Origin of the sequence: Faecalibacterium sp. BIOML-A4 (genome assembly GCF_009679665.1) — a bacterium.
Classification (GTDB): domain Bacteria; phylum Bacillota; class Clostridia; order Oscillospirales; family Ruminococcaceae; genus Faecalibacterium; species Faecalibacterium taiwanense.
Map to the genome: position 1 here is coordinate 113,984 of NZ_WKZG01000005.1, position 43,229 is coordinate 157,212.

The 43,229-nt window shown below is 56.6% G+C and carries 36 protein-coding genes and 1 tRNA gene (1 of these 37 cut by a window edge); 7 read left to right on the forward strand and 30 right to left on the reverse strand.

Going from position 1 to position 43,229, the window contains the following annotated elements:
- The 25 genes from GKG34_RS05085 to GKG34_RS05205 form a co-directional block, all read right to left on the reverse strand.
- Positions 1 to 578, reverse strand: the 5' portion of a protein-coding gene (locus GKG34_RS05085) for a ribonuclease HII (RefSeq protein ID WP_154255713.1). It extends 70 nt beyond the left edge of the window; only the first 578 of its 648 coding nucleotides appear in the window; the start codon lies at positions 576 to 578; the stop codon falls past the left edge of the window.
- The gene (gene ylqF, locus GKG34_RS05090) at positions 575 to 1,498 is read right to left on the reverse strand and encodes a ribosome biogenesis GTPase YlqF (protein ID WP_005941918.1); all 924 of its coding nucleotides are present in this window, start codon (positions 1,496 to 1,498) and stop codon (positions 575 to 577) included. Before ylqF ends, GKG34_RS05085 begins: the two co-directional genes overlap by 4 nt.
- Positions 1,495 to 2,043: a signal peptidase I gene (gene lepB / locus GKG34_RS05095; RefSeq protein WP_097782138.1), complete on the reverse strand. Its 549-nt coding sequence runs from the start codon at positions 2,041 to 2,043 to the stop codon at positions 1,495 to 1,497. The genes ylqF and lepB overlap by 4 nt, the downstream gene beginning before the upstream one ends.
- A 171-nt stretch (positions 2,044 to 2,214) precedes the next feature.
- The gene (rplS, locus tag GKG34_RS05100) at positions 2,215 to 2,556 is read right to left on the reverse strand and encodes a 50S ribosomal protein L19 (protein WP_022257134.1); all 342 of its coding nucleotides are present in this window, start codon (positions 2,554 to 2,556) and stop codon (positions 2,215 to 2,217) included.
- Between the two features lie 215 nt (positions 2,557 to 2,771).
- A complete protein-coding gene (locus GKG34_RS05105; RefSeq protein ID WP_154255714.1) occupies positions 2,772 to 3,416 on the reverse strand; it encodes a TIGR03936 family radical SAM-associated protein in 645 nt (214 codons plus the stop codon).
- A complete protein-coding gene (locus GKG34_RS05110) occupies positions 3,391 to 5,253 on the reverse strand; it encodes a TIGR03960 family B12-binding radical SAM protein (RefSeq protein WP_044953676.1) in 1,863 nt (620 codons plus the stop codon). Before GKG34_RS05110 ends, GKG34_RS05105 begins: the two co-directional genes overlap by 26 nt.
- Before the next feature lie 65 nt (positions 5,254 to 5,318).
- Positions 5,319 to 5,804, reverse strand: a complete 486-nt coding sequence (locus tag GKG34_RS05115) for a hypothetical protein (protein WP_005941904.1) — start codon at positions 5,802 to 5,804, stop codon at positions 5,319 to 5,321.
- The gene (locus GKG34_RS05120; RefSeq protein WP_044953674.1) at positions 5,801 to 6,331 is read right to left on the reverse strand and encodes a M23 family metallopeptidase; all 531 of its coding nucleotides are present in this window, start codon (positions 6,329 to 6,331) and stop codon (positions 5,801 to 5,803) included. The genes GKG34_RS05115 and GKG34_RS05120 overlap by 4 nt, the downstream gene beginning before the upstream one ends.
- A 94-nt stretch (positions 6,332 to 6,425) precedes the next feature.
- Complete coding sequence (gene ppk1, locus GKG34_RS05125; RefSeq protein WP_044953673.1) at positions 6,426 to 8,813, reverse strand: polyphosphate kinase 1; 2,388 nt, start codon at positions 8,811 to 8,813, stop codon at positions 6,426 to 6,428.
- Positions 8,814 to 8,854: 41 nt separating this feature from the next.
- The gene (locus tag GKG34_RS05130) at positions 8,855 to 9,214 is read right to left on the reverse strand and encodes a helix-hairpin-helix domain-containing protein (RefSeq protein ID WP_005941875.1); all 360 of its coding nucleotides are present in this window, start codon (positions 9,212 to 9,214) and stop codon (positions 8,855 to 8,857) included.
- A gap of 66 nt (positions 9,215 to 9,280) precedes the next feature.
- Complete coding sequence (locus tag GKG34_RS05135) at positions 9,281 to 10,111, reverse strand: HAD hydrolase family protein (protein WP_005941872.1); 831 nt, start codon at positions 10,109 to 10,111, stop codon at positions 9,281 to 9,283.
- The gene (locus GKG34_RS05140; RefSeq protein ID WP_005941869.1) at positions 10,108 to 11,040 is read right to left on the reverse strand and encodes an RluA family pseudouridine synthase; all 933 of its coding nucleotides are present in this window, start codon (positions 11,038 to 11,040) and stop codon (positions 10,108 to 10,110) included. Before GKG34_RS05140 ends, GKG34_RS05135 begins: the two co-directional genes overlap by 4 nt.
- A 3-nt stretch (positions 11,041 to 11,043) precedes the next feature.
- Complete coding sequence (lspA, locus tag GKG34_RS05145) at positions 11,044 to 11,529, reverse strand: signal peptidase II (protein ID WP_005941866.1); 486 nt, start codon at positions 11,527 to 11,529, stop codon at positions 11,044 to 11,046.
- A gap of 90 nt (positions 11,530 to 11,619) precedes the next feature.
- Entirely contained in the window at positions 11,620 to 14,415 is a 2,796-nt protein-coding gene (ileS, locus tag GKG34_RS05150; protein WP_005941863.1) for an isoleucine--tRNA ligase, read from the reverse strand.
- A gap of 39 nt (positions 14,416 to 14,454) precedes the next feature.
- Positions 14,455 to 15,288 carry a DivIVA domain-containing protein gene (locus GKG34_RS05155; RefSeq protein WP_223387554.1) on the reverse strand — a complete coding sequence of 278 codons (834 nt, stop codon included), beginning with the start codon at positions 15,286 to 15,288 and terminating at the stop codon, positions 14,455 to 14,457.
- 21 nt (positions 15,289 to 15,309) lie between these two features.
- Positions 15,310 to 16,128 (reverse strand): S4 domain-containing protein, encoded by an 819-nt coding sequence (locus GKG34_RS05160; protein WP_005941859.1) that lies wholly within the window; start codon positions 16,126 to 16,128, stop codon positions 15,310 to 15,312.
- Positions 16,112 to 16,576, reverse strand: coding sequence for a cell division protein SepF (locus GKG34_RS05165; protein ID WP_154255715.1), 465 nt, complete (start codon positions 16,574 to 16,576; stop codon positions 16,112 to 16,114). Before GKG34_RS05165 ends, GKG34_RS05160 begins: the two co-directional genes overlap by 17 nt.
- Before the next feature lie 110 nt (positions 16,577 to 16,686).
- Complete coding sequence (locus tag GKG34_RS05170; RefSeq protein ID WP_243139208.1) at positions 16,687 to 18,000, reverse strand: HlyD family efflux transporter periplasmic adaptor subunit; 1,314 nt, start codon at positions 17,998 to 18,000, stop codon at positions 16,687 to 16,689.
- A 5-nt stretch (positions 18,001 to 18,005) separates the two neighbouring features.
- On the reverse strand, positions 18,006 to 18,950 hold the full coding sequence (gene miaA / locus GKG34_RS05175) for a tRNA (adenosine(37)-N6)-dimethylallyltransferase MiaA (protein WP_154255717.1): 945 nt from the start codon (positions 18,948 to 18,950) through the stop codon (positions 18,006 to 18,008).
- Complete coding sequence (gene mutL / locus GKG34_RS05180; protein ID WP_154255718.1) at positions 18,934 to 21,075, reverse strand: DNA mismatch repair endonuclease MutL; 2,142 nt, start codon at positions 21,073 to 21,075, stop codon at positions 18,934 to 18,936. The genes miaA and mutL overlap by 17 nt, the downstream gene beginning before the upstream one ends.
- 43 nt (positions 21,076 to 21,118) lie before the next feature.
- A complete protein-coding gene (mutS, locus tag GKG34_RS05185; RefSeq protein WP_154255719.1) occupies positions 21,119 to 23,734 on the reverse strand; it encodes a DNA mismatch repair protein MutS in 2,616 nt (871 codons plus the stop codon).
- Between the two features lie 112 nt (positions 23,735 to 23,846).
- The gene (locus tag GKG34_RS05190) at positions 23,847 to 24,254 is read right to left on the reverse strand and encodes a YlbF family regulator (protein ID WP_097775655.1); all 408 of its coding nucleotides are present in this window, start codon (positions 24,252 to 24,254) and stop codon (positions 23,847 to 23,849) included.
- A 53-nt stretch (positions 24,255 to 24,307) separates the two neighbouring features.
- Positions 24,308 to 25,687, reverse strand: a complete 1,380-nt coding sequence (gene miaB / locus GKG34_RS05195) for a tRNA (N6-isopentenyl adenosine(37)-C2)-methylthiotransferase MiaB (RefSeq protein WP_005941726.1) — start codon at positions 25,685 to 25,687, stop codon at positions 24,308 to 24,310.
- 134 nt (positions 25,688 to 25,821) lie between these two features.
- Positions 25,822 to 26,214: a transcriptional repressor gene (locus tag GKG34_RS05200; protein ID WP_005941724.1), complete on the reverse strand. Its 393-nt coding sequence runs from the start codon at positions 26,212 to 26,214 to the stop codon at positions 25,822 to 25,824.
- 39 nt (positions 26,215 to 26,253) lie between these two features.
- Positions 26,254 to 27,528, reverse strand: a complete 1,275-nt coding sequence (locus GKG34_RS05205) for a replication-associated recombination protein A (protein ID WP_044953659.1) — start codon at positions 27,526 to 27,528, stop codon at positions 26,254 to 26,256.
- 183 nt (positions 27,529 to 27,711) lie between these two features.
- On the opposite strand from GKG34_RS05205, the gene nth reads away from it, so the two are divergent.
- The 5 genes from nth to GKG34_RS05230 all read left to right on the forward strand — a co-directional run bounded on the left by nth (position 27,712) and on the right by GKG34_RS05230 (position 34,278).
- A complete protein-coding gene (nth, locus tag GKG34_RS05210) occupies positions 27,712 to 28,401 on the forward strand; it encodes an endonuclease III (protein WP_044953658.1) in 690 nt (229 codons plus the stop codon).
- A gap of 20 nt (positions 28,402 to 28,421) precedes the next feature.
- Positions 28,422 to 28,661: a GlsB/YeaQ/YmgE family stress response membrane protein gene (locus tag GKG34_RS05215; RefSeq protein ID WP_005941717.1), complete on the forward strand. Its 240-nt coding sequence runs from the start codon at positions 28,422 to 28,424 to the stop codon at positions 28,659 to 28,661.
- Between the two features lie 167 nt (positions 28,662 to 28,828).
- Positions 28,829 to 28,904, forward strand: a tRNA-Thr gene (locus tag GKG34_RS05220).
- Between the two features lie 557 nt (positions 28,905 to 29,461).
- Positions 29,462 to 31,324: an ABC transporter substrate-binding protein gene (locus tag GKG34_RS05225; protein WP_154255720.1), complete on the forward strand. Its 1,863-nt coding sequence runs from the start codon at positions 29,462 to 29,464 to the stop codon at positions 31,322 to 31,324.
- 5 nt (positions 31,325 to 31,329) lie between these two features.
- Positions 31,330 to 34,278, forward strand: a complete 2,949-nt coding sequence (locus GKG34_RS05230) for a PAS domain-containing hybrid sensor histidine kinase/response regulator (RefSeq protein ID WP_154255721.1) — start codon at positions 31,330 to 31,332, stop codon at positions 34,276 to 34,278.
- Positions 34,279 to 34,387: 109 nt separating this feature from the next.
- Here the strand turns inward: GKG34_RS05230 and GKG34_RS05235 are convergent, their stop codons facing one another.
- The 5 genes from GKG34_RS05235 to GKG34_RS15630 form a co-directional block, all read right to left on the reverse strand.
- Positions 34,388 to 36,964 carry a response regulator gene (locus GKG34_RS05235; RefSeq protein ID WP_154255722.1) on the reverse strand — a complete coding sequence of 859 codons (2,577 nt, stop codon included), beginning with the start codon at positions 36,962 to 36,964 and terminating at the stop codon, positions 34,388 to 34,390.
- A complete protein-coding gene (locus GKG34_RS05240; RefSeq protein ID WP_154255723.1) occupies positions 36,954 to 37,781 on the reverse strand; it encodes a transporter substrate-binding domain-containing protein in 828 nt (275 codons plus the stop codon). The genes GKG34_RS05235 and GKG34_RS05240 overlap by 11 nt, the downstream gene beginning before the upstream one ends.
- A gap of 210 nt (positions 37,782 to 37,991) precedes the next feature.
- Positions 37,992 to 40,298, reverse strand: a complete 2,307-nt coding sequence (locus tag GKG34_RS05245) for an ATP-binding protein (protein ID WP_347563425.1) — start codon at positions 40,296 to 40,298, stop codon at positions 37,992 to 37,994.
- A gap of 25 nt (positions 40,299 to 40,323) precedes the next feature.
- Positions 40,324 to 42,111 carry an extracellular solute-binding protein gene (locus GKG34_RS05250; protein WP_154255724.1) on the reverse strand — a complete coding sequence of 596 codons (1,788 nt, stop codon included), beginning with the start codon at positions 42,109 to 42,111 and terminating at the stop codon, positions 40,324 to 40,326.
- 252 nt (positions 42,112 to 42,363) lie between these two features.
- Positions 42,364 to 42,579 carry a hypothetical protein gene (locus GKG34_RS15630; protein ID WP_173015221.1) on the reverse strand — a complete coding sequence of 72 codons (216 nt, stop codon included), beginning with the start codon at positions 42,577 to 42,579 and terminating at the stop codon, positions 42,364 to 42,366.
- Between GKG34_RS15630 and GKG34_RS05255 the strand changes: the two genes are divergently transcribed.
- Together GKG34_RS05255 and GKG34_RS05260 are read left to right on the forward strand one after the other, a co-directional pair.
- A complete protein-coding gene (locus GKG34_RS05255; RefSeq protein WP_154255725.1) occupies positions 42,578 to 42,748 on the forward strand; it encodes a transposon-transfer assisting family protein in 171 nt (56 codons plus the stop codon). The two genes, GKG34_RS15630 and GKG34_RS05255, sit on opposite strands and share 2 nt — an antisense overlap.
- Positions 42,749 to 42,921: 173 nt before the next feature.
- Positions 42,922 to 43,229: DUF6054 family protein (locus tag GKG34_RS05260; protein ID WP_154255726.1), on the forward strand; the 308-nt coding region annotated here is incomplete at its 3' end.

Sequence of the window (43,229 nt, forward strand, 5' to 3'; positions counted from 1 at the left end):
TACTGGGCGATCAGCTCATAGTGGAGCTTGGTCGGGTAGCCCTTGTGCTTTGCCAGCTGATACTGCGGATACTGTCTGTCCAGTTCCAGCATATAGCGGTCACGGCTGACCTTGGCAAGGACGGATGCTGCGCCGATGCTGGCACTGGTGGCATCGCCCTTGACCACCGGCTGTGCCGGGACCAGCAGCCCTGCCGGGGTGCGGTTTCCATCCACGAGAACAAGGTTCGGCACGATGTCCAGCTCTTCCACGGCCTGCTTCATGCCGCCCATGGTGGCGTTGAGGATGTTGTCCCGGTCAATGATCTCCGGCCCCACAAAAACAATTTTGTAGGCCAACGCCTTTTCAATGATCTCATCAAACAGAGCTTCCCGCTTTTTCTCGGTAAGCTTTTTGGAGTCGTTGATGCCAAAGACCGGATTCTCCGGGTCCAGAATACAGGCCGCTACGCACACCGGGCCGCACAGAGGGCCGCGTCCGGCTTCGTCCACGCCTGCAAAGCTGCCATACTGACTGCGTACAGCGGCATCGTACTCATACAGCGGAGCCGAGATCTCCTCGTCGGAACGGCGCTTCATTCGTCATCCTCCTCGGCAAAATCAGCCAGATCATCCCGCTGCGGCGGACGCTCCAGCGAGATGCGGCCCCACTTGCAGGCGCGGAACTCGTCCACCAGCATAATGGCGCAGCGCTCGGTGTTCACCTCGCCGCCGCGCACCAGCAGACCGCGCTTGCGGCCGATGGCTTCCATCAGCTCGTAGGGCGGCAGGGCCAGCGTTTCGGCATCCAGCTTGTAGCGCTGGGCCACAAGGTCGGGGTAGTTGCGGCGCACCTCGTCCAGCAGGTTCATGGCCAGCTCTTCCACATCCAGAATATCATCCTTGATGGAGCCGATAAAGGCCAGATTGGACGCAATGGTCTTGGAGTCAAACTTCTTCCACAGTACGCCGGGCATATCCAGCAGATCAAATTTGTCGGTGCTGACCCACTGTTTGCCCTTGGTTACGCCCGGGCGGTCTGCCGCCTTGGCGCGGGCAGAGCCTGCAAAGGTGTTGATGAAGGTGGATTTGCCCACATTGGGGATACCGCACAGCATCACCTGTGTTTTGGCACCGCCCATGCCGCGGTTCTGGCGGCGTTCCAGCAGGCCCGCCAGTTCTTTTTCAATGGCAGCCTTTACCGCATTGGCACCGCCCTTCTGCTTGGCGCTGATGGCCACACAGCCGGCATCTGCCGCACGGAAATACTTGATCCACTCTTCCGTTACAGCCGGGTCTGCCAGATCGGCCTTGTTCAGCGCGTATAGTTTCGGCTTGCGGGCCGTGATGCGCTCGATCTCCGGGTTCAGGCTGGAAAGCGGGATGCGGGCATCCAGCAGCACAAGGCTGGCATCCACGTGCTGGATCTCCTGCTCCATCATGCGCAGGGTCTTGGTCATGTGGCCCGGGAACCACTGAATATTGTACTGGTTTGCAAAGCGGGTATCCATTTCGTTCATTTTACCACCCCAAAATCTGTAAAGGGCATAAAGCACAAAAGTACCCTGCCCAGAATATCCCGTTCATCGATGCAGCCCACATAGGTGGAGCGGCTGTCCAGCGACTGGTTGCGGTTGTCGCCCATCACAAACACCGTGCCCTCCGGCACCGTATACGGGAAAGTTACATCATAGCCAAGATAGGTAGGCTCTGCAATGTAGTCCTCCTGCAAGACCTCGCCGTTCACCGCCACGGTGCCGGTCGCATAATCGATGGAGACCGTATCGCCGCCTTTGGCGATGACACGCTTGACCAGCGGCTTGCCGTAGGAGGTATAGCTGTCCACAATGACCACGTCACCACGCTGCGGTGTATAGCCTGCTCCCCACACGATGAGCTTATCACCGTTCACCAGTGTGGGCACCATGGAGCTGCCGTCCACCTGAATGATGCGGAAGAAAAACGAAAAGATCAGCACCAGCACCAGCGCTGCCGAGATCAATGCCTCGTACCATTCCAGCAGGTTCTGCCCACGCACGGGCTTTGCCTGTTCCTGTTTTTCCATATCCGGTACACCTCACCTTCTGGTTTTACACTGCTGACCCGATTATACCGCAGCCGACAGGCTCTTCGCAAGAACGGTGCCTGCAAAAAGCCGCATTTTTTTCCGAAATTTTGATAAAGAAAAAAGGGACAACAAGGTTGTCCCTTTTCTCCCGTTTCAAATCGGGGATGATCAAATATCGCTCTTGACCTTGGCAGCCTTGCCCGTACGACCACGCAGGTAGAACAGCTTTGCGCGGCGGACCTTGCCCTTGCGGACAACGGTGACCTTCTCAACGAAGGGGCTGTTGATGGGGAAGACACGCTCGATGCCAACACCGTAAGCAACGCGGCGAACGGTGAAGGTCTCAGCAACGCCACCGTGCTTCTTTGCGATCACAGTGCCCTCAAAGGCCTGAATGCGCTCACGGTCGCCTTCCTTGATACGAACATCAACGCGGACGGTATCGCCAACGTTGAACTGGGGCTTTTCAGCCTTGATGCTGCCTTCAGAAATAATCTTCAGTGCGTCCATTTTTGAATCCTCCATTTGTTTTTAGACGTTCATACACGGCACTTTGCCGTCAGAGGACCGCCCGTTTAATGATATTGTCATTAACCCCGCTGTGGTCTCAGCGGACACTAACGCTTAAATAGGATATCACAAAACCTGCGTGAATGCAAGCGTTCTGACCAAAATAAATGCAAAAATTTTCTGTTTTGCCCAACAGACGGTCTTTCACGCTCCGATCAGACAAACAGCTGCTTATCTGCCGTCAAAAACTTTTTGCGCAGGATGTTGGCGCTGACGGCAGGCAGGCCGAATTTTTCTTCCAGAAAGCCGGTGAGCAGCGAGGGGTTCAGGTTCAGCTCCTGCGCAGCGGGCAGGCACAGCTCAATGTGCAGGCTGTCCCCCTCCGTGGTGTACTCCACCTGCGGGATGTGATCCTTCAGCTCAATGATCTTGTTGCCTTTTTTGCCGTGCTTTTCCACCGGAGCGCTTTCCAGCGCATTGTACGCATCCAGCGCCGCAGCCGCTGCCGCCGGGTAGGTGATGCGATAGCATGCGTAGGCAATGAGGTCCGCCTTCATCTGCACCGGGCCAACGTGCGTGATCATGATGCCTGCGGGCATGATGGCATTGAGGGCCGCTTTCCACTGTTCAAAATCCGGGGCTTCCGCTTCGGTCTTGACGTCCACGCACTCGCACTCGCTCTCCTGCCCCAGAGAAAGCGGGCAGGCAAAGGTCATGTAGATATGGGGGTTGAAGCCCAGCGTATGCCACACCGGCAGGCCGCTGCGCTTGAGCACCCGCTGCATCACCCGCTGCAGGTCCAGCAGGGAGATGTAGGAGGCCTCATTCTTTTTCTCAAACGAGATTCTTACTGTAATCAAAGCAGGGACCTCCTAACAGATGATTTGCACCGCAGCCGTGGCAGGCACGGTTGCAGGGCTGGGTAGTCTGGGCGGCAAGGGCTTTTTTGTACTCCCGTACCAGATATTCGTGGGTGACGCCGTAATCCATGTGGGACCAGGGCGTCACTTCGTCCAGACCGATGGGACGCTGGCAGTAGAACGCCGGGTCAATGCCCAGATCTGCAAAGGTCTGCAGCCATGTGTCGTACTTGAAGCACTCTTCCCAGCCGTCAAAGTAGCAGCCGCGCTTGTAGGCTTCCACAATGACCGGGGCAAGGCGGCGGTCGCCCTTAGCGAACACGCCCTCCAGAAAGCTGGTGGTGCTGTCGTGGTAGTTGACCTTGATCTTGCGGCTGCGCACACTTTCCAGCAGGTGCTTCTGCTTGGCGCGCAGCATTTCTTCAGTGTCCATGGGCACGAACTCAAAGGGAGTATGGGGCTTGGGCACAAAGCAGGCACAGCTGATGGTCACCTGTACACCCTTGCCCTTGCCGCGCTTGGGCAGAGAATAGTAAAGATCGACCACCTTCTGCGCCGTCTCTGCGATGCCCTCAATGTCCTCCATGGTCTCGGTGGGCAGGCCCATCATGAAGTAGAGCTTGACTGAGGTGTAGCCCGCGTTGAATGCAATGGTGCAGGTCTTTTCGATCTCGTCCCATGTGACATTCTTGTTGATGACGTTGCGCAGGCGCTGGGTGCCGGCTTCGGCGGCGAAGGTCAGGCCGCTCTTGCGCACCTTGGTGGTCTTTTCAATGAGGCTCTGGGAGAAGTTGTCCACGCGCAGCGAAGGCAGCGACAGACTCACATGCTCCTTGGGTGCCCACTCGTTCAGATCATCCAGCAGCTCTTCCAGCTGGCCGTGGTCAGAGGTAGACAAGCTGGAAAGGCTCAGTTCTTCATAGCCGGTGTTGGCGCACAGCTCCTGCGCCGCCCTGTTCAGAAGGCCCGCGTCACGCTGGCGCATGGGACGGTACAGAAAGCCCGCCTGACAGAAACGGCAGCCACGCACACAGCCGCGCAGCACCTCAATGCTGGCGCGGTCCTGAATGGCACCCACCATGGGCACCACGAAATTCGTAGGCGGGGCAAACTCGTTCAGGTCCTTGATGATGGCCTTGGTGATGCGCGCCGGGATGCCCGGCTCATTGGGGGTGATGGCCTTGACCCGGCCATCCTCGTAATACTCCACATCGTAGAATGCCGGAATATAGACGCCGGGGATCTTTGCAATGCGCAGCAGCAGCTCCTTTTTGGAGACGCCGCCCTCCTTCTTGGCCTTTTCGATCTCGGCGCAGATGCCGGGCAGCTGGTTTTCGCCCTCGCCCAGCTGGACCACATCAAAAAAGTCCGCAATGGGTTCCGCGTTGCAGGCGCAGGGGCCACCCGCCACGATCAGCGGCCAGCTTTCATCGCGATCCTTGGAATAGAACGGGATGCCCGCCAGATCCAGCATAGCCAGAATATTGGTATAGGAAAGCTCGTACTGCAGGGTGAAGCCCACTGCATCAAAAGCGGTGAGCGGATCCTTGCTCTCCATGGTGTAGAGCGGCAGACCAAGACGCTCCATCTCGGCCTTCATATCCAGCCACGGCATAAAAGCACGCTCGCACCACCAGTTTTCGTGGCTGTTGAGCAGCTCATACAGGATCTTTTCGCCGAGGAAGGACATACCCACCTCATAGGTGTCCGGAAAGCAGAACGCAAAGCGGACATCCACTTTTTCTTTGTCCTTATATACACTGCCGGGTTCTCCGCCGGTATAACGACCAGGCTTCTGTACCCGTCCCAGTGCTTCTTTCAGTTTTGGATCAAACATCGAGTCCTCCAATAAACAGTCCATTTTTACACGTCATTTTATTGTACCCGAAACGAGCTGTTTTTTCAATCATTTCCCTTAAACTTTTTGCCTGCACGCCGCATTTCGCACAGGCAGGATGCCAGCTGCGCCCCATCCAGCGGTGGAACGGGCAGCAGATTGAATCCCCCGGTCAGCAGATTTGCCGCCCAGAAGGCACTGCCGCGGATGGTCAGTTCCTGTTCCAGCCGCAGTGCCCAGATGCCTGCCAGCATGAAATTGACCGCCGGGCCTACAGCAGCCAGCCAGAAGAGCCGCCCCGGTGAAAGGCCCCGGGCCGGAGCGTCCATCCGCATACAAAAGCCAGTCATGGTCACCTCAATGACCGGAAAGCGGCGCAGAAACACACAATACACCAGAATGTGCCCGCACTCGTGCAGGAACGCCGCCAGCAGGCCCAGCCGCAGAAAGCCGCTTGCATCAAAGTAGAGCAGAAAATACAGTGCGCTACACAAAAGCAGCGGGTCGCGGAACACCAGCGGCCCCAGCTGCCGGGAATCATGCAGCTTCATGAGGAAAGGCCCAGCGCATCCGCTGGGTCACAGGCTGTTCCCTTCCGGTACAGTTCAAAATGCAGGTGTGCTCCCGTAGCGCGCCCGCTGCGCCCTGCTGCGCCCAGCAGCTGCCCTGTTTCCACCACCTCGCCCGGGCGGACATAGGCGTACTGCAAATGGGCATAAAGTGACTCGCTGCCATCTGTATGGAGAACACGCAGACAGGTGCCATAGCTTGTGCTGCAGTATGCCTGCACCACCGCACCGCCTTCCGCAGCAATCACGTCTGTTCCCTCTGCACAGGCAAGATCAATGCCCTTATGGAACGTCCTTTCCCCGGTAAAAGGATCCTGCCGCCAGCCGTATCCGTCCGAAACACGGTACTGTGTGGTGTCCAGCGGGAAACAGAGCTTCCCCGTTTTTTTCTGCGCCCTCACCGGAAGCACCACGCACACCAACAGTCCGGCTAAAACTGCCAGAAAAATCACCCTCCGTCTGGGCTGCTCCCTGCCGTGCCCGGCTCGTCCCCATCGCTTTGCCCGCACCTTCTGCCTCCCGCCTTCCGTTTGCTTTTTATTTATGCAGGCAAACACGCAAAAAGACCCGGCAGAGGGTTTGCTCTGTCGGGTCTTGCAAATATTATCTGCGTAACCTGAAGAAATCCAAAATCCGTTTCAGGCGGCTTCTGGGGGCGGGTGTCTCCACCACCACCGGCTTTATCGGCTTGGCTGCAGGGGCAGGCTGCGGCTCTGTACGCTTTTTATGATTGACCATCTGTTCCAGCTGGTCAAAGCGGTCGCCGCTTTCCGGTGCCGCAGCAGATTCCGGGTGAGAAGCTTCTGCCTGTTTTGCAGCGGGAGCTACTTCCGTTTTCGCAGGTTCTGGCTTTCCTGCTTCGGCAGAAGGTTCAGGCTGTTTTTCCTGCGCAGCGGCAGAAAGCCTCCAAGGCTCCGGCTGCGTCCAGTCATTTTTCAACAGCTCATACATGCCCATCTGGCCGTTCACCAGTGCTTCGCCCTCAGCGGGCTTTACCTTCTGGTAGCTGCCGTCCGGGCGCATCTCGCGGGCATTGACGTTATCCCGCAGCTGCAGCTGCAGAATGTCGGTAAGCTTCCGCACCAGCACGGGATCCTCCACGCGCACGCCCACCTCCACGCGGCACTCGGTGTTGCGGGTGAGGAAATCGCCGGATGCAATATAGATGCGGGTATGTGCACCATCGAAGAAGCTGTAAATGCGGCCATGCTCCAGATAACGACCCACAAGGCTGCGGATATGCAGGTTCTCCGTCTTGCCGGGCACGCCGGCGCGCACACAACAGATGCCGCGCACGATCATATCAATGCGCACACCGGCACAGCTGGCTTCCTGCAGCTTCAGGATGATATCCCGGTCGCTGATGGAATTGTTTTTCAGGATCATGGATGCCGGACGGCCCATGTGGGCGGCAGCAATGACACGATCCATCTCTTCCAGCAATACGCTCTTGAAGCGTAGCGGTGCTACCAGCATCCGGTCGCTCTCCTCAGTCAGCTTCTGCACGGCAAGGTTCTGGAACACATTGGAAGCTTCCTCGCCAATGCCATGGTCTGCCGTAATGAAGGAGTAGTCCGTGTAAAGCTCACTGGTCTTTTCGTTGTAGTTGCCGGTGCCAATCTGGGTGATATAAGAGTAGCCCTCTTTGCTCTTTTTGGTGATAAGGGTCAGCTTGGAGTGCACTTTGTAATCATCAAAGCCATAAATGACCGTACAGCCTGCGCTTTCCAGCTGCTTCGACCAGTCGATATTGTTCTGCTCGTCAAAGCGGGCGCGCAGCTCCACCAGCGCCACCACCTCTTTGCCGTTCTCAGCGGCTTCCATCAGCGCCTGCACGATCTGGGACTCCCGCGCCATACGGTACAGTGTCATTTTGATGGAAATGACCTCAGGATCATGGGCAGCCTTTTTGAGCATGGCAATGAAGGGCCGGATGGACTGGTACGGGTAGCTGAGCAGCACATCGTGCTTCTGCACCTCAGCGGCAAGGTCGTAGTCCGGCGGCGGCAGCATGGGCCGTGCAGCCGGGTAGAACAGTTCCGGCCGCCCCTCCGCTTCCATGCGGCCGGTGAGCTTGTAGAAAAAGCTCAGATCCAGCGGGCTTTTCTGCTCGAACACCCGTTTATGGGTGAGCAGCAGACGGTTGCACAGCAGGCGTTCTACCTCCGGGGCCGGGGCAGGCGTGATCTGCAGACGCACCGCAGCCAGCTTGCGGCGGCGCTTGAGCAGCTCGGTCATGATCTCGCGGTAGTCGATATCATGATCCATCATGCCCTCTTTTACGTCGATATCCGCATTGCGGGTAACGCGGAAAAGGCATTTTTCCTGAATCGTCTCTTTGCCAAAGATGCTGGCCGCAAAGTGCAGCACCAGCTCTTCGGTAAGTGCAAACTGCGTTTCGCCGTCTTTTTTTACAACGTGCATCCGTTCCATCTGGCTGGAAATGGGAATGATGCCAAGGCTCTGCCCTGCCGGGTGTTTTTCCTTGAGCAGAACGCCAAGGTAAATCTCCTTATTGCGCAGGAATGGGAACGGATGGCGGTTATCCACGATCTGCGGGCTGAGGATGGGGAACAGCTCCGTTTGGAAGTACTTCTTCCAGAAGTGCTCGTCCTCCTTGGACAAGTGGTCAAGATCCACCTTGCGCCAGCCGCACTCCGCCAGTGCTTCCAGCGCCTTTGCGTAGTATTTATCGCACTCCTCCTGCAGCTGTGCCGTTTTGGGCATGATGGCAGTCAGCTGTTCCGCCGCGGACATGTTGGTCTTGTTTTCCCTCTTGACCTTTTTGCCCTGTTCCTGTTCCAGATTGGCGCGCTCCTGCAGAGAACCCACACGCACCATAAAAAACTCGTCCAAATTGGAGCCGTAGATTGCAAGAAATTTGACCCGCTCTGCAAGCGGAACATTTTTATCTTTGCCCAGCGCAAGAACGCGCCGGTTGAAATCCAGCCAGCTCAGTTCCCGGTTGATAAAAATGGTATCGTCACTCATAATCATTCCCCTTTTTGCTGCGCCGGGCCGCCGGCTGCGGCTCAGCTCACGGTTGCCATTCCTGCCCAGGAATCCACAATGGTCTGTGTCAGGCCCGGAACATTGGCTGCATCTTCTACCCGTTCAAACGGGCCATTCTGCGTCCGGTAATCCAGAATCGTCTGTGCGCGCTTTTCCCCTACGCCCGGCAGTGTGCACAGCGCAGAGAGATCAGCAGTGTTCAGATCCACCAGCACATACTGTTCCAGCCCGGTCGTATCCGGCAGGACCTGCGGTTCGGCAGCCTGCAGCGGCACGGCAAAGCCAAAGGCCAGCACTGTGCACAAAACCACCGCCGCCAGCGACAGCGCAAGAAAGAGTTTTTCCTTCTTTTGCAGGACCAGAAGATGCGTTTCTCTCATTGTACCTGACTTTCCTCCAAAAAGAAAGGCTTCTGCGAAAGAATTTGCAGAAGCCTTGCACAAATTTTACGCCAAATTTTCAGCATCCCGCACCATACGGTACAGCACTTCCACTGCAGAACCTGCCGCAGCATCGGTCAAAGTGACCTTTTGGGCAGCAAGACGCAGCTCAGCCGGGGCATCCGCAGCTGCGGTGCTCTGGCTGGAAGCGCGCACCATGTCCAGCATAGACAGCCCTCCGGCAAGTACCAGCACATCTTCCGGGTCGATGCCCACCGGCATACACACGGCATCCAGCATTTCACGGCCGGAGACGGTTCTGGGGGTCAGGATCAGCGTATCCGCTGCGGCACGCTCGCCCAGCAGCACCGCTGTGCGGTCGCCCAGAGATTTTTCCAGTAGCGAGATCATGGGCACTGCCTTGCTGTCCTGATACAGCAGCACCCGCAGCACTTCTTCCCCCTTGATATCTGCCGCGTTTGCCAGCAGATAAGGGGTCCATTCCTGCCGCAGATGACGCTCCAATGCCTCGCTCATGCGCAGCACGCGGGTAGTACCGTCGGTCATCTGCAGGGCAATGCCCACGCCCTCTGCCACCGGCAGGCGGGCGAACAGGTCGGCATCCTGCCCGGCAAAGGTGCACAGCGGCTGGCGGGTGCCATCGGCAAAATGGTAGGTCATGGCACCGCCGCACACCAGCGCAGGAGCGCTGAGCCGCACACTGCCCAGAATGGACCGCACTGCCCGCGGCGTGCGCTGGGAAAACACCGTAAAACGTCCGCCGCGGCGGACGAACAGCTGCAGCACATCCCGCACCACCTGCGTCAGGTTGCCGTCGGCACCCAAAAGCAGATGGTCCAGATCACACAGTACAAGCGTTGAAGAAAGATGGTTCATACCGTTCCCCTCCTGAGCGTTGCAAGAAAATGAGTGAAGTATTCCGGCAATTCCGAATCGAACCGCAGATGTTCGCCGGTGATCGGGTGCACAAAGCCCAGCGTTTTGGCGTGCAGGCACTGGCCGTGCAGGCTGGTGATGCAATTGTGCGGGCCATACACCGGGTCGCCCGCCACCGGGTGCTGGATGGATGCCATGTGCACGCGGATCTGATGGGTGCGGCCGGTCTTCAGGCGGCATTCCAGCATGGTAAAGTTGTTCAGCCGTTCCAGCACCTGATAGCCGGTATAGGCATATTTGGTGTGCGGCTCACTGGCCGGGTAGACCGCCATCTTTTTGCGGTCGGTCTTGCTGCGGCCCAGATTGCTTTCCACAAAGCCCTCATCTTGTGCAAAGCCGCCGTACACGATGGTGCGATACGCGCGCTCCACACTGTGCACCGCCATCTGCTGGGAAAGGCCGATGTGCGTTGCATCGTCCTTTGCCACCACCAGCAGTCCGCTGGTGTCCTTATCGATGCGGTGCACGATGCCGGGGCGAATCTCGCCGCCGATACCGGACAGGCTTCCCTTGCAGTGCCACAGCAGCGCGTTCACCAGCGTGCCGTCCGGGTTGCCGGGAGCCGGGTGCACCACCATGCCTTTGGGCTTGTTGACCACCAGCAGATGCTCGTCCTCATAGACGATTTCCAGCGGGATGTCCTGCGGCACGGCCTCAATGGGCTTCGCGTCCGGAATTTCCAAAACGATGGTGTCGCCCGCCTTGAGCTTCAGGCTTTTGGCAACCAGCCTGCCGTTGCACAACACATGACCGTCGGCCACCAGCGCCTGCAGAGCAGACCGGGAAAGGCCGGTGTCCTCGCCGCTCAGAAAGCGGTCGATGCGCTGGCCTGCCGTCTCCTGCTCCACCACAAATTCACGCTGTTCCATGGCTCACTGCTCCTTCGGGGACTGCCCGTTCTCAGCGTGCAGCTCTTCCAGAAAAATTACCAGCACCCAGAGGCCCACGCCCACACACACGCAGATATCCGCAAAATTGAACACCGCAAACTGCATGAACAGCAGATTGATGTAGTCCACCACCTCGCCGTTGAGCACACGGTCGATCAGGTTGCCGATGCCGCCGGCAAGGATCAGCAGCAGCGCAGCCTGCTGCAGGTATCTGCCGCGGCTGCGGAAGAACAGCCCGTAGGCCACAAAGATCAGCGCTATGCTGGTAGCGATGATGAGGAACAGCTGCTTGCCGCTGAGCAGGCTGAACGCCATGCCCGGGTTGAGCACGAACCGCAGCTCCACCACATGGGGGATCAGCGGCATTGCACCAATGGGCTGCAGCACATTGGTGGCCCACAGCTTGATGGCCTGATCGATGCCAATGAGTGCCGCAGCCGCGAGCAGATTAAAAACAACAAATGCCATAGGATACTCCCAAAATCATTCAGTATAAAAAACGGCGCTCCCCGGTATAAGGGAGCGCCGCCCTTTAAAACATTGTTTTATGCGGAACGCTTAGGCTTCCACAACGCTGGCGCAGCGTGCGCACAGGGTGGGATGTGCGGCATGGCTGCCGATGGAAGAAGAATACTTCCAGCAGCGCTCGCACTTTTCGCCGGTGGCATGTGCAGCAGCAACGCCCAGGCCTTCAACAGCACTTGCAGCGCCGCCTTCGCCCTTGACCAGCTCTACCTGAGAGACGATCATCAGGTCGGCCAGCTCGTCCATGGGGATGCTGTTGAGCAGATCATACACCGCGTCATTGCAGTACAGGGTGACGGCAGCCTCCAGAGAAGCACCGATGACCTTTTCGGCACGGGCCTGCTCCAGAACCTTCTTCACCTCGTCACGGACGGCGATCAGCTGTGCCCACTTTGCCTTGAAGGCTTCATCGGCGGCATACTGGCCGGCCTTGGGCATCTCCTCAAAGACAACGTACTGGTTCATGCCCTCAGTCTTGGGCATGAAGTCCCAGATCTCCTGACTGGTGAAGCACAGGATAGGAGCAATGATCTTGTCCAGAGCCACAAGGATCTTGTACATGGTGGTCTGAGCAGCCTTGCGGCCTGCGCCGTTGGTGCAGTACAGGCGATCCTTGGTCACATCCAGATAGAAGTTGGACATTGCAACAACGCAGAAGTTGTACACTGCATGATAGACCTTGTTGAAGTCGTACACTGCGTAGCCTGCGCTGGTGTTGACCATCAGGTCATCCAGAGCAGCCAGTGCCCAGCGGTCGATCTCCTGCAGCTGATCGTCAGCCACACAGTCAGTGTTGGGATCAAAGCCGTCCAGATTGCCCAGAATGAAGCGGGCGGTGTTGCGGATCTTGCGGTAAGCCTCGCTCAGCTGCTTGAAGATGTTCTTGCCGGCACGCACATCCACGGTGTAGTCGGAAGAAGCCACCCACAGACGGATGATATCAGCGCCGTAGTCCTTGATGATCTCGCTGGGCTCCACGCCGTTGCCGGCGCTCTTGTGCATCTGCTTGCCCTGCTCATCCACGACCCAGCCGTGGCACAGAACAGACTTATAGGGTGCGCAGCCCTTGCTTGCAACGCTGGTCAGCAGGCTGGACTGGAACCAGCCGCGGAACTGGTCGCCGCCTTCCATATACATATCAGCCGGGAAGCGCAGTTCCGGGCGCTCCTCCAGCACAGCGGCGTGGGTGGAGCCGGAGTCGAACCAGACGTCCATGATGTCGGTGTCCTTGGTCCACTCGGAAGCACCGCACTTTTCGCACACTTCGCCTGCGGGGATGATCTGCTCGGCTTCGTACTTATACCATGCATCGGAACCTTCCTTGCGGAACAGGTCGCTGACAGCCTTGATGGTGGCATCGGTGATGTGGTAGGTGCCGCACTTCTTGCAATAGAATGCGGGAATGGGCACGCCCCAGGTGCGCTGGCGGCTGATGCACCAGTCGTTGCGGTCGCGCACCATGCCCTTCATGCGGTCATGGCCCCAATCCGGCATCCAGGTAACGGTGTCGATGGCCTTATAGACATCCTCGCGGAACTTTGCGATGGAGCAGAACCACTGTTCCGTTGCACGGAAGATGATGGGGTGATGGCAGCGCCAGCAGTGCGGGTACTGATGCTTGATGTGCACCTGACCCATGACAGCACCGGACTCGGTCAAATCGGCCAGAATGGTCTTGTTGGCAGCCCACACGCGCTGACCTGCATACTTACCGGCCAGCTCGGTCAGATAGCCGCCATCGTCCACGGGGACGGTGATGGGCACCTGCGGATACTTCTGGCAGACGTTGAAGTCGTCCACGCCGTGGCCGCCTGCGGTATGGACGCAGCCGGAACCGCTTTCCAGCGTGACGTGATCGCCCAGAATGACCCAGCCCTCCTTGGGCAGGTAGACGTGGTTGTAGCGCATCAGCTCAAACTCGGCACCGGAGACCGGCTCACCCACGATCTCGTAGTTCTCGATGTGGCAGGCGTCCATGACGCTCTTGACCAGCTCGGTGGCCATGATGTGGAACTCATCGCCGATCTTGACGAAGGAGTACTCGAACTGGCCGTTCAGGCAGATTGCCTCGTTAGCGGGCAGAGTCCAAGTGGTAGTGGTCCAGATGACGAAGTAGGTCTTGTCCATCGGGATGCCGTGCTTTGCCAGCACACCGTTGGGGTCCTGAGAGACGTGGAAACGCACGAAGATGGAATCGCAGTCGTCCTCGCCGTACTCGATCTCGGCCTCTGCCAGAGCCGTGCGGCAGTCCGGGCACCAGTACACGGGCTTCAGGCCCTTGTAGATGTAGCCCTTCTTTGCCATCTCGCCAAAGATCTCGATCTGGCGTGCCTCGAACTCAGGCTTCAGGGTCAGATACGGATGCTCGAAATCGCCGATAACGCCCAGACGCTTGAACTGGTCGCTCATGATATCGATGTGCTCAGTAGCAAACTTTTCGCAGATCTGGCGCAGTTCCAGCTTGGAAATGTCCTTCTTCTTATCACCGACGGAGGACAGAGCCTTCAGCTCGATTGGCAGGCCGTGGGTATCAAAGCCGGGCACATAGGGAGCCTGGAAACCCTCCATGTTCTTATCGCGGATAATGATATCCTTGATGATCTTGTTCAGGGCAGTACCCATGTGGATATTACCGTTTGCGTACGGAGGGCCGTCGTGCAGAATGAACTGCGGCTTGCCCTCGTTGTGCTTCATGAGCTGATTGTACAGGTCGTTGTCGTCCCAATCCTTCAGCATGACCGGCTCCTTCTTGGGCAGGCCGGCACGCATTTCAAACAGGGTCTTGGGCAGGTTCAGAGTACTATCGTACTGCGATTTGTTCTTAGCCAATGGTTTACACTCTCCTCTATATTTCCTTATGGGGTTGCCTTACTCGCTGAACTTGACACCCTGAAAAGCATCGTAGTCCGGCTCGTCCGGCTTAAAATCAGCAGGAGGCGCGGGCGGCGGGTCCAGCTTGAGCTGGCTCTCATCCTTTGCCCAGAAATCCTCGCTGCTGTCAGCTGCCTTGTCGTCGTCATTTTCAACAACGGCAGCAGGTTCTGCATCTTCCTGTGCGGGCTGTGCAGGCTCTGCTTCCGGCTCCTGCACGTCCGCTGCCTGCGGCTGGGCTGCAGCGGCAGGCTCACTTTCCTCTGCAGCAGGCTCTGCCTGTTCGGCATCCTGTGCAGCCGTTTCCTTCTGGAACTCCGGCAGACGGCTCAGCGACTCCACATGGCTGCGGTACAGGTTGAGCACATCAGACTTGAAGCGGGTCACTTCCAAACGCACGCGGTCATACTCGCGTTCCTCTGCAAGGCGCTTCTCGTTTGCTTCGTTCTCGATCTCGTCTGCACGGTCGTTTGCCTTCTGCAGCAGTTCGTTGGCATCGCGGATGATATCATCACCGCGCAGATTTGCACGATGGATGATCTCTTCTGCTTTCTGGTTTGCTTCGCGGATGACATTTTCGCCCATGCGCTGTGCATTGATCAGCGCGCTCTTGAGCATTTCACCATCTGCCTCAAAGCTCTTCAGTTCATCGTGCAGCTTCTGGTTTTCAGCAGTCAGGTCCGCAATCTGCTTGCGAAGCTGTTCCGCCTGCGCATCGTCGTCCCGCAGCTGTTCTTCCACCTTATCCAGAAAACGGTCTACGTCCTCTGTGCGGTAGCCGCGGAGGTTTTTCTCAAATTGCACAGAACGGACATCCTGCGGAGTCAGCATAGTCATTTCCTCCCGTTGCTTTTAATATTGAAAAAATTCGATGATCGACCGATCTTTTCTGCTTTTGCCGGGCAGTGCAGTCAGGTTGAAGCGGCCCTTGCCGCGCACCGTGAACACATCGCCCTCATATACCTGCGCATGAGGTTTATCCGCCGGCAGGTGGTTGATCTCCACCCTGCCCGCCTCGATCAGTTCCGAAGCCTGTCCTCGGCTGCAGTGCAGCATAGCTGCCAGCACAGCGTCCAGCCGCAGGGACGATACCGTTGCACTGTGCATCTCGCGCTCCGCCTGCGGAAACTGCGGCACCTCGTCCAGCGTCAGCAGTTCCGTGGTCAGCTCCGTGTGTCCAACCTGAAACAGTTCCCGGCAGATCAGCTGTGCTGCCGGTTCCAGCGCAAACACATAAGCTGTGCCCGGCTGATCCTCCGGCAGAACGATATCTCCCAGCGCCTCGCGCCGCAGCTCAAGGCCCATCAGACTGCCCAGGTAATCCTTGTGGGCGGGCAGCGCAGCCCCCGCCTGTGCACGGCATTGCAGCCGCACACAGCAGATGGGTGCTTCGCCGCAGCTGTACTCCGGCTCGATACAGAGCACCCTGCGCTCCGCATTCAGCCAGCCGCCCTCAAACCGGAAGCCCTCCTGCACACCGGCACGGCCCAGTGCCGCGCGGGCCAAGTCCTGCTCGCGGTCACTCAGGAAAGCCGAATACCGCGCAATGTCCCGGGAAAAGGCCGTGTGGGCCAAGTCCTCGATATGGCGCATGAGATAGCGTTCTTCATCGGTACGCGCAGGGATGAACCCGCGCGCCGCCTTGGGCTGCGGATCAATAGAACGCGCCATTGTTCTCCAGCTCGTCCAGCAGATCACCCATGATATCCACGTTGTACGGAGTGATGATGAAGGTGCTGTTGGCCACGCGCTTGATCTGGCCATTGTTTGCATATGCAACACCGGACAGGAAGTCCACCAGACGGCGGGACACTTCCTTGTTGGTGGACTCCAGATTGAGCACCACGGTGCGCTTGTTGTTCAGGTGGTCAGCAATGGTACTGGCATCCTCAAAACGCTCAGGCTTGACCAGAACGACCTTGAGCTGAGTGGTGGCATTGATGTTGACCACCTTGCCGTTCTTCTTGGCACCCTCAACAGGCTCTTCATTTTCGTCGTCAGAACCAAGGCCGATGCCATTGTTATTGTTTACCATCTGGGGGCCATCGTCAATGTACTGATCCTCGTAATCGTCTTCCTGGTCAAACAGACCTTTCTTAATGCTGTCAAGCAAAGACATACAATCTGCTCCTTTCATTCGGGCAGCATGGCGCTGCCTGGCGTTCTTTGCAAATAGATGCAAATAATAGCTTTATCTATTATCGGATTTTTTGCCTCAGATGTCAATAACTACAAAAGCTTTCCATCATACAAATTTTGTCCGGAAACGATTATTTCGTCATAAAGCCTCACCTTGCTGACCGAGCCCTCGGTCCCTTCGGGCAGAACAAGGATGTAATCGCCGTCCGTGATGAGGGGATGGTCTGCGTCCACTGGGTCGATCGGGCAGAAGCGGGCAATGTTGCCAAGTTTCACGTACACACCGGGAATGTAGTTTTCGCCCTGCGTTTGTGCCTCGGTGCCATCCTCTTTTAAATAGTGCACAGCCGCAGCAGGCACCCGCAGGCCGCTGCGCTCTCCTACCGAGATGCGTGCTGCAGCCCGGTTCAGGCAAAGCACATCGCCGTTGATGGAGTTGCAGGAAAGCACAAAGCGGGCAAGGCCGCTGTCCTGATCGATCTCCACCTCGGTGACGGTGGCCTTGAGGCTGTTCTCTACCTGACCCGGGAAGCTGATCTCCACCGCTGTGCTCAGCGGCTTGCCGTTCTGACCCAGCAGCTTTTCGCCCTGCTTTGCAGTGCACACGCCCACATAGCGCCATGTGAACCCTGCCACGATCTTACCGGCGCAGCCGTCCAGTGCCAGCACTGGGTCGGACTGCAGATAGCCCTGCAGCTCCTGTGCGTTCAGTGCAAGGATATCATCGGCACTGGCATTGAGCCGTCCGCTGCTGGAAGAGCGCACAAAATAGCCGGTCTGCGGTGCAGTGATCTGCGCCGGGCTGCCCAGCTGCGCCTGCACGCTCTGGGACTGCTGGACCAGCGCAGTGATCTGATCGGTAAAGTTTGCAGCTTCGCCCGTTACCACCCAGAGCTTGTTCTGGGCCAGCAGGTAGGCATTGGCATCATCATCCACCGCTTCATAATCGCTGTCGTCCAGCGTATCCAGCAGGTCATACAGCGCAGAAGAACGTTCTTTTAAAAGGGTATCCAGCTGCAGCGCAGAAGTGTTCTGCGATTTCTGCAGCAGGTCGATCTGATCATTCAGCTGGTTCAGCTGCAGGCGCAGCGAAGCCTGCGAAGCGTTGCTGTACACTTCTGCCACTGCGGTGCCCGCTGAAACGCGCTCGCCGTCGGCAGCAAGATATCCAAGGTTTCCGCTGCCTGCCACATAGCTTTCGTCGAACAGCAGAACTCCGTCGGCTTCCACCGTATCCGAAATGACCGCAGGCAGCGCAGTCTCATAAACATTCTGCGGGAACAGGATATGTGCGGCCTGATACACCACATAAATTGCTGCCAGCAGCAGAAACGCGATCAGCACGCCTGCCAGAGTGGTAAGCACATGCGGCGCATGGCGTTCCTTCTGGGTCTCATCCGGCATATCGATCATCCTTTCGCTAAAAATTCGCTAGTTTTGCGGATGGCAGTCTGCACTGCATCCGGTGCACCGGCATCCAGCCAGACCACATCGTCCATATGGCGGAACCAAGTCAACTGGCGCTTGGCATAGTTGCGGGATGCCTGCTTGAGCTTTTCCGTGCAGGCTTCCAATGGAGCCGTCTGCTCAAAATACGGAAAGAACTCCTTGTATCCGATGGCCTGCGCTGCCGTGCGGAAGCTTTCCCGGTTCTGCCAGACATGCTCCGCTTCCTTTATAAGGCCCGCTTCCAGCATTTTGTCCACACGCAGGTCAATGCGGCGGTAAAGTACCGCGCGCTCTGGGAAATCCAGACCGAGGATCAGGCTGCGGTAGGGCCGCTCCGGTGGGAGAGACTCCGCCTTCTGTTCGCTCAGCTTTTTGCCGGTGGCACGATAATGTTCGAGTGCGCGCAGCACCCGCACCTGATTGTTCGGGTGGATAGCCGCAGCAGCTTCCGGGTCGGCCTGCTTCAGTTCTTCGTACATGGCAGCACCGCCTTTTGCAGCCAGTTCCGCCGCCAGCTGCTCCCGCAGACCGGCAGGTGCTTTTTCCTCTGTAAAGCGCACCCCATACAGAAAGCTCTGAACATACAGCCCTGTGCCGCCCACAAGGATGGGCAGCTTCTTCCGGGCAGAGATCTCTTCTTCCAGCTTTCCGGCCATGGCGGTAAAGTCTGCCACGCTGAAAGCCTTGTCCGGTGTAAGGATGTCCACGCCGTGATGCGGGATACCGCAGGTCTCCTCCGGTGTCACCTTTGCCGTGCCTATGTCCAGACCTTTATAGATCTGCATGGAATCACAGCTGATGACCTCGCCGGAAAAATGTTTTGCAAGTTCTACGCCCAGCGCCGTCTTTCCGGTTGCGGTAGGGCCGACGACGGCCACCACGGGATGTTTATACGATGCGTCCAAACTGCTTTTCCAGCTCCTTCCGGGTCAATTTGAGTACGCAGGGGCGGCCATGCGGGCAGAACGGCGGCACCTCGCCGGAAAGGATCTTTTCGGCCAGCGCCAGCAGTTCCTGCGGCGAGGACTTGTCCCCCGCCTTGATGGCTGCACGGCAGGAGATAGAATGCAGCACCCACTCGGTGTGCTCGTTCAGCGCATCATGGCCGCCCTTGAGCAGCTTATTTGCGATCTCCACCAGCAGGCTTTCGGCATTCTGCGGCTCCACATCTGCGGGCACCGCGCGCAGCACCACGGTATTGCCGCCAAAGTCCGCGACCTCAAGGCCCGCATTTTCCAGCAGAGGAATGTTATCCAGCAGGGCCTGCTTTTCCTCCGCAGCAAGGTCGATGGCAGCAGGCTCCAGCAGCATCTGGCTGGGCACATTGCCATAGTTCGCGGCCAGTTTTTCGTACAGCTGGCGCTCGTGGGCAGCGTGTTTATCGATCAGGCACAGCTCGTCGCCGCGTTCTGCAAGGATATATGTTCTGAACACCTCGCCCACATAGCGCAGCGGCTCCGGCTGATCCGCCGTCGGATCAAAGTTCATCTGCTCCGGCTCGGCCAGTACAGTTTTCTGTTCTGCCGCTTCCGGCGCATCCGGTTCTGTTTCTGCACAGGGTGCACTCTCAGGTTCTTCCTTCGGTGCTTCCTGCGCAGGGTTCCACGCTGCCATATGGTCCTGAGGCGAATGCAGTTTTGTCTCACCAAATTCCGGTTCCACATCCAGCTGCGTTTCACTTGCCGCCGCACGGAACGGCTCTGGTGCCTTTGTCGTTTCCAGCTTCGGGCTGTGAAGGGTCACGAACGGATCCCGCATATCCTCGTTCTGAGCACTGCCTTTCCAGCGCGGCTCACTGGGTGCTGTCGGTATTTGCATTGCAGCAGACGGGGCAGGCTGCTGCGGTGCTGCGGCGGGTTTTGCCGGTTCCCAGTGCTGCTGTGGCAGAACGCCCGGGTCTGCCTGCCCCCGAATGATTGCAGAAAGCCCTGTAAAGTTATTATTCTTCACATCATTTTTGATTATATCAGTGTCTTTTTTTGAATTTCCAGCTTTTTCTTCTTCTTTGTCTGCTTCAAAGGTAAAAAGCCGTTCACCGGTGCCGGGCTGAGCCAATGCCAGCTTGACGGCATGATACACCACATCAAAAACATCATTTTCGCGGGCAAAGCGGGCTTCGATCTTGGCCGGATGCACATTGACATCCACAAGGTCGGCCGGCATTTCCAGCAGCAGAATGCCGCCCGGGAACTTGCCCTGCATCATGGTACCCTTGAACGCCATCTCCATACCGGCCATCATGGTGCGGTTGCGCACATAGCGGCCATTGATGTAAAAATGCTGCATACTTCGGCTGGCGCGGCAGCTTTTGGGCGGGGTAATCAGACCGGTGATGCGGTACACGCCCTCCTGATTTTTCAGCTCAATGAGGTCCCGGCTGAACTCCCGGCCCAGCACCGCATAGGCTGCACCGCGCAGCTGGCCGTCGCCGGGCGTGACATACTGCAGCTTGCCCTCACGGATGAACTTGACGCTGACTTCCGGGTGGCTGAGCGCTACATGGGTAACTGTATCCGACACAAAGGTGCCCTCGGAGGAGTCCTTTTTGAGGAACTTCATACGGGCAGGCGTGTTGTAAAACAGATCCTTTACCCGGATGGTGGTGCCCACAGCTCTGGCACCCGGCTCACGGGAGACCTCTTCCCCGCCCTCAATACGGTAGACCGTGGCAAACTCGTCCACCTCGGTTCGGGTGGTCAGCTCTACACGGGCCACGCTGGCAATGGATGCCAGTGCTTCACCGCGGAAGCCAAGCGTATGGATGTTGGTCAGATCGTCCGGTGTTTCAATTTTGCTGGTGGCGTGGCGGATAAACGCCGTGGAGATATATTCTGCCTCGATGCCGGTGCCGTTATCGCTGATTTCGATCAGCTTAACGCCGCCGGATTCAATGCTGACGGTCACCTGCGTGGCACCGGCATCAATGGAGTTTTCCAGCAGCTCCTTAACAACGGATGCCGGACGCTCGACCACCTCACCGGCTGCGATCAGCTCGGCTGTGTGCTTATCCAGAACATGGATCACTGCCATGGTGTTTTCCCTCCTTGTATGGTCTGGGTCAGGTAGAGCAGTTTCATCTGTTCAGGCTGCCCTTCAGGGTCTTTTTCAGCTCGTAGAGGAAGTTCAACGCCTCAATGGGGGTGAGTGTTTCCACATCCAGAGCTTCCAGCTTGTCCATCATCTCGCTGGGCACAGCCGGAGAGTTATACTCCTGCAGGGCATCAAAATCCATCTGCTCTACTTTATTTTTAGGTGCAGTTGCTTCCAGCGCGCGCAGCACCTCATGGGCGCGGCGGGTCACACTGCCGGGCAGGCCTGCCAGCTTTGCCACCTCGATGCCGTAGCTGTCATCCGCCGGGCCGCGCACGATGCGGCGCAGGAAGGTGATGTCCTCGCCGCGTTTTTTTACTGCAATATTGTAGTTTTTTACGCCGTCCACGCCGCCTTCCAGCTCGGTCAGCTCGTGGTAGTGGGTGGCAAACAGAGTCTTGCAGCCAAGGCCCTTGGCGGGGTCTGCAATGTGCTCCACTACGGCGCGGGCAATGCTCATACCGTCAAAGGTGGAAGTGCCGCGGCCGATCTCGTCCAGCACCACAAGGCTTTTGGCGGTGGCATTTTTCAGGATCTCCGCTACCTCGGTCATCTCCACCATAAAGGTGGACTGACCGGCAGACAGATCGTCCGACGCACCGATGCGAGTGAAAATGGCATCCACCACACCCACATGGCAGCTGGAAGCCGGTACAAAGGAGCCGATCTGCGCCATCAGCGCAATCAGTGCATTCTGGCGCATGTACGTAGATTTACCTGCCATGTTGGGGCCGGTGATGATCAGGCAGCGGTCTGCACCGCAGTTCAGGGTGGTATCATTGGGTACAAACAGGCTGCCTTTCAGCATCTGCTCCACCACAGGGTGACGGCCCTCGGTGATGGTCAGCTCGTCACTGTCGTCCACGATGGGACGGCAGTAGTTGTTTTCCGCTGCCACCTGCGCCAGCGCCGTGAGCACATCCAGCTGGGCCACCGCATTGGCCGTGCGCTGGATGCGGTCCAGCTGAGCGCTGATGCTTTCCAGCAGTTCGCTGAACAGGCGGTGCTCCAGCGTGATGAGCCGTTCGTGGGCACCTAAGATCTTGCTTTCCAGCTCTTTCAGTTCCTGCGTGATGTAGCGTTCGCCGGAAGTCAGGGTCTGCTTGCGGATGTAGGTCTCCGGCACCATGCTCTTATAGGAGTTGCTTACCTCGATGAAGTAGCCAAACACATGGTTATAGCCGATCTTCAGCTTGGGGATGCCGGTCTCCTGCCGCAGGCGGGCTTCCAGCTGCGCCAGAACGCCTTTGGTATTGTCACGAATGGAACGCAGCTCGTCCACCTCGGCATGGTAGCCTTTGGCAATGACACCGCCATCCTTGAGGGTAGAGGGCGCTTCCGGGTCCACCGCCGCATAAATACGGGCCTTGATGTCCTCCAACGGATCGATCTGTACTGCCAGTTCAGCAAGCTCCGGGCAGCCGCAGGCCTCAGCCAGCCTGCGCAGGCCGGGCAGTCGGTCGCAGGTCTGGGCCAGCGTATAGATCTCCTTGGGTGTGGCAGAGCCGTAAACCGTGCGGGTCATCAGGCGTTCCATATCCGCAATGTAACCCAGCTCTTCGGTCAGGTCGCCGCGGGCCATGGTCTGCTTGACAAGGCTCTCCACAGCGTTCAGGCGGTGGTTGATGAGTGCACTGGAAATAAGCGGCTGCTCGATCCAGCTGCGCAGCATACGCTTGCCCATGGATGTACTGGTCTTATCCAGCACCCAGAGCAGCGTGCCCCGCTTTTCGCGGCCGCGCAGCGTCTCGGTCAGCTCCAGATTGGCGCGGGTCACGGGCGAAAGACGCATGAACTGGGCCTTATTATAGGTTATGACCGTTTTCAGACGTTCCACGCCCTTGATCTGGGTATCGTGCAGATATTCCAGCAGTGCCGCCATGGCAAAGCGCACAAGGCCGTCCGCTGCAATGCCGGTGGTCTGCGCCCAGTCGCGGCCAAACTGGTTTTCCAGCGATGCCGCCACAAGGCCCGGTGCATAGCGCTCCTCTTCGATCAGCTCCACCGAACAAGTCATATTCTTTTTGATGTACGCCGTCACCTCGCGGCAGTCCAGCAGACCCGGATTCATCAGCACTTCGCTGGGATGGTAGCGGCACAGCTCCGTAATGACCGCCGGGGCAATCTTGTCTGCATTCAGCTCTGTGATATGGGCCGTACCGGTAGAGACATCCGCAAAGCACAAACCTGCTTTCTTTCCTTTGAGGAAGATACTGGCAATGTAGTTATTGCGGTCATCCTGCAGCATACTGCTCTCAATGACCGTGCCGGGTGTGACCACGCGGATGATGTCCCGCTTGACAAGGCCCTTGGCCTTGGCCGGGTCTTCCACCTGCTCACAGATGGCTACTTTGTAGCCCTTGGCGATCAGCCGCGCCACATAGCCCTCGTAGCTGTGGAAGGGCACGCCGCACATGGGTGCTCGCTCTTCCATGCCGCACTGCTTGCCGGTCAGGGTCAGGTCCAGTTCCTTGGATGCCGTCAGGGCATCGTCAAAGAACATCTCATAAAAATCGCCGATGCGGTAAAACAGAATTTCATCCTTATGTTGTTTTTTGATCTCAAGATATTGCTGCATCATGGGCGACAGCTCTGCCATGGTTTACCCTCTCTCCCGTTCTATGGTTCTGTGCACAAGTTTGCGGCTTGTAACCGCTTTTGCAAACAAAACGCGGTCTGTTTTGCACAGCCGCGTTTTGTTTTTGCCGGTTTTAGTGGCAGCCGCCGCAGGTGGAGCAGCTGCCGGTGCAGGAAGCAGAAGGCTCCTGTACCGTCATGGGGTCGCCGCCATTCATGGCAGTGTTGATGATGGCATCGATATAGTTCACGAGGTTCTCGCAGTCACGCTTGGCCTCGTTGTAAGCCACCATGCCCTCGTTGCCCATGATCTGGCCGTACAGGCTGTTCACCTTTTCGTTCAGTTCGGCGATGCGGGCATCGTTGCGCTCGCTCTTGCCGATCTCATTGTTCAGATCCATGCGGGCGAGGTTGAACTCGCCGATCAGGTTCTGCAGCTCTTCGTCCTTATCGTTTGCCTTGCGGGTCTGATCCAGAACGAGGTAGCGGCTATCGGTCTGCAGCGCAACGGCTGCGCGCTTGAAAAGATCAATGCAATCCATTTGAATGGTCTCCTTCTTATTTTATACGTTCAGGGGCACTGCCCCGGAATCACTCAGGCAAGCTCACCCAGCAGCACAGTCGCCCGTGCGCCCGTGAGATGTACGTTGGCATAGCTGCCCATCAGGGAAGCGTCTGCCGTGAACTCCACCGTCAGGTTGTTGTCCAGACGGCCGGAGAGGGTGCCCTCATTGCGGCCAAAGCCCTCTACCAGTACCTTCACAGTCTGACCAACCTGCGCCTTGACCAGCGCCATGGCGATCTCGTCCTGCACCTTGAGCAGGCGGGTCATGCGGTCGGTCTTTTCCTTACGGGGGGTGGGGTCCGGCATTTCGGCAGCCTTGGTGCCGGTGCGCTTGGAGTAGATAAAGGTGAACAGCTGCATATAGCCCACCTTCTGCACCAGTTCCAGCGTCTTTACAAAGTCTGCTTCGGTCTCGCCGGGGAAGCCAACGATGATGTCACTGGAAAAGGTGATGCCGGGCACCGTTTTGCGAGCGTATTCGATCAGCTCCATGTACTGCTCCACCGTGTAGTGGCGGTTCATCTTCTTCAGCAGTTCATCGGAGCCGCACTGCACCGGCAGGTGCAGGTGCTTGCACAGCTTCGGCTGGGCGGCAATGGTGTCGATCAGCTTGTGGCTGGCATCCTTGGGGTGGCTGGTCATAAAGCGGATGTGATAATCGCCGGGCACCGTGCACAGCAGGTTGAGCAGATCAGAAAAGTCCACCTTTTCTTCCAGACCCTTGCCGTAGCTGTTGACGTTCTGTCCCAGCAATGTGATCTCCTTATAGCCTGCCTCCACAAGACCGCGGAACTCGGCAAGGATATCGCCGGGCTTGCGGCTCTTCTCGCGGCCGCGCACATAAGGCACGATGCAGTAGGTGCAGAAGTTGTCGCAGCCGTACATGATGGGCAGCCATGCGCGGAACTCGCTCTCACGCCGGATGGGGATATTCTCCACGATGACCGGGCGCTGGGCGGGTTCCATCAGCACACGCTTATGCTTCTGCAGCTTCTGGGCAATGAGCTGCGGCAGGGTATCGATTCCGTCCACGCCAAACACAAGGTCAACGTAAGGATAGCTCTGGCGCAGCTTTTCTACCACGTGCTTCTGGTTGGCCATGCATCCGCACAGGCCGATGATGAGATCATGCTTTTTTTCCTTGAGTCCCTTCAGGGCACCTACGTTGCCGAACACACGCTGCTCGGCATGCTCACGCACGGCGCAGGTGTTGAAGAGGATCAGGTCTGCATCCTCGGGCTTATCGCACAGGCCATAGCCGATGTCCATCAGCACGCCCTTGATCCGCTCGCCGTCGTTCACGTTCTGCTGACAGCCATAGCTGTGCACAAAGGCCAGCGGCGGCGTATCATAGGCCTGCTTTACCAGCTCAGCGGCAATGTTATTATGTTCAAAACTAATGTATTCCAATCAAACCATCCTTCTCCGCCGGGCCGAAGCGCCCTGTGCGGCGAAAATCTACTTGCACTTTCTGAAAAGAGCCTTCTCTATAGTATACCCTGTTTATACGCTCCGGGCAAGAGGTTCCGTGCAAATTTTATGGTTCAGTGGGCGTTTTCCTGCGCCTGCTTCTCGCAGCAGACCTCGCATACGCCGATCAGCACAACAGCGCAGTCCTGCACATAGCCCTTCTGGTTTTTCACCAGTTTCATTACCTGCTTTTCGTCCACCTCGGCATCGGTCACGCTGCCGCACACGGTGCAGTACAGATGGCTGTGCCAGGGCAGCGTGTGGTCAAAGCGGTCAGCCTTGCCTGGAATGGACACCCGGCGCACCCGGCCCGCATCCACCAGACTATTCAGGTTACGGTATACGGTGCCAAGGCTCAGGCCCGGGCATTCCTTGACTGCAGCATCATAAATTTCCTCGGCGGTGGGGTGGTCGCACAGGTTCTGCACCGTCTGCATGACCAGCTCACGCTGTTTGGAATATCGCATAACTTCTCCTTTGCTTTCTCCTCATACAAAAGGTCTTGTTCAGACGTTCTCTTCGCCCTTGATCTTTGCCCAGTAGGCACGGGCCGCCTGCTCATTTTTGTTATCGCCAAAGGTATAATATTTTACGTCCTTGATGGCATCTGGCAGGTACTGCTGCTCCACCCAGTGGTGGGCGTAATCATGGGCGTATTTGTAATTCTGTCCCTTTACCAGCGCATCCTCACCGTCGTAGTGCTTGTTCTGCAGTTGGCGCGGGATCGGCCCGGTACGGCCCGCCTGCACATCCGCAATGGCCGCGTTGATGGCATCATGGGCACTGTTGGACTTAGGACTGGTGGCCACCAGAATGACGGCATCTGCCAGCGGGAGCCGTGCTTCCGGCAGGCCCACCATGTTGGCGGCATCAATTGCCGCCTTCACAATGGGGATGATCTGTGGATAGGCAAGGCCCACATCCTCGCAGGCACATACCATTAGGCGACGGCAGGCCGAGGGCAGATCTCCTGCTTCCAGCAGACGGGCCAGATAATGCAGCGCCGCATCCGGGTCGGAGCCGCGCATGGACTTCTGGTAGGCTGACACGATGTCGTAGTGGTCATCGCCCTCCCGGTCATACCGCATGGCAGTGCGGCGGGTGACCTGCTGGATCATTTCCAGCGTAATGTGCTTTTCCCCATCCTCAATGGGAGCTGCCGTCACCGCAAAATCAAGACAGCCCAGCGCCTTGCGCAGGTCGCCGCCTGCGCTCTCGGCAAGGTAGGCACAGGCATCCTCGTCCATGCAGACCTTTGTGCTCTCCCCTTCCGAAAGCTTTTTCAGTGCATTGTGCACCCCACGCTCCACATCCGCTGCCGAAAGTGATTTGAACTCAAACACCGTACAGCGGGACAGCAGCGCATTATAAATGTAGAAGTATGGATTTTCGGTGGTGGATGCAATGAGCGTCACCGAGCCGTCCTCAATGCATTCCAGCAGGCTCTGCTGCTGTTTTTTGTTCAGGTACTGGATCTCGTCCAGATACAGCAGGATGCCTCCCGCACCTGCCAGCGTGCCGATATCCTTGAGCACCGCCTTGATGTCCCCGGTGCCGCAGGAAGTGCCATTGAGCTTATGCAGCGTCATACCACTGTTTTCTGCAATGATGCGTGCCACCGTCGTTTTTCCGGTACCGGACGGGCCGTAGAAGATCATGTTCGGGATGCGTCCGCTCTCGATGGTACGGCGGAACACCCTGCCCGGTGCCAACAGATGCTGCTGACCGCAGACATCTGCCAGTGTTTTGGGCCGCAGACGCTGTGCCAGTGGTTCGTTCATCGTGTTTTCCTCCTCCCGTACCGAGGCGCGATTCCCCCAGCATTTTTCTATAGTATATCGCATTTTGGCAGTAAGAGCAAGGTTTTATCTGAAAATCATTCTCAGATAATTTTTGCCCGCAGTTTACAAAAAACGCAAAACATGGTATTATCGTATCAGCTTTTGTCGATAGGAGTGGATGAAATGCCTGTTCGCAAAAAAGCACCAGAAGACCTTACTGCAAAAAAGGCGCTGGCGCTGGAAGTGATTGACCGGTTAAAAAAAGAATACCCAGATGCCGGCTGTACATTGGATTATGACCACGCCTGGCAGCTTCTGGTCAGCGTGCGTCTGGCAGCCCAGTGCACCGATGCCCGCGTGAACATTGTGGTGGAAGACCTGTTTGCCAAATATCCCAATGTTGCTGCGCTGGCTGCTGCAGAACCCGAAGACATTGAAGCCATCGTCAAGCCCTGCGGGTTGGGACACTCCAAAGCGCGGGATATCTCCGCCTGTATGCGGGTGCTGCGCGATAAATACGGTTGTCAGGTGCCCACCACCTTTGAGGAGCTGCTCGCCCTGCCCGGCGTAGGCCGCAAGAGCGCAAACCTTATCATGGGCGATGTGTTTGGCAAGCCTGCTATCGTAACAGACACCCACTGCATCCGGCTGTGCAACAAGATCGGCCTTGTGGACGGCATCAAGGAACCGCAGAAGGTGGAAATGGCCCTGTGGAAGATCGTTCCTCCGGAAGAAGGCAGCGACCTGTGCCACCGCTTTGTGATGCATGGTCGGGCAGTGTGCAATGCGCGCAAACCAGAATGCGAAAAATGTTGTTTGAAGGATATTTGCCGCTTTGCCCGGGAAACCGCCGGGCAGAGCGCAGAGCTTTAAAATTCAGGAGGTAGAATATTATGTTTGGTTTTATTTTCAGTCTGCTGATCGGCGCTCTGGCTGGTTACATCGCCGGCCGCATTATGGGCAGCGAAACTTCCACCGTGCGCAATATCGTGCTGGGCATTCTGGGCGGTTTTGTAGGCAGCATCGTGTTCGGCCTGATCGGTCTGAGCGCTACCGGCATCGTGGGTGAGATCCTCGTTTCCGTTGTGGGTGCCTGCATCTGCATCTGGATCGGCCGTAAGCTGTTCAACTGATTTTTCTTGTGTGCAAGGCTGCTCTTCGAGTTTTTTTCTCGGAGAGCAGTTATATTTTTGCGTCACAGACTATTTGCACCTGTTCTGCCGCAAAATCAAATCTTGACAGCGCACAGGAAGTATGATAGAATATTTCTCGTTGCAGAACATGCAAGAAAATTTTATCTGCTACTGTGGCTCAGCTGGTAGAGCAGCTCACTCGTAATGAGCAGGTCGCCTGTTCGAATCAGGTCAGTAGCTCCAAAAGTCCTACGAAATTACGTTTAGAATCGTAATTTCGTGGGATTTTTTTATTTAGTCTCGCAAGTTTTCACAAAACCGCAACATCGCCCACAAAACAAGACAAAATAAAACGCCCCGTGACACCATTTCATAGGGCGTTATACGCATTTTTATGCTTTCTTTTGGACAGGCTCCTTGAGTTCACAATGTAGGTTTGTCAATGATGAGTTTCTGTGATGTTTGGTGTAGCAATTTAACTGTACCACAGAACGACTCATTCGTCTTTTTTCACTTTGTGACACATCTATTGTAATCCTACACAGCTTTTATGGTTCAATATATGAAATTTTATTGAAAATTTTTCATGGTAGTGGTAAAATATTTTTGTGTCTCTGTCATTCTGTGCCCCTTCGCGGTAGAGGGAGAGCGCAAAACAGAAAAGACGCAAAAATTGCGGCATCCTTTCCGTGGGTGGGTTTTACAGCGCACACTCTTGCGGACGGTGATGTATGATCAGTAAGCCAAAGCAGCCAACCGCAAAACGATGGCTGCCCAAGAAGTGTGAGGAGGAGGATCGGATGAAAACAAAAACATTGCGCCGCCTTTTTTCCATGCTTGCGGCACTGGTGATGGGGCTATCCCTGCTCACCGGATGCAGCGAAAAAAATGCGGAACGAACACAGGAGCAGGAAGACGCTCAGACTATTCAGGTGTATCTGTGGAGCACCAGCCTGTACGAAAACTATGCCCCCTATGTCCAGTCCCAGCTGCCGGACGTGAACATTGAGTTCATCGTCGGCAACAACGATCTGGATTTTTACAAGTTTTTGCAGCAGAACGGCGGTCTGCCGGATATCATCACCTGCTGCCGCTTCTCGCTGCACGATGCGGCACCGTTGAAGGACAGCCTGATGAACCTTGCCATGACCAATGAGGCGGGCGCTGTGTACAACACCTACCTCAACAGCTTCAAAAACGAGGATGGCAGTGTGAACTGGCTGCCGGTGTGCGCGGATGCCCACGGCTTTGTGGTCAACCGCAGCCTTTTTGAGCAGTACGATATTCCCCTGCCCACCGATTACGCAAGCTTTGTAGCGGCCTGTCAGGCTTTTGAAAAGGTAGGCATCCGCGGCTTTACCTCCGATTATACCTACGACTACACCTGCATGGAAACCCTGCAGGGGCTTTCCGCTGCCGAGCTTACCACCACCGCGGGGCGCAAGTGGCGCACTACCTACAGCGACCCCGCCAGCACCGCGCGGGTGGGTCTGGACGACACCGTATGGCCGGGGGCGTTTGAGCGGATGGAGCAGTTCATTCAGGATACCCACCTTACAGCAGATGATCTTGCATTGAATTACGACGATGTGACCGGAATGTTCCGGAACGGAGAAGTTGCCATGTACTTTGGCAGCTCTGCCGGCGTGAAGATGTTTCAGGATGAGGGCATCGACACGATCTTTCTGCCCTTCTTCAGCCAGAACAGCGAACCGTGGATCATGACCACCCCCTATTTCCAAGTTGCCCTGAACCGGGATCTGGAGCAGGACACCGCGCGCCGCGAAAAAGCCATGAAGGTGCTGAACGTCATGCTCTCCGAACAGGCGCAGAACCGCATCGTCTCAGAGGGGCAGGACATACTGAGCTACAGCCAGAACGTTCCCCTGCGCCTGACCGAGTATCTGAAGGACGTCCGCAGCGTGGTGGAAGAAAACCACATGTATATCCGCATCGCCTCCAACGATTTCTTTGCCGTTTCCAAGGATGTGGTCTCCAAAATGATCGCAGGCGAGCTTACCGCTGAGCAGGCGTATCAGGCCTTCAATGCCCAGCTCCTTGCCGATGAGGAGCCTGCCGACAACGAGACCGTGCTGACCTCCGGGAAGGCCTATTCCAACGTATTCCACGCAAACGGCGGCAGCGCTGCCTTCTCCGTGATGGCAAACACGCTGCGCGGCGTGTATGGCACCGATGTGCTGCTTGCCACCGCAAACAGCTTTACCGGCAGTGTGCTGCAGGCGGATTATAACCAGAAAATGGCAGCTTCCATGATCATGCCGAACGGTCTGATGTCCCGCCAGCGCACCATGACCGGTGCGGAGCTGAAAGAGACCGTCCACGCCTTTGTGGAAGGCTGCGAGGGCGGGTTTGTGCCCTTCAACCGCGGTTCTCTGCCAGTGGTCAGCGGCATTGCTGTGGAGGTAAAAGAGAATAACGGCAGCTATACCCTGACCGGCATCACCCGGAACGGGCAGCCGCTGGGAGATAACGACACCGTTACCGTGACCTGCCTTGCAACGGAAAAGCAGATGGAAGCGCTGCTTGCGAGCGATAGCGGCACGTCTGCTGGCGAAGATACGTGGGTAAAAAACACATGGCGCGATTATATCTCCGGCGGCGCAGCGCTTGCAGAGCCGGAAAACTACATGACACTGAGGTGAGCGGAATGGCAGACGAAAAGCACGAATCCAAACGCAGCTGCTATTCCCGGCACAAGTGGCTGCCTGCCGCCGCTGCCATCCTTCTTTTGGTCTTTCTGGCAGCCGGTTTCAGCTTCCGGTACATCTCGTTTATGTCGCAGACCATCTATCAGGAAAGCACCTCGCATCTGGAAGAGGTACTGTATAAATCCAATAGTATGCTGAAAGAGATGGTGCGCAAAAACCTGACCTATCTGCATCTGTGCAACGGCTTTCTGAAAAACACCTCGAATGAGGATGAAATTCAGGCCTATATCGAGGAAGCACAGCAGGCAACCGGATTTGTTAACTTCTACTTTCTTTCCTATGACGGCAACTACATGACCGTGACCGGGGGAACCGGCTACCTTGGCCTGCAGACCAATCTGGACGAAAAGCTCTCCGATGGCGAGGATATCGTCGTGAATACGGCGCTGCCCGGCAAAGCCCCGATGCTTGCGTTCATCTGCCCCGAAACGCAGGGCAGCTACCGGGGCTTTGCCTACGATGCCGTTGCCATCACCTATTATAATGATGCTGTGCTGAGATTGCTGGACAGCTCTGCTTTTCAGGGCAATGCCAGCAACTATGTGATCTACCCGGATGGGCGGGTGGTGATTGACAATTCCGTAAATCGCAAGGAAATCATTTACAACTTCATTGCGATGCTGCGCGACCATTCCGACCTTTCCGAGGAACAGATTCTTGCCCTTTCGGATGATTTTGCGCAGGGCCGCAGCGGAAACCTGCGGGTCAAACTGGGCGACACCAGTTATTATCTGGTCTACGAGGATACCGCGGTCCAGAACTGGACGATGGTGGGGCTTGTGCCGGTCAGCATCGTCAATGCCAGTCTGGATAAGCTGTGGTTCCACACGGTGCAGATCGTGGCGGGCATCGCCTTTGGCCTTGCTGTGCTGATCATCCTGCTGATCCTGCGCAGAAGCCATACGACCCTGCGCCGGAAGGACACTGAGATCCTGTACCGGGACGAGCTGTTCCAAAAGCTTTCGCTGAACGTGGACGACGTTTTCCTGATGCTGGACGCAAAGACCTCCAAGGTGGATTATGTCAGCCCCAACGTCGAACGGCTGCTGGGCATCCCGTGGAAAGAAGTGCGGCAGGATGCCCGTGCTCTGGCAGCGCTGCACCCGAAGGATGACCCGGATCGCGACAAGAACTTTCTGGAAGGACTGCTCAGCGGGCAGCAACGCGAATGGGATTTCGAGTTTGAGCATCGGGAGACCAAAGAGCGGCGCTGGTTCCATAACATCGCCATGGGCAGCGAGGTAGAGGGCAGGACCAAGTATATCCTTGTCTTGTCCGACCGCACCGCCGACAGGCAGGTGAATCAGGCACTTTCGGATGCCGTTGCAGCGGCCGAGACTGCCAACCGCGCCAAAAGCACCTTCCTTTCCAATATGTCCCACGACATCCGCACCCCCATGAACGCCATCATCGGCTTTACCACGCTGGCACTCAGCAACATTGACGATAAAGACCGGGTGAAGGATTATCTTGCCAAGACCCTCGCTTCCAGCAATCATCTACTTTCCCTCATCAACGATGTGCTGGATATGAGCCGCATCGAAAGCGGAAAGATCCATCTGGAAGAAGTGGAAGTCAACCTTTCGGATGTGCTGCACGACCTGAAAACCATCGTCAGCGGGCAGATCTACGCAAAGCAGCTGGAGCTTTATATGGATGCCATGGATGTGACCGATGAGGACGTCTACTGCGATAAGACCCGGCTGAATCAGGTACTGCTGAACCTGCTGTCCAACGCCATCAAGTTCACCCCGGCGGGCGGCACGGTCTCGGTGCGGGTGCGGCAGCTTGCCGGAGCGGTGCGCGGCTGCGGGCAGTACGAGTTCCGCGTCAAGGACAACGGCATCGGCATGAGCCAAGAGTTCGCCAAAAAGATTTTTGAGCCGTTTGAGCGGGAGCGCACCTCCACGGTAAGCCGAATCCAGGGCACCGGCCTTGGCATGGCTATTACCAAAAACATCGTGGATATGATGGGCGGCACCATCGAGGTGCAGACGGCGCAGGGCAAGGGCAGCGAGTTTATCATTCGTGTGCCCATGCGTGCGCAGGCAGAGCACCGTCCGGTGGAAAAGATCACCGAACTGGAAGGCCTGAAGGCACTGGTGGTGGATGACGATTTCAACACCTGCGACAGCGTGACAAAGATGCTGGTCAAGGTGGGCATGCGTGCCGAGTGGACCCTTTCCGGCAAGGAAGCGGTGCTGCGTGCACGGCAGTCCATCGAGATGAGCGATGCTTACCATGCCTATATCATCGACTGGCGCTTGCCAGACATGAACGGCATCGAGGTCACCCGCCAGATCCGCAGCCTGAACGATGATACGCCCATCATCATCCTGACTGCCTACGACTGGTCCGACATTGAGGTGGAGGCAAAGGCTGCCGGTGTGACCGCCTTCTGCTCCAAGCCCATGTTCATGTCCGACCTGCGCGAGACCCTGATGAGCGCCATCGGCCAGACACAGACGGATGCGGCGCAGGAGCTTCTGCCGAAAAAGAACACCAACTTCAAGGGCAGGCACATCCTGCTGGTAGAGGACAACGAGCTGAACCGCGAGATCGCGCAGGAGATCCTGTGCGAGTACGGCTTCCGGGTCGATACGGCGGAAAACGGTGCCGTGGCGGTGGAAAAGGTAAGCACTGCCGCACCGGGCAGCTATGATCTGGTGCTGATGGATGTGCAGATGCCGGTGATGGACGGCTATACCGCCACCCGGCAGATCCGCGCACTGGGCGACCCTGCACTGGCAAAGATCCCGATCCTTGCCATGACTGCCAACGCATTCGATGAAGACCGCCGCAATGCCTTGGAAAGCGGCATGACCGGCTTTTTGTCCAAACCCATCGTGATCGGCGACCTTGTGCAGGAGCTGCGCAAAATTTTGTAACAAGCCGCCTGTCAGGCATAAAAAAATAAAGCACCCGCAGCAATTTGCTCACCGGAGATTCAAAACCTCTGTGGCGCTTGCTGTGGGTGCTTTTGCTTTTGGGCGCTGTTTATTTCAGTACATCTGCAAGGACCTGCAGCAGGTGCGGAATATCCAGCGGCTTTGCAATATGGCCGTTCATACCGGCCTTCAGTGCATTCTGACGGTCTTCCTCAAAGGCATTTGCCGTCATTGCAAAGATGGGGATGCCAGCCTTTGCGGCATCCGGCAGTGCACGAATCTGCCGCGTTGCCTCGTAGCCGTCCATGTTGGGCATCTGGATGTCCATGAGGATCAGGTCATACTGTCCGTCTGCCGCCTGCTTCATCTTCCGGACGGCGATCTCGCCATCCTCGGCAGATTCCACCTCAAAGCCCGCTTCCTTCAGGATCTCCACTGCGATCTCACGGTTCAGCTCGTTGTCCTCCACCAGCAGGATCTTTTTCCCTTTGAAGGCCTCCGCGTTCAGCTGCACCGGCCTGCAGGCAGGCTCTGCACCGAACGGCTCTGCCAGCACTCTGCGCAGCTCCGAGAGGAACAGCGGCTTTTCGCAGAAGGCGGTAACACCGGCAGCGCGGGCTTCCTCTTCAATATCGGCCCAGTCGTAGGCGGTCAGGATGATGATGGGGCAGCTTTTTCCAATCACCTTGCGGATCTGCCGCACGATCTCGATGCCGTTCATATCGGGGATCATCCAGTCGATGATGTAAACGCTGAATTCATCCCCCTGCTCCATGGCATACCGGGTGCGGATCACCGCTTCCCTGCCGGAGATCGTCCACTCCGGCCGCATCCCGATCTTGGACAGCATGGTGCTGACGCTCAGGCAGGTGTCGGTATCGTCGTCCGCCACCAGTGCCCGCAGCCCTTCCAGCTGCGGGAGCTGCCTGAGCTCCACCTTTTGTCCGCTGAGCGCAAAGCAGAGATTCACGATGAACTCGCTACCCTTGCCCGGCTCGCTCTCAATGGTGATGGTGCCGCCCATCAGGTCCACAATGTTCTTGGTGATGGACATGCCGAGGCCGGTCCCCTGAATGCCGCTGACGGTGGAGTTTTCCTCACGGGCGAACTCCTCAAAGATGTGCTTCTGGAATCCCTCACTCATGCCGATGCCGTTGTCCTTGATGCGGAACTCATAGCAGGCCCGGCCCGCAGGCGCACCGTTTTTCTCAGCAATGCGAATGCTGATCATGCCGCCTGTGGGAGTGAACTTGATGGCATTGGACAAAATGTTCAGCAGGATCTGGTTCAGCCGCAGCGGGTCGGTGATGATATCCTCGTTCTCCACATCCATGGTATCAATAAAAAGCGACAGCCGCTTTGCCGAAACATTGGGCTGAATGATGGAGCGCACATCGTGGACGAGGTCCGGCAGATGCACCGCTTTTTCCTCGATCTTTACCTTTCCGCTCTCGATGCGGCTCATATCCAGCACATCATTGATGAGGGAAAGCAGATGCTGGCTGGATGTGGAGATCTTTTTGAGGTAGTCCAGCACCTGTTCCCTATTGTCGATATGGGTCGTAGCCAGCGAGGTGAAGCCGATGATGGCGTTCATGGGGGTGCGGATATCGTGGCTCATATTGAACAGGAACTCCCGCTTGGCGCGGTTTGCCGCCCCCTCGTGCTGAAGCGCGATCTCCAGCTTGCGGTTCTGTTCCTCCAGCTGGGTCTGGTACTTCCTCTCCTGCTCTTTTTTCTGCAGCTCCATCTCCTGCACGGAGCGGCGGCGCAGCAGCTGAAGGATCATTACAAGCAGGATGTAGCCGACCAGCACCGTCAGGATCAGCAAAAGCGACTCCCGGAAGATTATTTTTTCATCCGTGTACGCATAGAGATCAAAGGATCTGCCATGGCAGAACATCCCGAAATAGCAGCCGGAGCCGTTCCAGTCCCGGGTATGGGTCAGCTTCTCTGCGGCCCCGGCTTTGCGGATTCCCTGCGCCAGCGGACTGCCTGCAACATCTTGCCCAATCAGCTCCGGGCGGTTTGCGGCAACGACCTGATTGTTCTGCACGATGAACAGCGTGCCGCTGGTTTCTGCCGGGTAGCCATCCAGTATGCTCTGGATGGACAGCGCCGTTTCCTCCACAAATTCCGCCGGGGTGTACCGGTAGGCAAGCAGGAGCAGCTCTGTGCTTTCTGCCCGGTGTGCCGCAACATCCACAGCAGAGCCATCTTCCAGCAGGACGCGCTTCACATAGGTCTTTCGCGGGTAAGATAAAACGTCCAGAACAGCGTCATTTTTCAGCTGGTCGCCAAACCGGTCATAGCCGATGCCGTTGGTCGTGGACTCGCACCGGAGCGTGCCATCCGGTCCCAGAACCGAAATGCCGGTGAGCCAGAGCTTTTCTGTCTGCCTGTTCAGGCACTGCGGGTCGGAGAGGTCAAGCGCAGGATTCTCTGCCAGCTGATGGACTGCGACCGCCGTGCGGCGGAGTGCCTTTGCCGTGATGGTATCGTTGTGCTTTTCAAAGCTGGTGGACTGGGATTTGACAAACTCAAGGGTCTGGCAAAAGCGTTCCTCTGCTGTGCGCATTGCCCGCCAGCTGGAGAAAAAAGCAACACCGGCCATCAAGAGCACGCCGATGATCAGATAGGCTGTCCATATCCTTTTATCCGGGGTGGTTCTGTTTTTACGCGCCAATTATGTCCACCTCCAGATACTGCGAAGCATTTTCAAGGTATCGGCCAATGATCCGCTCCAGCGTGCCATCCGCGCGCATCTGCGCAAGGGTATCGGTCAGCTGGCTGTCCAGCCCGCGGGTGTCGTTCTTGGCAAAGGCGATGCCCAGCCCGGTGACCAGCAGCGGTTCCTCCAAAATGCGGAAGTCTATGGCATTGTCCTTCATATATTGCAGGATGCCTGTCTCGTGGGCGGCGATGCCGTCCACATAGCCGCAGGCCAGCATTGCGTACTGCACACTGCGGTTTTCGATGCTGAGCACCTCCACCGTCTGCGGGATGCGCGGGTCGGAGCCGCTGAGAAAGATCTCCTCCGGCTTGCCGGTGCTCTGCACGGCGACGGTCTTGCCGGCAAGGTCGCTGAGGGATCGGATGCTGCTGTGGGCATCCACCGCAACCACCTGACGGCTCACCATGTAAGGCCCCGCCCAGCGGTATACCTCTTCGCGTCCATCCATGGAAAAGCAGCCCCAGATACAGTCGATGGCGCCGCTTTCCACAAGATTTGTTTTCTGCTCCCAGTTGATCGTTTCAAACCGGGCAGCATACCCCATGCGGCGGAACGCCTCGGTGGCGATCTCCACATCGATCCCGGTGGGAACACCGTCATTATTCAGATAGATATAAGGTGGATAGCTGTCGCTTCCCACAACGATTTGTGCAAGACCGCTGTCTTTCGCTTCCTTTTCTCCGCAGGAAGTCAGACTGCTTACGGCAGCAGCTGCCGCCAGCAGCGTGCATCCATTCAGGAATGCACGGCGTGAGATTCTGTGTTTCATTCGGGCTTTTTATACTCCTGTTTTGATTGCATCCGCAGCTCAGTTGTGCTGCTGTAATTCTTCTTTCAGGGCAGCTTGGATATCCGTCAGGCATTGCGGCAAGAGCGGCTTCCTGTTGATGAAGTTTTTCCAACAGCTGCTGCTCACGCGCTTTGTAATACTCCTCGATCTCGGAAAGTGTATTCACGTTCTAATCTTCTCCTGCATCATTCACATCGTTTGTATGCTTCCTCTGCGGAAACGCGCTTGTCCGCTATTTATTTTCGGGGGAATAACACGGAAGCGTTTTACCGTCTGCTCCAGCGCAGCAATATCCACAGGTTTGGACAGGTGCTCGTCCATGCCGGCTTCCCTGCTCTTCTGCATATCCTCAAGGAAGGCATTGGCGGTCATGGCAAGGATGGGAATGATCCTGCCCAGCGGGTTTTCGCCGCTGCGGATGCGGCGGGTGGCTTCCAAGCCGTCCATCACCGGCATCTGCACATCCATCAGGATCATGTCGTACTCGCCGGGCTTTACGCTGGCAAAGGCATCCACGATTTCCTGACCGTTGGAGCAGATGGTGCAGCTTGCGCCATTGGCTTCCAGCAGCATTTCCAGAATTTCGGCGTTGATGGCGTTATCCTCGGCGCAGAGGAACTTCATGCCGGACAGAGGAGAAGTTTCTTCCTCTTCCTCCGGGAGCACCTGTGCCTCTGGCACCGTATCTGCTTCGGCATCAACGGGAAATTCCAGCACCACCTCAAAGCGAGTGCCCTTGCCGGTGGTACTCTCCACATTGATAGAGCCGCCCATCAGGTCCACGATGTTCTTGGTGATGGCCATACCAAGGCCGGTGCCCTGCACCTTGTTGGTGCCGGAGCGCTCCTCGCGGGTAAAGGGGTCAAAAAGGGTCTTCTGGTAGGCCTCGCTCATGCCAATGCCGTCATCCTGCACCACAAAGCGGTATCGGGCGTAGTGCTCGTTTCGGGGCAGCTCGTCCACCTCAAACCGGATATGCCCGCCGGTGGGCGTATACTTGACTGCGTTGGAGAGAATATTCATCAGCACCTGATTCAGACGGTTGGGGTCTGCCAGCACGTTTTCGTGCTGCAGATGGGTGTTTACCGTAAAGGTCTGGCGGCGCTGGCCTGCCTGCTGGCGGATGATGCTGTCCAGCTGGCTGATCTGCTGGGGCAGATTCATTTTTTCCACATTCAGGGTGGTCTTGCCGCTCTCGATGCGGCTCATGTCCAGAATATCGTTTATGATGCCCAGCAGCAGCTGGCCGGAATTTTCCAGCTTGTCCAGATGTTCGGCCAGCTTTTCCGGCTGGTGCAGCTCGTTTTTCATCAGAGTAGTTATGCCGATGATGGCGTTCATGGGGGTGCGGATATCATGGCTCATGTTGGCAAGGAAGTCCGTCTTAGCCTTGCTGGCGCGCTCGGCGGACTGTAACGCCTCTGCGGCAATGTCCTGTGCCTGCCGCAGCTCATCGTTTACCTGCGTCAGATGGATGTTGTATTGCTCCAGACGGAGGTTCGCTTCTTTTTCTGCCTGCAGCTCCTGCTGCTGCTTTTGCCGCAGGAGAGACCAGCCGACAAAAACTGTTATGACCGAGAACACCATTGCAATGACGATGATGATGATCATGACGATGCTGACCAGCTTCTGCGTATTCACGGCCACATATTTTGCCGGAACAAGGAACGCCAGTGTCCACTGAGCGTTTTCCATCTGCTTCAGGGCGTAGAAATACTCGGTCCCGTCCAGCACGGCGTTGGAATAGCAGGAGCCTGTGCGGTCAAGCCGCTCCTTTGCCACCGCAAAGGAAGAGCCGTGCAGATAGGACATCCAGGATAGCACGGTGTATACATTGTGTCCCTTCAGCAGTTCGGTATCATTGGCGTTGAACAGCTTGAAACCGTTGTTGTCCAGCACATAGACACTGTTGTTATTTTCGTAGGCATCACAGCGGAAATAATCGTTCAGTTGGGTCATGCTTTGCGAAATGCCATAGTAGCGCAGGGTGATCTCTTTTTCTCCGCTTTGCAGTGTGATGGGGGTGGAGAGCTGTTCCAGAAACACCATCCGGGAGTCGTCCACGGTCAGCGAGTTAGAAACGTAGCTGACCCGCTGCGGTGCGCTTTCCAAATACTTCATTCCTCGCAGCAGCCCCATGCGGCCATTCTCAGTATAGTAATGTCCGGCAGAGTCCACGGCAATCAGTTCGATCTGTCTTTCATGGTAATTGGAAAGCTCCGACAGCTTTTTCAGATAGCGATAGAACTCGGTATCGGTCTTTAGCGGGGTGTAGTACAAATAATTGCATTGTACATTCACCTCGTCCCAGTGAGTGTCGATCACATCCTCCAGACTGCGGAACATCTGGTGGGTGACCTCTTCCATCTGGTTCAGCCGCTCATGGTAGACAAGGTTCTGGATGTAGGTCTGGCTCATGATAAAAAGGGTCAGGATGACCGCAACAATGACAAAGCCGGTGCCCCAAAGCAGCTTTTTATATAGTTTGTTGTTCACATCCGGTATCTCCTGTCCGTTCTGTTCAGCTCCATGCAGTGTCTGCCCGGCTGATGGTGGTGTATGCACCAAAGAAGGCTTTTGCAGCATCCATGCCCACCACGCCGCTGTCTGTGACCGTGGTCTCCGCAGCCAACTGGTCGCTCACACCGCAGATGGCAACCTGATAGGTCTTGCCCGCATCCGGCTGCACCGGGCTTACCAGCACATAGGGGTAGCCCTTGCCGTTGCCGTAGGCATCGTAGCCCGTGGCCAGCAGGTCGTTGATCTGCTGCCCGGTCAGGGTAACGGTCTGGATGGTGCGGTTCCAGCCGGTGGGCAGGATCACCGAAAGGTCGTAATCCGTAATGCCCTTGGCGTACAGCTTGGCAGCTACGCCGTGATGGTTCTGATCGGTGGGGTTGCCGGGGATCCATGTGCTCAGCGACACCAGTGCAAGGTCGCTGCCGGTAGCCTGTGCAAAGCAGCGGCCTACCAGCATGGCGCAGTCCTCCTGCGAAAGCTCCTCCGTAACGGTAGTGATGGTATCCGGGGTGTTGTTCACCACACTATCCTGATCCTCGTCCAGCTGACGGACCACATCCTCCATGGTGGCATTGCCCTTCATGAAGTCCAGCATTTTAAGGCCAGTGGTCACGATGGTGTTTTCCCAGCCGGAATAGATAAAGGGCGCGGTGTTGCCTGCATTCAGGGCATCGGCGATGTCGGCATAGTAGGTGCCGTCCGCTTTTGCGTCCTTGAAGGGCAGCAGGCTGCTTTTCAGCGCCGTTGCGGGCTGCAGAGCGCTGGTGCCTGCAACGGTGGAAAGCACACGCATCACCTTGAGCGCATCTTCCAGCTTCTGGGGGGCCTGCTCCAGCTTTTTATTCAGACCGTAGAAGCGGTTCACATTCAGCACAAAAACGTTCTGGGTGCCGTCCTCCGAGAGAAACGGCATCAGCCCGTATTTATCGGCGTTGCCGTCTGCCTCCACGATGCCGTTGGTGCCGCCCATCAGAAACAGGGTGTTGCCCTCGGTCATCCTCTGCCGGGTCACATTGTCGTCAAGAGCATCGCCGGTGTCGTTCAGCATCCCGATGTCCTTCCACTTCTGGACATAGGCCATCGCCCGCATCATGCCGGGGGTATTGCTGACATTCGCCTTACCGGACAGATAATCCCGCTGCCACAGCCTGCCGTCCAGTGTGCCGAGGAAATCGGCGTCCGCAATGTTGCACAGATACTGGAAACCATAGCCCGGATACTGGATCTGCGGCAGACAGAGATCGACCTCTGCTTTCTTGGCCTTTGCAGCCAGTTCTTCCAGCTCAGCGAAAGAATTGGGCAGCTCCCAGCCGTATTTTTTCAGCAGGGTCTTGTTGTAGGTGATGCCGTAGCAGTTGTAGGTCGAGGGCAGCAGGTAGATGGCACCGTTGTCGAACACGTCCTGCAGACGGGACTCCACATAGTTATCCGTAAAATCGTAGCCGGAAAGGTCCAGCAGTTTGTCGGAGACCAGATCGATCCGGGGGTCGTAGTAGGTCAAGGTGCAGACGTCCGGCAGGTCGCCCGCCGCAAACATATTCTGCAAACAGGTGGTGGTGTTATCGCCGCTGTAGGGCACGACCTCGATGTTCACTTCCGGGTAAACGCTGTGTACCTGCTCAATAAAGGCTTCTATCTCCTTATAAGGTGCCATAAAGGTGATGGCTTCGTGCACATCGTCTTTTTTAGCCGTTTCGGTCTTACCGCCGCCGCAGGCAGTCAACGCCGCCGTGGCTGCCGTAATGCCGCAGACCTGCAAAAAAGAGCGGCGGGAGATCTTTTTCATCATATAAATTATACCTCCCTCACATTATCGGAAAGTGCAGTAGCGCAGTGCTGCCCTAGCTATTCTTACACATCCCATAGGAATCCACACACCCGCAGCCTGTCCGCATGGGCTTTGCGCCGAGCTTCCATAAAATAACATTATTATTGTACCATTGCAACAAAAGTGTTTCAAGTTGTTTTTGAAGGCTTTTACATACGAAAGTACTTTTTATATCTGATTCTGCCTTTTGCATGGCATAAAATGCAAAACATCCTATTGAGGAAATAATCGTAGATGGTTAGCATGAATGGAAAAAATGTGCAGGCTCATCATCAACACTAAACCACCCAGTGTGAAGAAGAGCTTTTCACATCCGGCGGCTGCGTGGATCAGCTGCTGCCAAAGGCCCTTTTTCTGCATAAACAAGATCCAGCCCATGGAGGCAATGTAGGCCATGCCGACACCGAGATGACTGAGCATTATCTCCATGTTCTACAACACCGGCACCCGGATGGGGCTTATCCACGAACTGCGGCTGATGCAATGCTACCTGATGCCGGACGAACCTGCCCTGCGAGAGCTGTCGGAGGGGGTTATCGAAAAACTGAAACTGCTGACCGATGCAGAGTTTGCCGAACTGGAATTTCCACTGGACTGACTTTTGCCGCCTACGGGCGGCATACATAAAGTATTTTGTTCTTCCAAAAGATATGCTATAATCAAATTAGACAAAATTTCTCTCTTCAAGCGATTTCTCCGCAATTTTCCTGTGGCTCTGCTCGTATCAAAAATAAGGGACCGATTTTTAATTGTCAGAACGGAGGAACCATTATGGCAATCTTTGAAAAGACCATCCGAAACAAAAACTTTGACAAGCTGCTTCGGAAGCTGGAACAAGAAATCCCGGACAGCAGTTGGTCGGCAGATTTAGAGGCAGGCAGTGATTTCAAAGAGGGCGATGCCCGGTGCAGTGTCCGTGTATTTGAGCGGTACAGCATGATGGGCGGCAACCGCCTGAGTCTGACACTGACCATGTTCCAGAATGCGGACAGTCCGATCCGGCTGTCTGCCATCACCGCAGGCGGCAGTCAGGCGGTGTTCTTCAAGGTGAACACCCTTGGAGAAGAATCTTTTCTGGA

What these genes read in the sequence shown, in the direction of transcription:
- nth (WP_044953658.1), top strand. Translation starts at nt 27,712, where the DNA reads ATGCCTGTTCGCAAAAAAGCACCAGAAGACCTTACTGCAAAAAAGGCG.
- GKG34_RS05160 (WP_005941859.1), bottom strand. Translation starts at nt 16,128, where the DNA reads ATGGCGCGTTCTATTGATCCGCAGCCCAAGGCGGCGCGCGGGTTCATC.
- GKG34_RS05255 (WP_154255725.1), top strand. Translation starts at nt 42,578, where the DNA reads ATGTTCTACAACACCGGCACCCGGATGGGGCTTATCCACGAACTGCGG.
- GKG34_RS15630 (WP_173015221.1), bottom strand. Translation starts at nt 42,579, where the DNA reads ATGGAGATAATGCTCAGTCATCTCGGTGTCGGCATGGCCTACATTGCC.
- GKG34_RS05230 (WP_154255721.1), top strand. Translation starts at nt 31,330, where the DNA reads ATGGCAGACGAAAAGCACGAATCCAAACGCAGCTGCTATTCCCGGCAC.
- GKG34_RS05225 (WP_154255720.1), top strand. Translation starts at nt 29,462, where the DNA reads ATGAAAACAAAAACATTGCGCCGCCTTTTTTCCATGCTTGCGGCACTG.
- GKG34_RS05115 (WP_005941904.1), bottom strand. Translation starts at nt 5,804, where the DNA reads ATGAAGCTGCATGATTCCCGGCAGCTGGGGCCGCTGGTGTTCCGCGAC.
- GKG34_RS05205 (WP_044953659.1), bottom strand. Translation starts at nt 27,528, where the DNA reads ATGAACGAACCACTGGCACAGCGTCTGCGGCCCAAAACACTGGCAGAT.
- GKG34_RS05240 (WP_154255723.1), bottom strand. Translation starts at nt 37,781, where the DNA reads ATGAAACACAGAATCTCACGCCGTGCATTCCTGAATGGATGCACGCTG.
- GKG34_RS05135 (WP_005941872.1), bottom strand. Translation starts at nt 10,111, where the DNA reads ATGAACCATCTTTCTTCAACGCTTGTACTGTGTGATCTGGACCATCTG.
- GKG34_RS05215 (WP_005941717.1), top strand. Translation starts at nt 28,422, where the DNA reads ATGTTTGGTTTTATTTTCAGTCTGCTGATCGGCGCTCTGGCTGGTTAC.
- rplS (WP_022257134.1), bottom strand. Translation starts at nt 2,556, where the DNA reads ATGGACGCACTGAAGATTATTTCTGAAGGCAGCATCAAGGCTGAAAAG.
- GKG34_RS05155 (WP_223387554.1), bottom strand. Translation starts at nt 15,288, where the DNA reads ATGCTGACTCCGCAGGATGTCCGTTCTGTGCAATTTGAGAAAAACCTC.
- GKG34_RS05140 (WP_005941869.1), bottom strand. Translation starts at nt 11,040, where the DNA reads ATGGAACAGCGTGAATTTGTGGTGGAGCAGGAGACGGCAGGCCAGCGC.
- ylqF (WP_005941918.1), bottom strand. Translation starts at nt 1,498, where the DNA reads ATGAACGAAATGGATACCCGCTTTGCAAACCAGTACAATATTCAGTGG.
- GKG34_RS05110 (WP_044953676.1), bottom strand. Translation starts at nt 5,253, where the DNA reads ATGTTTGATCCAAAACTGAAAGAAGCACTGGGACGGGTACAGAAGCCT.
- GKG34_RS05190 (WP_097775655.1), bottom strand. Translation starts at nt 24,254, where the DNA reads ATGGATTGCATTGATCTTTTCAAGCGCGCAGCCGTTGCGCTGCAGACC.
- ppk1 (WP_044953673.1), bottom strand. Translation starts at nt 8,813, where the DNA reads ATGAGTGACGATACCATTTTTATCAACCGGGAACTGAGCTGGCTGGAT.
- GKG34_RS05200 (WP_005941724.1), bottom strand. Translation starts at nt 26,214, where the DNA reads ATGCGATATTCCAAACAGCGTGAGCTGGTCATGCAGACGGTGCAGAAC.
- mutS (WP_154255719.1), bottom strand. Translation starts at nt 23,734, where the DNA reads ATGGCAGAGCTGTCGCCCATGATGCAGCAATATCTTGAGATCAAAAAA.
- GKG34_RS05130 (WP_005941875.1), bottom strand. Translation starts at nt 9,214, where the DNA reads ATGAGAGAAACGCATCTTCTGGTCCTGCAAAAGAAGGAAAAACTCTTT.
- mutL (WP_154255718.1), bottom strand. Translation starts at nt 21,075, where the DNA reads ATGGCAGTGATCCATGTTCTGGATAAGCACACAGCCGAGCTGATCGCA.
- lspA (WP_005941866.1), bottom strand. Translation starts at nt 11,529, where the DNA reads ATGGCATTTGTTGTTTTTAATCTGCTCGCGGCTGCGGCACTCATTGGC.
- GKG34_RS05165 (WP_154255715.1), bottom strand. Translation starts at nt 16,576, where the DNA reads ATGTCTTTGCTTGACAGCATTAAGAAAGGTCTGTTTGACCAGGAAGAC.
- lepB (WP_097782138.1), bottom strand. Translation starts at nt 2,043, where the DNA reads ATGGAAAAACAGGAACAGGCAAAGCCCGTGCGTGGGCAGAACCTGCTG.
- GKG34_RS05250 (WP_154255724.1), bottom strand. Translation starts at nt 42,111, where the DNA reads ATGATGAAAAAGATCTCCCGCCGCTCTTTTTTGCAGGTCTGCGGCATT.
- GKG34_RS05170 (WP_243139208.1), bottom strand. Translation starts at nt 18,000, where the DNA reads ATGCCGGATGAGACCCAGAAGGAACGCCATGCGCCGCATGTGCTTACC.